Below are 49051 nucleotides of genomic sequence, written 5' to 3' on the forward strand. Positions count from 1 at the left end.
GGCGGACACGGGCGTGCCCGGTACGGCGGCCGGGTCCGAGCCCGCGCTGCGCAGATTGTGCCGCGAGCGAACCACGGAGGCAGGACATGGCCGACGCGTCAGCGAGGAACGGGCACCGCGCGGGGAACGGGGCGCGCAACGACAAGGCCCGCGTCTGGGGAGGCATCGACCTGGGCGGCACGAAGATCGAGGCCGTCATCGTGGACGCGCGCGGCGGCGTGCTGGGCCGGGCCCGCCACATGACCCCCGCGACGGGCGGCCCGGGCGAGGTGGTGAAGGAGCTCTACGGCACGCTGGGCGAGGCCGCACGGACCGTGGGCATCGAGCCCGCGAAGCTCGCGGGCGTGGGCGTGGGCGTGCCGGGTTCGGTGGACGCGAACCGCGGCACGCTCTCACACACGGCCAACGTCGCGGGCGGCTGGGACGAGCCCTATCCGCTGGCGTCGGACCTGGGCGACCTCGTGGGCGGCGGCAAGGTGGTGCTGGGCAACGACGTCCAGGTGGCGGTCGCGGCCGAGTACAAGCTGGGCGCGGGCCGCGACCACCGCTCCGTGCTGGGCGTGTGGTGGGGCACGGGCGTGGGCGGAGGCCTGGTGCTCAACGGCGTGCCGTGGCGTGGGCAGGGCTCCGCCGGCGAGATTGGCCACATGGTGGTGAAGCCCAACGGCGCACGCTGCGGCTGCGGCCGGCGCGGCTGCCTGGAGGCCTACGCGGGGCGCGCGTGCATGGAGCGCAAGGCGCGCTCGGCGGCGAGGAAGGGGGAGAAGACCCTCCTCTTCGACATCATGCGCGACAAGAAGCGCACGCGCCTGTCCAGCAGCGTCTGGGAGAGCGCGCTGAAGCAGAAGGACCCGCTGGCGACGCGGCTCATCGAGCGGGCCATCGACATGCTGGGCGTGGCCCTCGCCTCCGTCGTCAACCTGCTGGACCTGGAGGCCGTCGTCATCGGAGGAGGACTCGGCTCTCGGCTGGGCCCCGTGTACATGGGCCACATCCAGGACGCCATGCGCCCGCACCTGTTCATCACGGAGCGCAAGCCCGCGATGCGCATCGCCGAGTTGGGGGACCTGTCCGGCGCCATTGGCGCGGCGTTGCTCGCGGGCCCGCAGATGTGACGCCTGGAGGACTCACCTGGCCCGACATCACCGCCCGCACCAGCAAGGAGGCAAGCGGGTCGTGACGCATCTGCGACGCCAGGACGTTGACGCGCTGCTCCGGTGGCCGTCACGATGCGGGTGGACACTCCTCTCGCATGGTCACCTTCTTCGTCGCCTTCCTCGTGTCGCTCCTCGTGGCGCTGGTGCTCACGTGGCGCGTGCGTGAGCGTGCGCTGGCGTGGGGCTGGTTGGACCAGGTGAACTCCAGCCGCAAGGTGCACGTGCGGCCCATCCCGCGGCTGGGCGGCATTGGCATCGTGGGGGGCTTCTTCGCGCCCTTGTGCGCGCTGTTCCTCGTGGACTCGGGCGTGGGGGACCAGTTCGTCTCGCAGACGTCGCTCATCGTCGGCCTCTTCGTGGGCGGCGCCATCATCGCGGGGCTGGGCTTCTACGACGACCTCAAGGGCGCGGGCGCGAAGCTGAAGTTCTCCGTGCAGTTCGCGGTCGCGCTGGGCCTGTACGCGCTGGGCTTCCGCATCGAGGTGCTGGCCAACCCCTTCGGCGCGGAGCTGACGCTGGGGCTCTTGAGCCTGCCGCTGACGGTGCTGTGGGTGGTGGGCGTCATCAACGCGCTCAACCTCATCGACGGGTTGGATGGGCTGGCGGGCGGCGTCGCGTTCTTCGGCGTGGGCACCCACTTCCTGCTCGCGCTGATGCGCGGGGACGTGCTGCTGTGCCTGCTGATGGTGGCGCTCGCGGGCGCCATCCTCGGGTTCCTGGTGTTCAACTTCAACCCGGCCTCCATCTTCATGGGGGACACGGGCAGCATGTTCCTGGGCTTCGTGCTCGCGGCGGTGTCCATCAAGACGTCGTCGAAGAGCGGCACCGCGGTGGCGCTGCTCGTGCCGGTGATGGCGCTGGGCCTGCCCATCATGGACACGCTGCTCGCCATGGTGCGCCGCTCGCTGCTGGGCAGACCCATGTTCAGCGCGGACAAGGAGCACATCCACCACCGGCTGATGAGCCGCCTGCTGTTGTCCCACCGCACCACCGTGCTGGTGCTCTACGCGCTGTGCACGCTGTTCATGCTCGCCGCGCTGGGGCTCAGCTTCGCCAACAGCCTGCAGAGCGCGCTGCTGCTCAGCGGCATCGGCGTGGTCATCATGGTGCTGATGCGCAAGCTGGGTTACCTGGACATGCGCCACATGGACGCCGTCCATCAGACGCGCCAGCGCAACCTGGAGCTGCGTTCGCTGGTGCGCTCCGTCACCGCCGCGGTGCGCGCGGCCGGTTCGTTCCAGGACGTGTGGAACGCCGTCCGTCCGCTGTCCGAGGGGCTGAGCCTGTCCGCGCTGGAGCTGCGCCTGCGCCGCCCGCACGAGGACGTGAACGCGGGCGTCGTCTTCGAGTCCCAGCACCCGGACGCCGGCGCCGCGTCCGCGCTGGAGGTGCGTCTGGACGTGAAGGAGGAGGAGGCCCTGCTCGGCGCGCTGCGCCTGGTCTGGCGCGACGGCCGGGCCGCCATCGACCAGGACGAGGCACTGGCGCTGGAGGTGGTCGCGGACGTGGTGGCGGAGCGCGTGGGGCAGTTGGTCGCGCTGGAGGCCGCGGAGCCCCAGCGCATCATCGCGCTCCGGCGGTGAGTCCATGGCCTCCTCCCCGGCCCTGCTGACCCTGCTCCATGCGTGGCCGGAAGTGCCGGACGCTCCCGGGCCTTCGAACGAAGGAGACTGTGACGCGCTGGTGAAGGCCGCCGTGCGCCACGGCCTGGCGGGCTTCGTCGAGCACGCGCTCGCGAAGGCGGACTGGACGCTGAGCCCGGACGCCGCCTCGCTGCTCACCCGCGAGGCCCGGCTGAGCGCGGCGCGGGGCATGCGCGTGCGGTCGCTCCTGTCGCGGAGCCTGACGGCGCTGACGGCGCTGGGCGTGACGCCGGTGCTGCTCAAGGGCTACGGGCTGGCGCGCAGGCTCTACCCGGAGCCGCTCCAGCGCGCGACGAACGACGTGGACCTGCTGGTGCCGCGCGCCCGGGTGCTGTGCGCCGTGCACGCGCTGGAGGGGATGGGGCTCACCACCCAGGCCGGCGACGTGGACCGGGACGACGCGCACCACGTGGAGCTCACCGGTCCGGACGGGCTGGTGGAGCTGCACTACCGCGCGCTCACGGGCTACGGCCTGTCGCTGGAGGGCGACGCCATGGTGGCGCGGGCGGTGGACGCGACGTTGGACGGCCACCCCGTGCGCTACCTGTGCCCGGAGGACGAGGCCGTGTACCTGTCCCTGCACGCGAGCAACCACCTGCTGCAGCGGCTGGCCTGGCTGTTCGACCTGAAGCTGCTGGCGCGGGCGCACCCCCGGCTCGACTGGGACCGGGTGGTGACGCGCGCTCGGCGCACGGAGCTGCCCCACCTGGTCTGGTACGCGTGGGACGCCGCGCACCGGCTGCTGGACGCGCCCGTGCCCGCCTGGGTGCTCAAGGCGCTGGCCCCGCCCCGGTGGCAGCGCGCGCTGGCGACGCGGCTGTTCTCCGGCCCCCGGCTGGTGGGCGCGGAGCTGGCGCGGAACAAGCCGGCGTGGGTCGCCGCGAAGCTGGCCCTGGCGCCCCGGGCCCGGCCCATGGTGCGGTACGCGCTGCGGCGGCTGCGTGGCGCCCGGACCCCTCCCGGGACGGGCGCGGAACCAGGGGCGCCACGGCCCGTTCGCTCGCCCGCTGGAAGACGGTGATTGCGGCGGGCGGGCCCGGCCCATTAAAGGTGCCGCACCATGGCGCCCAGCCTCCTCGACACCTTCCGGGTCCTGTCCTCCTTCGAGCCCCCGCGCGGAAAGCTCCGGGGCGCGCCCTGGGAGGCGTACGTCGACTGGGCCATCGCGCAGGGACTGGCGCCGCTCGCGGCGTACAACCTGGAGTACCGGATGGGCGGCGGCGATGCGCCCGAGTGGGCCCGCGACCGGATGATGTCCATCTACACCGGCTCCGTGAACGACAACGTCATGAAGCTGGTCCACTTCAAGCGCATCGTGGATCAGCTGGAGGGCCGCAAGCTCTTGCTCCTGGGCGGCGCGGCCTTCGCGGAGGCGCTCTATCCGCACGTGGGCTTCCGGCCCGTGTTGGACATCCAGGTGCTGGTGCGCCGCATGGACGTGGACGGCTTCGCCGGCTACCTGTCCAACCACGAGTTCGTCCCGGAGGAGGACACGACGAACAGCGGCGCCGCGCGCGTCGTGTCCGACGGCCGCACCCCCATCCACCTCTACGCGGACGTGCTGGGCGCGAACCGACGTGAGCAGTTGGCCGGCATCTTCGAGCGCGCCCGACCCATGAAGGTCTACGGGCAGTCCGTCTTCCGTCCGGAGCTGGAGGACGCGCTGTTGCTCACTGCGCTGGACCAGGCCCACCACGGGTACGACGTGCCGTGGCTGTCGTTCGTGGACCTGCGCGAGCTCATCACCGGCGCCACCTGGATGGGCGGCGTGTACTCGCGCCCGATGGACGTCCCGGCGCTCTTGTCGCGCGCGGAGGCGTTCGGCCTGGAGCGCGCCCTCTACACGTCGCTGGCCATCGTGGCGCGTCTGTTCCCGGAGGCGGAGGCGCAGGCCACCGCCGCGTTCCCGCCGCTGCGCCGCGCGACCCGTGAGCTTCTGGACCGGGGCGTGGTGGGTCCGGTGAGCACCCCCGGACGTTCCTCCGCCCTGCGGGGTGTGGATCGACTGCGACGTCTCCTCACGGGGCGATGAGGCTGTCTGGTCGCTCGGCGGTCCTTCGTGCCCGGGCTTTCTTTCAGTGCTCCGGTCGGCGTATGAGTTCATGACGCCACCTGTCGAAACCAGGACACTCAAAGAATGCGCATTGCCATTATCGGATCGGGTTACGTCGGACTCGTCGCGGGCACCTGCTTCGCGGACTCGGGCAACGACGTCGCGTGCGTGGACATCGACGAGCGGAAGATCCGCATGCTCCAGGATGGACAGGTTCCCATCTATGAGCCGGGTCTGGAGGAACTCATCCGCAAGAACGTGAAGGAGAAGCGCCTCACGTTCACCACGAACCTGGCGGAGGGCGTGCAGAACGCGCAGGCCGTGTTCATTGCCGTGGGCACCCCTGAAGGTGAGAGCGGCGAGGCGGATCTCCAGTACGTGCTCGCGGCGGCGCAGGCGGTGGGCCGCGCGATGAAGCAGTACACGGTGGTGGTGGACAAGAGCACCGTGCCGGTGGGCACCGCGGACAAGGTTCGCGAAGCCATCGCCAAGGTGACGGACGTGGAGTTCGACGTCGTCTCCAACCCGGAGTTCCTGAAGGAAGGCGCCGCGCTGGACGACTTCTTCAAGCCGGACCGCGTCGTCATTGGCGCGGACACCGAGCGCGCCCGGACCCTCATGGGGGAGCTGTACGCGCCGTTCGTGCGCACGGAGAACCCCATCCTGTTCATGGACACGCGCTCCGCGGAGCTGACGAAGTACGCGGCCAACGCGATGCTCGCGACGCGCATCTCGTTCATGAATGACGTGGCCGCGCTCTGCGAGAAGGTGGGCGCGGACGTGGACTTCGTGCGCAAGGGCCTGGGCGCGGACAAGCGCATCGGCTACCCGTTCCTCTTCCCGGGCGTGGGCTACGGCGGCTCCTGCTTCCCCAAGGACGTGAAGGCGCTCGTCACGACGGCGCGTGAGTACGGCCTGGAGCTGGACCTGCTGCGCGCGGTGGAGCGCACCAACGAGCGGCAGAAGAAGCTGCTCGTGAACAAGGCCGTGAAGCACTACGGGACGCTGGAGGGCAAGAAGTTCGGCGTCTGGGGCTTGGCGTTCAAGCCGAAGACGGACGACATGCGCGAGGCGCCGTCCATCGAGGTCATCGAGGGCCTCATCGGCAAGGGCGCGACGGTGATCGCGCACGACCCGGTGGCCGCGCACGCGTCCAAGCGCGTCTTCGGCGACCGCATCCGCTACGCGGACCTGCCGTACGACGCGCTGGAGGGCGTGGACGGCCTGTTCGTGGTGACGGAGTGGAACGAGTTCCGCCACCCGGATTTCGCGCGCATGAAGTCGCTGATGAAGTCGCCGGTGATCTTCGACGGCCGCAACATCTTCCAGCCCGCGCGCATGCGTGAGCAGGGCTTCACCTACTTCGGCATCGGCCGCAAGTAGATGAAGCAGCAGTCCGGGGGCTCACTGGATGCACTGACAGGGCTGCGCTTCCTGGCGGCCCTGCACGTCGTCTTGTTCCACTTCGGCACCCCGTGCCTCAAGGGCGTGGCGCCGGAGTGGATGGTGCAGGTGATGGCCTCCGGCTATGCGTCCGTGGGGGTCTTCTTCCTCCTGTCCGGCTTCGTGCTCGCGTACAACTACGTGGACACGGTCGGCGGGATGCAGACCTCGGCCCGGGCCTTCTGGAGCGCGCGGGTGGCGCGCGTCTACCCGGTGTTCCTCCTGATGTTCCTGCTGTCGGCGGTGCCCACGGCGCAGGGCTCGCTGGCGGCGAACTCCGTGCCGGTGGCGGCGGCGAAGCTGACCACGGCGGGGCTCACCGTGCTGATGCTGCTCCAGTCGTGGGTGCCGAAGCTGGCGCTGTACTGGAACCCGCCGGCCTGGTCCGTGTCGGTGGAGGCGTTCTTCTACGCGGTGTTCCCCGCGCTGGCAGGACGGCTGGAACGCTTCCGGGGCGCGCGCATGACGGCGGCCCTGGTGGGCGTGTGGCTGCTGGGGCTGCTGCCACCGGTGCTCTACCTGGTGCTGCGGCCGGATGGGCCGGGCACGCTGAATGCGGCGTCCGGCGGCATGTGGCTGACGGTGGTGAAGTTCAACCCGCTGATGCGCCTGCCAGAGTTCCTGCTGGGCGTGCTCTTGGGGCTCGTGTTCGTGCGGGAGCGCGCGGCGGCGACGGTGGCGTCCCGGCGCTCTGGCGCGGTGATGGCGCTGGCGGGCGCGGCGCTGCTGGTCGCGGGCTTCTCGCAGGGCGCGCGGATTCCGTATCCGCTGATGCACAACGCGCTGCTGGCGCCCGCTTCGGCGCTGCTGGTGTACGGGCTGGCGCGCGGTGGCGGTGTGTTGGGGCAGGTGCTGGCAAGGCCGTGGCTGGTGCACCTGGGCGGAGCCAGCTACGCGCTATACCTGTTGCAGTACCCTGTCAGCGAGCTGGTGTACGCGTTGGAGTGGTTTGTGGACCTGTCGTCGCCCACGCGCTTCCTGGCGGTGCTGCTGGTGTTGCTGGTGCCCGCGTCAGTGGCGGTGCACCGGTGGGTGGAGACGCCGTGGCGCACGCGGGTGCGGCGCGGGCTTCAGCCGTGGGTGGATGGCGCGTCCGCGCGACCTGCTCCGGCTCCCGTGGTGCCGGGCGCTTAGTCCGCGGGAGATGCCGGGCGCCGTCCCTTCAGCGGCCGGCGTTCAGCGGGTGATGCGTGGGCGCTTCCCGGGTCGCTGAGGCCTGAGCCTCGCGGCAACGCGACTTCAGCGAGCGAGGCCGCAGGCCTTCTTGCCCTCTTCGGTCTCGATGGTGCGGCAGTCGCAGCCGTCGAGCTTCGCCTCACAGACGGCCTCGTCCTCGGCGACGGGCTCCACGCGGCCTTCCTCGTCGGCGGCGCGCTGCTGGCAGGCCTGCTTCTCCACCGAGTTCAGGGCGCACTCGCAGAGCTTCTCGGACAACTCGCGGCATGCGGTCTTGCACGCGGTGAGTCCGGAGAGGGAAGCGCAGAGGACGGCGGCGGTGAGCAGGAAGCGACGCATGGGGTCGGGGGAAGATGCCAGATGGTTCCCCGGATGCAAGCGGTGTCCCGGGCGGCGCGTTCATTCGCGGGCCCAGGCCCCGGAAGAAGGCCGCTCCCGGGGAGGAGGCGTCCAGGCGTCACGCCCGCTGGCCGAGGGGACAAGCTCCGGAGGCTCGCCAAGAGCGTGACATACTCCCGCGCCGCGCATGGCTCCTGGCTCCCACCGCGTCTCCCGGTACACCGTCTACGCGGAAGTGGCGCTCGCGGCGTTGGTGGTGCTGGGCCCGGTGGCGCTTGGCGGCGCGGCGCACTGGGTGTCCTGGCCGCTGGGCGTGCTGTCCGGGGCCGCGGCGGTGCTGGCCTTCGTGGGGGCCCGTAGGCAGGGAGAGACCCCGCGCGTGCCGCTCCTCGCCGCGCCGCTGGTGGGCGCCGGGGTGCTGTGCGCGTTGCAACTCGTGCCACTGCCACCCGGGCTGCTCGCATGGGTGAGTCCGGAGGCCGCGGCGCTGCGCGAGGACGTGCTCGTTCCGCTGGGGCTCACGGGCTGGCGGCCGGTGTCGCTGGAGCCTTCCGCCACCTGGCGTGAGCTGGCGAAGCACATGGCCTATCTCCTCACGTTCGTCGCGGCGGTGCAGGTGTGCCGCGCTCGAGCGTCGAGGCAGCGGCTGCTCGCGGTCCTGGCGTTCACGGGCGCGGCGGTGGCGACGGTGGGCTTGGGGCATGCGCTGTTCGGCGTGGAGACGCTGTTCGGGCTGCGGGCGTACGTGCATGCGCGGCCGCCGCTGGTGACGCCGTTCGGAAATCCCAACCACCTGGCGGGCTTCCTGGGGCTGTGCGCGACGGTGGCGGTAGGGCTCGCGCTGTCGAAGCAGCCGCGTTCGCGCGCGTGGCCCTTCGCGATGGCGGCGCTCGTCTCCGGCGCGGGCGTGCTGCTGTCTCTGTCTCGCGCGGGCATCGTGTTCTTCGTATTTGGTCAGGTGCTGCTCGCCGCGTGGTTGATGAAGCAGCGTCGCGAGGCGCGCACTGCCGCCCGGCCCGCGTGGGGACGGGGCGCGGCGGTGCTGCTGGGACTGCTGGCGACGCTGTCCGTGGGCGCGTACCTGGCGGCGGATCAGCTGTGGGCGGAGGCGCGCACCGTGGACGGCGTGGAGTCCCTGCGCCGCGGCAAGATGGAGCCCTGGCCGATGATGGCTCGCGCGGCCCGCGCCTTCCCGGTGCTGGGCATGGGGCGCGGCGCGTTCGAGGCCGCCTTCCCGCGCTACCAGACCGAGCCCAACCCCAACACCTTCACGCACCCGGAGAACGCGGTGTTGCAGGTGGCGGCGGAGTGGGGCGTGCCCGGACTGCTGCTGCTCGGGCTGGGCGTCTGGGCCTTCGTGAAGCGCGTTCGGCGCGAGGACCACGGGCCCGTGGAGCTGGCGGCGCTGTCCGGTGTGGCCGCGCTGGCGCTGCACAACCTCTTTGACTTCAGCCTGGAGTTGCCCGCGTGCGCGGTGGCGGTCGCGGTGGTGCTGGGCGCGGTGGCCCGGCCCCGTGAAGCCGAGCGCATGGCCGCGCGCCGCACGAAGCTGGGCACACTGCCCGCCGGTCCCGCGCTGGCGCTGGCGGCGGGACTCACGGTCGTGATGCTCGTCGCGCTCGTGCCGGGACAACGGAGGATGGCGGACGCGGAAGCGCTGCTGGCGGAGCGCGTGGCGGCGCGGGCGCCGGGCGCGGAGGTGCGAGCGCTGGGGCTCCAGCTCATCGACGTGCACCCGGCGGACTACCTGCTGTACCGGCTGATGGCGATGGCCTCCGTGTCGAATGGCGCCGAAGGCGCGAAGGACGCGCTGAGCTTCGTCAATCACACGCTGTACCTGCGGCCCCTGGATGCGCCCGCGCACCGCGTGGCCGCACGGGCACTGCTGCACCTGGGCCGGCGCGAGCAGGCCTTCCTGGAGTACCGGCTCGCGCACGAGGCCGGGGACACGCGCGTGCTGATCAGCGAGGCGATGCCCCGTGCCCGCACGGTCGAGGAGCTGAAGACCCTCACGTCCGAAGCGCCCGGGCAGGTGGTGGAGCTGGCGGAGGCGCTGCTCGCCGGGCCCTCGCGCAGAGCGCTGGGACTCGAATGGCTCACTTGGGCGCGTGAACACTTCGAGGGCCGGCCCGAAGCCACCGCGCTGTGGATGCAGGAAACACGCGGACGGCTGGCCCAGGGAGAGCTCCCCGCGGCGGAGGCGGCCTGCGCGGAGGTGGAGCGGCGCGCCCAGGACGCACTGGCCACGCACCTGCTGCGCGCGGACATGTGGCGTGCGCAGGGAAAGCGCGCGGAGGCACTCGAGTCCCTGGAGGCGCTCGTGAAGCGCTTCCCCCACGACGTGGAGCTGGCCTTCACGCTGGCCACGCGGCAGCAGGAGGTCGGGCTCACGCGCAGGTCCCGGGACACGCTGGCCGCCATGGCGCCGTACCTGACCGACCTGCGGCAGCGCGCACGCCTGCTGTCGCTGGAGGCGGACAGCTTCGAAAAGGAGGGCCTGCTGGCCCAGGCACTGGAGCAGCGCCGCTCGGTCGTGGGGCTGCTGCCCGGTCCGGAGAGCCACTTCGCGGTGGCCCGGTTGCAGGAGTTGCTGTCGCGCTACGACGCGGCGGCGCGCTCGGTGCACGAGGGCCTGCGGCTCATGCCGCTCGCCGATGCGCGGCGCGCGGAGGGTGAGGCCTGGGCGGCGCGGCTGGAGGAACGCGAGCGTGCGCTCCAGGACGCACACAAGAAGGCGCTGCTGGAGGACGCGAAGGGGCAGGAACTGGAACCGCCGGGGTTACCGGCGGTCAGCGACGCTCCCCCTCCCTGAGGACCTCAGGCCGACGCGCCTGAGTCCTCCGCGGGCGCTCCGTATGACGGCGCCTTCTCTTCGTCCTCACGCGAGAGCGGCTGGATGAAGGACGCGACCAACGGCCACTCCAGGCGCGCGAAGTCCTGGAAGCGCATCTCCAGGGCCTCCTCGTGCGAACCGGCGCGGAACAGCAGCCGCTCGTTGACGCTCAGGGACTCGTCCATCGCGACGGGCAGGCCATACAGCTCGCCGAAGGGAGGCTCGGCGCCCGTCTCGCAGTCGGGGAAGTGGTCGGCGAACTCGGACTCGGCGGCGAGCCGCGCGGTGCGGACGCCCAGCGTGTGACGGACCTGCCGCAGGTCCACGGTCGCCATCGCGGGCACGACGACAATCCAGGGCTGCCGGTCGGCCAGCACGATGACGGACTTGGCCACGCGCCAGCCGGGCACGTTGAGGGCGTCCACGAGCTCCATCGCGGTCACGGCCCGGGCGTGGGCGTACCGCTCGAAGGGGACGCGATGGCGCCGCAGATAGCTTTGAATGGCACTCGGAATCATGGGGGACATCACCTCCTTCACGTACAAGGTGTGTCCGGACGACGCGGGCGGCCATTGCCACCCGAACGGGGCGGCCATGGCGGCCTGCCCTCGTCGGGTACGCCGGAGGGCAGGCGGGCGGGCCACCTCACGTCACTGCTGGAAGTCGTAAACGCTGCCCAGCTTGAGCAGGCGCGTCAGCTCATCGAGCGCGGTCATCGTCTCGCGCGCGAGCTGCGGGTCGCGCACGTCCTCCGGCTTGAGCACGTCGCGGTAGTGCTTGCGCACCCACGCCGCGAGCCCTTCATGCAGGGCCGGCGAGTAGAAGACATCCGCGGTGATGGCGGCGCGCTCCGCGTTCGTGAGCGAGATGCGCTGACGCAGGCACGCCGGGCCGCCGCCGTTGTTCATGGACTGCCGGACGTCCAGGTAGTGCACCGCCTTCACCGGGTTGTCCCCGGCGACGACGCGCTCCAGGAAGGCGTGGGCGGTGGGCGTCTCGCGGCTCTCGATGGGCGCGATGATGGCCATGCTGCCGTCCGGCAGCGACAGCACCTGCGAGTTGAACGGGTAGGCGCGCACCGCGTCCTTCACCGGCAGCTCGGCGTCCGTCGCGACCTCGAAGCGGAAGGCGTCGCCCAGCTTCTCGCGCAGCGTCTGGAGGAGCTTCGGGTGCTCCACGAAGGCCAGCGCATGCAGCATGAGGAAGCGCTCGTTGCCCACCGCGAGCACGTCCGTGTGGAACGCGCCCGCGTCGATGCCGTCCGGGTGCTGCTGCGGCAGCACCACCTGCTCCGGCGCCAGCTGGTGCAGCCGCGCCAGGGCCTGGCTGGACTCCAGCGTCTGGCGCGCGGGGAAGCGCTGCGGCCCCTTCACGTCCTGCCAGGCGCTGCGCCCCCAGGCGAGCACGTGCACAGCCTTGTGCCCCGGCGTGAAGAGGCGCGTGTGGTTGGCCGCGCCCTCGTCCGCGAAGTGCGAAGCGCCCGGCAGCGGCGCGTGCACCTGGAAGTGCTTCGTGTCCGCGAAGATGGCGCGCAGCACCGCGTGCGTGGTGTCCGCCTCGATGGCGCGGTGGAACATCTGCGTGAGGTTCGCGGGCGTCAGGTGCACCCGGCCATCCGCGGTGTCCGCCGAAGGCGCCACGGTGGCCGCGTTCGCCGTCCACATGGCGGAGGCGCTGGAGGTGAGGCGCAAGAGGTGCTCCCCGTCGCGCGCGGCGCGGGTGATGACCTCCTCGTCGGAGCCCGTGAAGCCCAGGGCCCGCAGGGTGCGCAGCGAGGGGCGCGGCTGGGGCGGCAGCACCGCCTGGCCCACGCCCAGCTCCGACACGAAGCGCATCTTCTCCAGCCCCTGGAGCGCCGCCTCCCGGGGGTGGCTGGGCTGGCCGCCGTGGTGCTGTGACGCCAGGTTGCCCGGCGAGAGGCCAGCGTAATTGTGGGTCGGACCAATGAGGCCGTCGAAGTTGTATTCGCGCATGGGATATGGAGACGCGTCGTGGAGCGTCCCCCTTTAACAAAGCGCCTCAAGCGTTACCTGCGCTACCTGCTCATCGCCGGGATGTTGCGCCTGCTCCAGTTCCTGCCGCTGGACACGGCCCGCACCCTGGGCATGACCCTGGGCGGCTGGGCCTATGCGCTCGCGGGTGGGGAGCGGAGGAAGGCGCTCAAGTCGCTGGCCCGCGCCTTCCCGGAGAGGACCGGGGCGGAACGTGACGCGCTCGCCCGTGACGCCTTCCGCCACCTGGCCGCCGCGGCCCTGGAGGTCGCCTCCGCGCGGGCGCTGGAGGCCGGGCTGGAATCCCTGGTGTCCTGGCCGGACGCGGACCGCCAGGTGCTGGAGGCCGCGCTGGCGAAGGGGAAGGGCGTCGTCTTCGTGTCCGGCCACGTGGGCAACTGGGAGCTGCTCGCCCGGCGCGTGGCGAAGGCGGGCTACCCCAGCCAGAGCATCGCGAAGGAGACCAGTGACCCGCGCCTCACCGCGCTGGTGGAGGACTTCCGGGCGAAGGGCGGCGTGCGGAGCATCTGGCGCGGCCAGGAGGGCGCGGCCCGGGCCATGCTCCGCGCGCTGCGGAGCGGCGAAATCCTGGGCATCCTCATCGACCAGGACACCAAGGTGCAGTCCGTCTTCGTGCCCTTCTTCGGGGAGCTGGCGGCCACCCCGCGCGCGGCGGCGGACCTGGCGCTGCGCACCGGCGCGGCGGTGGTGGTGGGCTTCTGCCAGCGCGACGGCCAGGGCTACCGGCTCACCATGGAAGAGGTGCCGCACCCGGACGCGACGGAGCGTGAATCGGCCGTGCAGGCCCTCACCGCCGCCCTGTCGCAGCGCATCGAGGCGGCCATCCGCCGCGCCCCCGAACAGTGGGTGTGGATGCATCAGCGCTGGAAGACGCGTCCTCCCGAGGACGCTCCCCCGGCCCTCGCCGCCGCACCGTCCGCCCCGGCGCGGTGATAAGGAGGGCCTCGTGCCGCGCCTGCTTGCCTTGAGCTTCCTGGGACTCCTCGCCACCGCCTGCGCGCCGCGCCGTCCGGCCCCGGGCGCCGCGAACGAGCCGCGCCCGGACGTGGTGCTGGAGGGCGCGCACCTGCGCTCCTACGAGGGCGACACGCTCCAGGTCTCCGGCACCGCCTCGCGCGTCAACTACCGGCGCGCGGGGGGCGAGGTGCAGGCCACCGAGGTCGTCGTGCGCCTGCCCCCTGGCAAGGGCTCGCCCGCCTCCCAGCAAGAGGGCACCACCATCACCGCGCCGAATATGGATGGCAGCCTCGCGTCCAAGAGGTGGGTGGGGTCGGGTGGTGTCGTCGTGCAGACGGCGGAGGGCCTGGTGGCCAATACCCCCCGGCTGACCTACGACTCGGACGCGCGGCGGGCCCACGGCGACGAGGGCGTGACGATGAGGGGCCCGGATTACCAGATGCGGGCGGACCGCTTCACGCTGTCCTCCGCGGACCAGACGTTCACCTTCGAGGGCACGGTCCAAGCCGTGCTGGGTGGAGCGACGGAGTGATTGAGTTCCTCGTGATGGCGCTGTTCCTGGCCCAGCCCGCGTCCTCCCAGGCCGCCGCGCCCGCCGCTCCTGGCGCACCGGCCGTCGCGCAGGCCACTCCGGCAGCCTCGGCCCCGAAGCCGGGTGCCCCCACCGCGCCCGCCGCGAAGCCTCCCGACGCGGGCACTCCGGCCGCGCCGCCGCCCGCGCCGGGCACGTCGCTGGCGCCCACCGGCCTGCGCAACCCGGTGGACCTGGCCGCGGACCACGTCACCGGCGACCGCAACCAGGCGGTGCTCACCGGCAACGTGGTGGTGAAGCACCAGACCATGGACATCCGCTGCGAGAAGATGACCGGCTACTACAACGCCACCCGCCAGGTGACGCGCGTGGTGTGCGCCGGCAACGTGCGCGCAGTGGACGGTGACCGGCAGGCCCGGGGCGAGCGCGCCGACTACGACGTGCCCTCGGGCGTGCTGGTGGTGACGGGCTCCCCGGAGGCCCGCCAGGGCAACACCTACCTCACCGGCACCAAGGTGCGCCTCGTCCTGGGCAGCGAGCGCCTGGAGGTGGAGAACGCCCGCATCCTCGTGGACTCCCCGTCCACCACCGCCGTCCCCGGCACCCGCAAGAAGGCCCCCGCGCCCAAGCCCCCGGGCACGAAGCCATGAGCGACGCGAAGCTCTTCGCCGAAGGGCTCCAGAAGTCCTTCCGCAAGCGCCAGGTGGTGCGCGACGTGTCCTTCAACGTCGCCCCGGGTGAAGTCGTGGGCCTGCTGGGCCCCAACGGCGCCGGCAAGACGACGAGCTTCAACATGGTGGTGGGCCTGGTGACGCCGGACGCGGGCCGGGTGCGCGTGGGCGACGAGGACCTCACCCACCTGCCCATGCACCGCCGAGCGCGCCGCGGCGTGGGCTACCTGCCTCAGGAGGCCTCCGTCTTCCGCAAGCTCACGGTGCGCGAGAACTTCCTGGCCGTGCTGGAGCTCCAGAAGGGGCTCACCGCCCAGGACCGCAAGCAGCGCGCGGACACCCTCCTGGAGGAGTTCGGCCTCTCCCACGTCGCCGAGTCCTGGGGCGAGACGCTCTCCGGCGGCGAGCGGCGGCGCGCCGAAATCGCCCGCAGCCTCATCCCCGCCCCCCGCTTCATCCTCTTCGACGAGCCCTTCGCCGGCGTGGACCCCATCAACGTGGGCGACCTCCAGCGGCAGATCCACCTGCTGCGGGAGAGGGGCCTGGGCATCCTCATCACCGACCACAACGTCCAGGACACCCTGGGCATCTGTGACCGGGCCTACATCATCGCACAGGGGCAGATTCTGGAAGAGGGCACCCCCGCGCAGATCGCCGGCTCGGCCCGCGCGAGGGCCGTCTACCTGGGAGACCGGTTCCGTCTCCAGGCTCCGTGAAAAGCCGCTCTCCCCGTATGTCTCCAGATGCTCGCAGTGAAGTTGGCCCCGCTTTTGCGTCGACGTCTGAACATCTGCCAGGCGAGCAGGGGTTGCGACAACCTGTCGGATTTCCAGCGGATTTTTGACGCTGCAAATCAGAAACCATGTGCTGGGGCACTGGACGTGGCCGGGGGTCCTTGTTAGGTTGGCACGGTCCTTGATTGGAACCTCCAATCAAGTGGCACGCAAGCCTTCCGGAGACGCCCCCACATGGCGATGGAACTCAAACAGAGCCTGAAGCTCGCCCAGCAGCTGGTGATGACGCCCCAGCTGCAGCAGGCCATCAAGCTCCTCCAGCTCTCGCGAATGGAGCTCCTGGACCAGGTCCGCGAGGAGATGGAGCAGAACCCCCTCTTGGAGCAGCCCGAGGAGGGCATGCCCGGGGAGGTGAGCGAGAAGGAGCCTGGCGAGGCCTCGCTCGAAGCGGACAACGCGGAAGTCGCGCGCGACGTGGATCTGCCGTCGGCGACGCCGGAGAACGCCCAGGAGTTCAAGGCGGACGGCGAGGGCCCCCCGGAGATTGACTGGGAGTCCTACCTCAACAGCTACCAGTTCAACGAGCCCACCACCGCCTCCAACAAGGGCAACGTGGCCACGGACGACCTGCCGTCGTTCGAAGCCAACATGGTGAAGAAGGAGGACCTGGTCGACCACCTCCAGGAGCAGCTGGGCACGCTGCGGCTCAACGAGGCCGAGCGCCGCGTGGCGGTGCTCATCCTGGGGAACCTGGACGACGACGGCTACCTCAAGCTGCCCGAAATTGAAGGCGACCCGCTCATCCGCCTGGCCAACGAGGCGGACGTGCCCATGCACGTGGCCGAGCGCACCCTGCGCCGCATCCAGAACCTGGAGCCCCGCGGCTGCGGCGCGCGCGACCTGCAGGAGTGCCTGCTCATCCAGCTGCAGGCGATGAAGAACCCGAACGCGGCGCTGCTGGGCCTCATCATCAAGAGGCACATGAAGTACCTGGAGAGCAAGAACCTGCCGGCCATCGCCAAGGACCTCAAGGTCACCTTGGACGAGGTGGTCGCGGCGGCGAAGCTGCTCCCGAAGCTGGACCCGCGGCCGGGCCGCAACTTCAGCGGGGATGACGCGCAGTACATCACCCCGGATGTCTTCGTCTACAAGCTGGGGGACGACGACTACACGGTGGTCCTCAACGACGACGGCCTGTCCAAGCTGCGCATCTCCGGCATGTACCGGAACGCGCTCAAGACGGGCGCGGTGAGCCCCGGGCAGACGAAGGAGTTCATCCAGGACAAGCTGCGCAGCGCGATGTGGCTCATCCGCTCCATCCACCAGCGGCAGCGGACCATCTACAAGGTCACCGAGAGCATCGTGAAGTTCCAGCGGGACTTCCTGGACAAGGGCATCGCGCACCTCAAGCCGCTCATCCTGCGCGACGTGGCGGAGGACATCGGCATGCACGAGTCCACCGTCAGCCGCGTCACCACCAGCAAGTACGTGCACACGCCGCAGGGCATCTTCGAGCTGAAGTACTTCTTCAACTCGTCCATCGCGCGCGTGTCCGGCGAGGACACGGCCAGCGAGGCCGTGAAGCACCACATCAAGCAGCTGGTGTCGCAGGAAGACTCGCGCAACCCGTACTCGGACCAGAAGATCGTGGAGCTGCTGCGCTCGCAGGGCACTGAAATCGCCCGCCGCACGGTGGCCAAGTACCGCGAGGTGCTGGGCATCCTCCCCAGCAGCAAGCGCAAGAAGTACTTCTGAGCCGTCCGCCATCACCGACCCTGCGGTCGCCGGCCCTGCACAGCAGGGCCGGTTTGGGGCATGAAGCGGTCCATGGACCCCGTGCTCCCCGCCGATGTCGGCGTTCCCTGCCGTGACCCCGTGCCGCTCGTCGTCCCGCCTGTCACCCTGGAGGGGAGGGCGGTGCGGCTGGAGCCGCTGACGCTGGAGCACGTGCCCGCGCTCGCGGCGGTGTGCGAGCCGGAAATCTTCGCCCACTTCTCGCGCGTGCTGCGCACGGAAGCGGACGTCGCGGACTACGTCGCCAGCGCGCTGAAGGCGGCCGCCGCGGGCACCGAGCGGCCCTTCGCCATCCGCGAGCAGGCAAGCGGCGCAGTGGTGGGCACCACGCGCTACCTGGACATCTCCCGCGAGTACCGCACGCTCGAAATCGGCTCCACGTGGCTGGCGCGGCGGGCGTGGCGCTCGCGGGTGAACACCGGGTGCAAGTACCTGCTCCTCACGCACGCCTTCGAGTCGCTGGGCGTGATGCGCGTGCAGCTCAAGACGGACAGCCGCAACGCGCGCTCCAGGGCGGCCATCGAGCGCCTGGGTGCTTCCTTCGAGGGCATCCTGCGCAACCACATGCTGGTGCGCGGCGGCGTGGTGCGGGACAGCGCGTACTACGGGTTCATCGATACCGAGTGGCCTGGCGTGAAGGCGCGGCTCGAAGGACTGCTGGCGCGGGAGTGATAGGGTGCCGGCCGCCATGACCTTCCCTGCTCCGAGCCCGCGTCGAACCGTGTCCCGCCTCACCGTCCTGGGGGCGCTCGTGGCGCTCACCGGCTGTAGCGGCGGCGAGACGAAGGTGATGACGCTGGCGGAGCTGTCGGACCGCTCGCTCACCTTCGCGCTGGCGGACGTGGATGACGCGGAGACGCCGGACGCGCAGGGCGCGCACCGCTTCACCGTCAGCTACTCGGTGGCGGATGGCCCGTGCTCGCGCTTCGCCGACGACGTGACGGCCACCCTCAACGGCCAGCCCATGACGCTGGTGCCGGGCGGCGCGTCGGACGTGGGCGGGCGCTCGGAGGCGTGCGAGAACAGCCGCGTCTACTTCAACTTCGACCCGGCCGCCTGGGGCCGCGAGCCGTTGGAGGACATCGTCGTGCAGCTGCAGGACGCCACCAGCACGGTGCGTCTGGTGGCGAAGAAGGCCAAGGCCAAGCGCAAGTTCACGTTCCAGGGCGAGGGCACCCCGGACAAGCTGCGCGTGGGCCAGTCCTATGACTTCCTCTGGGAGCCGTCCGCGGAGGTGCCCGGGCCGGTGGAGGCGCTGCTCCTGCGTGAAGAGGGCCGCGCGCCCGGCGTGCTCGCCGTCACGCAGGACGGCAACAAGGTCACCGTCGCCATCCCCGCGGGCACCCCGCAGGCGAACCACACCCTGACGCTGAGCGCGGCCCTGGAAGGCGTCGTGAGCGAGTGCACGGGTGTGGCGTCGTGCTCGGGCGCCGTCTACCACGCGCAGGACTTCGTGCTCTCCGTGGTGCCCTGAATCCGCCGGGCCGCGGGACGATCCGCAGGCATGTTGCTGGCCTGGGCGCCACGCACGCGGTGTGGGGGACTGCTGACCGGAAAATGAGGCCCGGGTCGGAATCCCCTCACCGTGCCATGCAGCGGACACCAGACGTGTCCTATTGCGGTCGCTTTCGCGAGCGCGAGCCGTGAACGGGAAGTTCCAACCTGGGGGGCCGGGTTGCTTTCGGCGTGGGCTCCGTTTCTGATCTGTCACGGAGCTTACCTCTCTCCCTAGGAGGCGGCCACGCATGCAGCTCAACATCACCTTCCGTCAGTTCGGAGCGTCGGATTCCCTGAAGGAGTACGCCCGTGAAAAGGTCGATCGGGTGAACCGACTGCTGGACCGGGCTGGTGAAGCCCACGTGGTGCTGTCGTTGGAGCGGCACCTGCATCATGCGGACATCACCATCCACTCCGGCGCCTGGGTCCTCCGAGGGCGTGAGAAGAGCGATGACATGTACGCGTCCATCGACCTGGCGATGGACAAGATCGAACGGCAGCTGCGCCGCTACCGCGACAAGCTCAAGTCGCACCACGGCAAGGAGAAGGTCCACCACCGCCAGGACCTGGTGCGGGTCCGCCACGACGTCTTCGAGGTCCACGAGCCGGAGGCGACCGCGGAGGCTTCCACGCCCGCCGCCCAGGCCGCGCCCGCCGAGCAGGCGCCGGTGGCCGAGTCGGGTGTCGCCCGCCTGGTGCGCACCACGCATCTGGCCATCCAGTCGTTGTCCGTGGACGACGCCGTGATGCAGATGAACCTGATGAACAACGACTTCTACGTGTTCCAGAACCAGCAGTCCCAGGCGCTGTCCATCGTCTACCGCCGCAAGGAGGGCGGGTTCGGCCTCATCGAGCCGCACCTGCCCGACGCGCCGGTGGCCGCCACCGGCACCTGACAGGCAGTCGTCCGTGCCGGGGAACCGGGTCCGGGGCCATCCCCGGGCCCGGGGCCCGGTGCCCGGTGGGGGAACGGCCCGGGCTGACGCGCAGTGAGCGAAGCGCCTGCCACCGCCCAGGCGACCCTTGCGCGAATCCAGTGTGAGGAGTAATTGCCGGCCGAGGAATCATTGCCGGCCCGGAGCGCCAGTGCGGGAGCGCCATTGAGAATCGCCGATTTCCTCAGCCCCCAGGCGGTCGTCGCGGACATGCAAGCCCGGACGAAAGCGGAGGTGCTGCGCGAGCTGAGTGCCACGTTGGTCAGGGCGCACCCGACGCTGCGCGAGGACCGGCTGGTGGCGGTGCTCCAGGAACGCGAGAAGCTGGGCAGCACGGGCATTGGTGAAGGCGTGGCCATTCCCCACGGCAAGCTGGCGGGCATGGACAGCCTCCAGGCGGCCTTCTGCGTGTCGCGCGCGGGGGTGGACTTCGAGTCCATCGACGGCAAGCCCACGCACCTGTTCTTCGCGCTGGTGGCGCCGGAGAACAGCGCGGGGGTGCACCTGAAGGCGCTGGCGCGCATCTCGCGGCTGTTCAAGAACCCGCGCTTCCGGGCGGCCATCCTCGAGGCGCCCTCGGCCGCGGACATCCACGCCCTCATCGTCCAGGAAGACGCTCGGCCCTGAGGGCCTGACAGGAGACGCCCCGCATGGACGTCGTCCTGCGTCCCATCAACGACCGCTTCTTCCACGAGCAGGTGCTGCCCTTCTTCACGCGCGCCATGGGGGATGCCTCCGGCGCGCTGGAGGCCCTGTCCAACCACTTGGGGGACGCGCAGGCGTTCACGCTCTGCCAGCGGCTGGCCTCGTCGGCATTGCCGGGAGGTGTGGGGTCGGTGGACTCGGACGGGTGGATGGACCTGGTGGACCGGCTGGTGTTCCAGCCCTGGCGCGAGGCGCCCGGCGGCTGGGAGGTGGGCGGGTCCCCCGGCGGCTACGCGGACGAGTGGGACGAGGCGCTGAACCTGGCGCTGATGGTGGAGGACCCGGCCTATCCCTATTGGGACACGAAGGCGGCGCGCGTGGTGCGGGACAACTTCCGCCGGCGCCCCCCGGGCGAGCAGGGGCTGGCGTCGCTCCTGGCCGGGCAGTGGGACCCCTTCCCGGAGTTCCCGCCGGACCGCGTCTTCGTCACGCAGGGCCGTGGGGAGTACGCGGTCCGTGAGCGGTTCGCCTTCGCGGACTGGGCCTGGCGGCCGGCGAAGACGGTGTTGCACTGGCAGGTGAACCTGCCGCGCAAGCTGGAGCGGCTGCTGACGCGGGAGCAGGAGCGCCTGAAGCTGCCGGTGCTGCCGGAGCGCGACGAGGTGCTGGGCTACTGGACGGGGAAGCTGCCCCAGCCGCCGCCCCTGTCCGTGCTGTTCTCCGGCCTGGGCCCGAACGCGGCCACGTGGATCCGCGAATTGGGCGCGCTCACGCTGCACCTGCGCAGCGCCGCGCAGACGAAGCAGGGGCTGGCCGCGCTGGTGACGCGCGGGACCACCGTGCGGCTGTGACCTGAGGGCCAGGTCCCTGGTGCTGCCCGGCTGAGGCGGGCGGCGCTTCCCTCGTTTCCTTGCCCTGTCGTTCCCGGTCATGCTCCGGGCCATGCGCCGCTTCCTGTTCCCCGTGGGTTCCATGTTCCTCGTCGCCGCCGCGGTGCTGACGGGCGGCTGTTCTTGCTCGAGGAAGGCGGCGGAGGCTCCGCGCACGGACCACACGTCGCTCTACGGAGCGGACGCGGCCTACGCGGTGGGCGTCACGCAGTCGCTGACGTACGAGGACGCGGTCCGCCGTCGCACGCTGAAGCCGCTGGTCTGGTACCCGGTGGCGCCCGGCACTCCGATGGACAACCGCGCGCCGTCGGACCTGTTCAAGCCCTTCCATGGCGCGAAGGACGCACCGCTATCGGACGCGCGGGAGCGCTGGCCGGTGGTGCTGCTGTCGCACGGGAGCGGCGGCTCGGTGATGGACCTGTCCTGGTTCGGTTCGAACCTGGCGGCGCATGGCTTCGTCGTGGTGGCGGTGAACCACCCGGGCAACACCTTCGGCGACACGAGCCCGGAGGGCTTCGCGCGCGCCTACGAGCGTCCGCAGGACTTCACGGTCGTCCTGGACCACCTGCTGAAGGATCCGAAGTGGGGCTCGCGCGTGGATCCGGAGCGCATCGGCGCGGCGGGGCACTCGATGGGCGGCTACACGGCGCTCGCGCTGGTGGGGCTGAACCTGAACCTCGAGTGGATTGAAAAGCGCTGCAAGACGCCGGGCACAAAGGAGGAGATTGGCTGCGAGGGCCTGCGCGACGTGGACTACAGCCGCATCGACATGAAGCACTCGCGAGCGTCGTATCTGGATCCGCGAGTGAAGGCCGCGTTCGCGATGGCGCCGGGCATGGCGGCCTCCTTCGAGGCGCGTGACACCGCCGACGTCCAGAAGCCGGTGGAGCTGGTGCTCGCGAAGGGCGACGAGCTGATGCCGCACGAAGGGCACGGCATGCACCTGGCAGGGCTGCTGCCGCCGGCGACCACGACGACGGTGGTCCTGGACGATGCGGGCCACTTCAGCTTCCTGCCCGAGTGCTACCCGAAGGGCTTCGACGTCATCGCGATGCTGTGCCGCGACCCGGTGGCGGGGACGCGCCCGGCCTCGCACGCGCGCACGAACGCGGAGGGCGTGGCGTTCTTCCGCCGCACGCTGGACGTGCGCTGAATAGGTCGCCAGAGGCTCGTCAATCCGTTCTCCGGCTTGGAGGCCTTTCGGCACCGGGACTCAAGTCGATGAACGCATCGTGCTTCCAATAGAAGTTGAATGCCTCAACAAGCTCCGCTGGGGAGGCATCCTCTTTCTGGAGCCTCGCATTCGCGACAATCGACCGTGTGTCAGCAACCGAGAGCGCCTTGTGCAAGCCGTGCTTGCATGCCAGCTCTGGCAGTTCGTCCGAGTAGACGTCCCGTTGCAGAACCAGCGTGGGTGTCCGCAATCCGAGCGGATGATTGTCTCGGATATAGAGCGCATGACCCCGAACCGGGTAGGCGTCGATTCGCGCGAGCACGTTTGCAAGCCACTCGAAGGATTCCATGAGGCATCACCTTTCAAAGAGGCTCAGGCCGGAGCCGCGGCCTTCGGCGGGCTCTCCAGCAGGATGGTGACCGGCCCGTCGTTCACGAGCGCGACCTTCATGTCCGCGGCGAAGATGCCGGTGCCCACGGTGAGGCCTCGCTGGCGCAGCGCTTCGCAGGTGCGCTCATAGAGGGCCTTGGCCGCGACGGGTTCCATCGCGTCGATGAAGCTGGGCCGGCGGCCCTTGCGCGCGTCACCGTAGAGCGTGAACTGGCTGACCACGATGAGGTGCTTGGTCGTGTCTTCCAGCGACAGGTTCATCTTGCCGTCGGCGTCCTCGAAGATGCGCAGCGTGGCCAGCTTCTCCACCATCCACGTCATGTCCGCGTCGGTGTCGCCCTTGCCCACGCCCAGCAGCACGAGCAGGCCCGGGCCCATCTCGCTCACGCGCTGTCCGTCCACCGTCACCGACGCTTCTAGAACCCGCTGCACCACGGCTTTCATGTGCTCGTCACCTCCGTCCCTGCTTCCTGCCAGGGACGCCCGGGGCCTTCAAGTCACCGTCCTTCGTGACGTGGATCCATCGCGTCGCGCAGCGCATCGCCCAGCAGGTTGAAGCCCAGCACGGTGAGCGCCAGCGCGATGCCGGGGAAGAGGGCCACGTGCGGCGCCACCAGCAGGTACTGTGTCCCCTGGTCCACCAGCGCGCCCCATGACGGCGTGCCCGGCGGGACGCCCAGTCCCAGGAAGCTCAAGGACGCCTCCGCGACGATGGCACCCGGCAGCGCGAACGTCGCCAGCACGAGCAGTGGCCCCGCCGCGTTGGGCAGGATGTGCCGCACGAGGATGCGGCCCGGTCCACTGCCCAGCGCCCGAGCGGCCTGCACGTAGTCGCGCTCGCGAAGGGTGAGCACCTGTCCACGCGTCAGCCGCGCGTAGCCCGTCCATCCTGTGAAGGACAAAGCGAACACCACGTTGGCGAGGCTGGGGCCCAGTACCGCGGTGATGAACAGCGCCAGCAGGATGCCGGGGAACGCGAGCAGCACGTCCACCAGCCGCATCAGCGCTTCGTCCACGAGCCCGCCCGCGTAGCCCGCGATGCCGCCCAGGGTGATGCCCACCGCGGCCGACAGCACCACGGCGAAGAAGGACACCTCCAGCGACACACGCGCGCCGTACAGCACGTGCGTGAGCACGTCGATGCCGTTCTCCCCCGTGCCCAGCAGATGTTGGGATGTCGGGGGCGACAGCTCGCGCGTGAGGTCGATGGCGTCCGGCGCGTGGGGGCTGAGCCACGGCGCGAACAATGCGGTGAACACCCAGACGCACGCGACGGCGAGCCCGAACCGGGCGCCCCACGAGTGCAGCCGGAATCGATGGGCCGCACTCATGAGCGCCTCCGCACGCGCGGGTCGACCCACGCATACGCGAGATCGGTGAGCGTGTTGACCACGACGTAGCAGAAGGTGAAGAGGAGCACCGTGGCGCGCACGGTGTTGTAGTCGCGCTTCTCGATGGCGGTGAGCAGCAGCGTGCCCATGCCCGGCCACGCGAACACCTTCTCCGTCACGATGGCGCCGCCCAGAAGCGCGCCGAACTCCAGGCCCAGCACGGTCACCAGCGGCAGCAGCGCGTTGCGGAACGCGTGCTTCCACAGCACCACGCGGGGCGACAGGCCCTTGGCCCGGGCCACCGTGACGTAGTCCTCACGCAGCGCTTCGAGCATCGTCGCGCGCGTCATCCGGGCGAGGAACGCGGCCAGCGCGGTGCCCAGCGTGAACGCGGGCAGCACCAGGTGACGCCACGACTCCGCCCCCGACACGGGCAGCCAGTCCAGCTTCAGCGCGAAGAGGATGATGAGCACCGGGCCCAACCAGAAGCGGGGCAGGGCGACACCCGCCACGGACACGCCCATCGCCGCCGCGTCCACGGGCGTCCCTCGCCGCGCCGCCGCCATCACGCCCAGGGGCAGCGCCAGCATCAGGGACACGGCCATGGCCGACACCGTGAGCAGCAGCGTGTACGGCAGCGCCGCGCCCAAGGCTGGTAGCACCTTGCGCTGGAACGGAGGCAGCGACGTGCGCAGCTCTCCAGTGGTCAGGTCGCGAGCGAACGTCCAGAGCTGCGCGTACCAAGGCAGGTCCAACCCCACGGCCTGCCGCAGCGCCGCGCGGTCCACCTGCGTCGCCTGCTCCCCCAGCATCACGTCCACCGGGTCCCCAGGCACGAGGTGCAGGAACAGCGACACCAGCAGCAGCGCCCCGACCATCGCGATGACCGCGGACACGAGCCTCCGGGTCACGGCGTGCCCCCACGCTCGGGCGTCACTTCCCGCGCCTTCGCCAGCGGCAGCAACAAGCCATGCGCGCTGGGCTCGAAGTCCGCGAGCCGCGAGGACACCACCGCGACGCTGGTCTCATGCCACAGCGGGATGACGGGCATGTCCGTGTCCAGCTCCCGCTGCGCCTCCGCGTACAATGTCTTCCGCTCCTCGCGAGACGCCTGCGTCGCCGCGTCCAGCACGCGGTCCAGCTTCGGGTCCTTCAGTGCTCCACGGTTGAACCCGCCCCAGTGGTTCTCGGGGCCAGGGATGTTCGCGGAATGGAACGCGCCCCGGAGCAGGTCCGGCTCCATCACGGCGGCCCACTTCAACGTGAACAGCTCGAAGCGCCCCCGGCGCACGTCCTCGAAGAACGTCCCGAACTCCAGCGCCCGCACCTCCACCGCGATACCGCCCTTCGCCAGCTGCTCCTTGAGCACCAGCGCCACCGCGCGCCGGAAGCGGTCCGTGCTCGTCTTGAAGGTGAAGGACAAGCGCGGCTGGTCCCCGGGCCCGTCCGGATCCGGATACCCCGCCGCGTCCAGCAGCCGGGCCGCCTTCTCCGGCGCGTAGCCGCATCCCGGTGTCTCCGTGAAGGCCCAGTGCTCGCGAGGCAGCATGCTGGACGCGGGCTCCGCCAGCCCGTGCAGCTTGTGCTCCACCAACGGGCGCACGTCGATGAGGTGGCACAGCGCCTGGCGCACGCGCACGTCCGCGAGCGGTCCCTCGCGCAGGTTGAGGCCCAGGTACGTGAAGCCCGTGCCCGGCTTCGTCACCACGCGCAGGTGGGGCGACTTGCGCAGCGTGGGCAGCACCGCCGGGGACACGTTGTTCACCACCAGGTCCGCACGGCCCTTGAGCAGTTCCAGCACCCGCGTCGTCTCGTCCCGCACCACCCGGAACGTCAGCCTCGACACGGCGGGCTTCCCTCCATGCCAGCCCTCGAAGGGGACCAGCGTCAGGTGCTCCTCGTCCGGCCACGACTCGAACCGGAACGGGCCCGCGCCCACCGGGTGCGTTCCCTGCGCCTCGATGCCTCCGGGCCCCACGCGCTCCGAGGGCAGGATGGCCGCGGACAGCTCCGCGAGCAGCGGCGCATAGGGCCGCTTCAGGTGGAAGCGCACCGTGCGGGCGTCCACCACCTCCACCCGCTCCACCGGCTCGTACCGCTCGCGCTTGGGGCTGCCCAGCTTCGGATCCCTCAGGGCATCGAACGTGGCCTTCACGTCCTCTGAGGTGAGGGCGCTGCCGTCGTGGAAGGTCAGTCCTGGACGGAGCACGAACTCCACCACCGTGGGCGAGACCTCCCGGAAGGACTCCGCCAGCTGGGGCACGGGCCGGCTCGCGTCATCGAAGGTGAGGAGCCCCGGGCTGACGAGCTGCGCCAGCCGCTGTCCATGGGCCGTGAGGGCGAAGCGATCGTCCAGGCTGTCCGGTGGGGCCTCCAACAACACCGTGATGCCCGCGGGGGGCGCCGGGTCGCGGCAGCCGGAGTCAAGCGCCAGCGCCAGCGCGATGAAGAACACCCGGGCGGCGCGGGAGGGCAGGGGAGGCATGGCGTCTGTCACGAGGTGGATGTCAGGCGGGACGTCCATGCTGCGACAGCCTTCTTCTTGTTTCCAGGAAGCAGGCAGGCGTGCAGGGTAACGGCGGCCGTGGATCCACCCCCCACCCTTGCCGCCCCTTTCGTCCCTTCTTCATAATGGATCGCGACTTCCCTGGAGCGTGCGTGCAGGTTTTTCGAACCAGACCCTTCTTGGCCGCGACCGCCATTGCCTTGTGGCTCCCTTCCGCCACCCTGGCCGCGTCGCCGTCCGCCGAGAAAAAGGCTGAACGCGAGGCGCTGAAGAACGCGCTCGTGCAGGTGATGCAGCGCACCGCGCTCAAGAGCAGCCGCGTCGGCGTCCACATGCAGAGCCTGGACGACGGCACCGTGGTGTTCAGCCACAACGCGGACGAACTGCTCAACCCCGCCTCCAACGTGAAGCTCATCACGTCCTCCGCGGCGCTCGTGGCCCTGGGGCCGGAGTTCCGCTACGAGACGGAGTTCCTCGTCGAGCAGGAGATGCCCGCCGACGGCAAGGTCAAGACGCTCTACGTGCGCGGCAAGGGCGACCCCACCGTCACCACCGAGCGCCTCTACGGCATGACCTCCGAGCTGCTCCACGCGGGCCTCAAGGAGGTGCAGGACATCGTCGTGGACGACTCCTGGTTCGACGCCGAGCGCACCCCGCCGGGCTACGACCAGGAGGACTCCGACCGCGCGTACATGGCGCCCACCGGCGCGGTGAGCCTCAACTGGAACGCGGTCGCCGTCTACGTGCGCGCCGCTCCCGGCGGCAAGGCCGTGGTGGACATGGAGCCGCCCAGCGACTTCTTCGTCGTGGAGAACACCGTCACCAGCGGCCCCGGCCGCGCGCGGCGCGTGTCCGTGAAGTCCGACGCGTACGGCGACAAGCAGAAGATCGTCGTCAAGGGCCAGGTCCCCGACGAGCGCGGCGCTGTCAGCGTCTGGAAGAAGATCGACAACCCGCCCCTGTACTTCGGCGGGTCGCTCAAGCAGTTGCTCGTGTCGCGCGGCGTGAAGGTGAAGGGCAAGGTGAAGCTGGGCCTGACGCCGTCCCGCGCGAAGGTCGTGCACGTCGCCCAGTCGGACACGTTCGACATCGTCCTCAAGCGCCTCAACAAGCTGTCCAGCAACTTCGTCGCGGAGACGCTCCTCAAGACGATGGGCGCGGAGCTGCGCGGCTCACCGGGCTCGTTCGCCAAGGGCATCGACGTGGTGGAGGAGTTCCTGGCCCGCGACGTGGGCATCCCGCGCGGCACCTACGTGATGAAGAACGGCAGCGGTCTCAACGACGCCAACCGCTTCTCCACCGCCCAGGTGGACCGGCTCCTGCGCCACATGTTCGAGCGCTTCCCGCTGGCCCCGGAGTACCTGTCCTCGCTGGGCATCGCCGGCAAGGACGGCACGCTCAAGTACCGCTTCGACGGCACGGACGCCGTGGGCCGGCTGCGCGCCAAGACGGGCACCCTGGAGGGCGTCTCCGCGCTCAGCGGCTACGTGCAGTCCGCGGGCGGAGAGAAGTTCTCCTTCTCCATCATGGTCAATGACTACGCGGGCCGCGCCGGCCCCGTCGTCGCGGGCATGGACGCGCTGGGCGCCGCCGTGGCCGCCACCGGCTCCACGCTGGGCCCGGACAACGCGCTGGCCTCCCTCAATGAAGGCCAGAAGCCCCAGGGCGGCCTGCCGGACATCGCCAACCGCGTGAAGACCTACCTGGAGCTGGGCAAGCAGCGCGATCAACGCAACATCGGCTTCCTGCGCACCGCGTGGCGCAGCGAGCGCGACCCCGCCGTGCGCGCCGTGCTGGCGGAGAGCCTCTACCAGTCCAACCCGCACGACTACCTGGGCACCCGCACGCTCCTGGACAGCTACTCCGCCACGGACGACGTCTACGGCCGCCTGCGCCAGGTGGCCCACGCCCTGTCCGTGGGCGTGCCCGGCGTGAGCAGCATGGTGGAGCTGGCCTCCGGCGGAAACACGGAGGCCCTGGCCCGCGTGCTGGAGCTGTGCCGCGCGGCCGGCGCCGCTCGTGACATCGAGGCGCAGGACGAGCTCGCGGACGGCCTGGGCGAGGTGGCCCGCACGGCCCCCGAGGAGCTGATCGTTGCCCTGCGCACCGCCAGCACCGTGGAACGCGACGCGACCGTGCCGCTCCTGGCCCAGGGACTGGTGAAGACCGGGGACACCACCCACCCCTTCTGGAAGTCCCTGCGCAAGCTGGGCTCCGGCGGGACGGACCCCCAGCTCGTCGCCTTCGCCAAGGGGCTGGACTCCACCCTCAGCACCAAGACGGCCGAGGCCCGGACCTCCCAGCGCGCCCAGCCCATCCAGGTGGTCGCCCCCGCGTCCGCCACGCCCAACGTGGTCCCTGCCTCCGGCGTCCTCCGCCCGGGCGGGTAGGGCTTCTTCCGCCGCGCCTCTCCGCCCGGACCGCAGGCGTCCGGGCGGCCTTTCCTCCCGGTCCATCCCAGCCCGCGCCAACACCCCGGAATCCTTGAGGCTTCCTGTCCGGGGAGCAGGCGGACGTGCGTCCCCGGCACCCCTGGCCGTTTAGTGGCCCGGGGAATGTCAGTGGTGGATGCTATGGGCTGAAGGACCTGTCGGGGCGTGTGGCCTCGCAGGTTTGTTCCTGGCCCTAGAGGGGTCAGGTATCGGGAGGAAACATGGCTGGAGGCGTGAACAAGGTCATTCTCATCGGCAACCTCGGGGCGGACCCCGAAGTGCGCTTCACCCCGGGCGGTCAGGCCGTGGCGAACTTCCGCATCGCGACGAGCGAGAGCTGGAACGACAAGAACGGCCAGAAGCAGGAGCGCACCGAGTGGCACCGCATCGTCGTCTGGGGAAAGCTCGCGGAGCTGTGCGGCGAGTACCTCAAGAAGGGACGGCAGTGCTTCGTCGAAGGCCGTCTGCAGACGCGCGAGTGGATGGATAAGGAGAACAAGAAGAACTACACCACCGAGGTCGTCGCCACCTCTGTCACCTTCCTCGGCGGCCGTGACGCCGGTGAGGGCTACAGCGGCGGCAGTGGCGGTGGGCGCCGGCAGCAGCAGGGCAACGGCGGCTACTCACAGGGCCGTGACGACTTCGGCCAGCCGCCGCCTCCCATGGATGACGGTGGCGGCATGGGCGGCAACCCCGGCGGCGCGGACGACGACATCCCGTTCTAACGCCCCGGGGCCCTTCCCCTGAAAAGCGAACCGGCCGCTCCTGGATGTCAGGGGCGGCCGGTCGTGTTTCCGGGCTCTGGAGCACCGGGGCTTCAAGGCCCCGGCGCTTCTTCAGGCCTGCTTCAGCCGACGTCCAGGCCCGCCGGGCCGTACGCCGCGCCCGCCGTGTAGAGCGCGTAGATGGCGCCCCAGGACATGGCCAGCAGGATGAGGAAGATGAGGATGGAGATGGGCTCGAAGCGGCGCATGGAGCGGTCGCTCGCGAGGATGCCCCAGCCCATGCCGAAGGTCTGCAGGCCGTTGGCCAGGTGGTACGCGGTGCCCAGCGTGCCCAGCAGGTAAACCATCAGCGTGGGGCCGTGGTAGTGCATCTCCCGCGCGATATCCATGAAGGGCTCCGCGTGGCCCTCCATCAGGCGCGGCTGCAGGAAGGCCAGCCAGATGTGGGCGCCCAGGAACGCGAGCACGCCCAGGCCGGCCACGCGCTGCACGATGTACTTGAGGTTGCCGTAGTTGTTGTAGGCGAGGTTGTTGGGCTTCATGGTGAAGATGCGCACCAGCCCCCACGCCGTGTGGATGAGTAGCGGCAGCATGACGATGATGAACGTGAACGCCTGGGCGAACGGGTTCGCGTACTCCGTCACCGACTTTTCCCAGGCCGTCGCGCCGTAGAAGGCGGACAGGTTGTCCCACAGATGGTTGATGACCCAGATGCTCAGGGGCACCACTGCGAGGAACGACCCCAGCCGCGACTTCAAGAGGGGGTTCCGGTCGGTGATGGCTTCGGCGGTGGCTTGGGTGCTCATCGAGTCTCCAGCGGGGCGCGCGGACGGGTGGGGTGAGGACCCCCGCGAGCCCAAGTCAGGGCCTGGGTGATACGGCCTTCCAGCGGTTTATAGCCGTTCCGTCACGTGGGCTGGATTTCTTCCGCACCCGCCCGTGCCAGCCGGGGAACACCGACTCATAAGCCCTGGCGATGCCAGCCCCCCGCCCTGACTGCTGGCCGCCAGGCGGGCGTCCCGTTCCAGCCCCTCTTCCGTTGGCGGGCGCGAACGGGTGGGGCACGCTAACCAGCCCTATGCCTGATGAGCTTGTCAGTGGATTGTTGAAGGCGTCGGACCTGCGCCTGGTGCTGGCCACCACCGGAGACCTGTCCCGCCAGGCCCGCGCCACGCACCAGAGCATGCCGGCCTCCGCCGCGCTCCTGTCCCAGGGCCTCACGGCCGCCGCCCTCATGGGGTCGCTCCGCAAGGGCACGGACTCCCGGATCAACGTGCAACTGGAGTGCGACGGCCCCCTGCGAGGCCTCTTCGTGGACGGCGACGCGAACGGCGTCGTGCGCGGCTACGTGAAGAACACCCTGGTGGAGTACACCGGCTCGGAGGGGCGCTATCACTGGCGCCCGGTGCTGGGGAACCAGGGCTTCCTGTCCGTGCTGCGCGACCAGGGCGGCGGCGAGTACTACCGCTCGTCCGTGGAGCTGGAGCACTTCGACCTGGTGGCGGACCTGGAGCGCTACTTCCACCAGTCGGATCAGGTGCCCTCGCACCTGATGCTGGCGCAGCTGCCCGGCCTGGTGGACGGCCAGGAGGATCCGCTCGCCACCGTGGTGGGCCTGCTCGTGCAGCCCCTGCCCGACGGTGACAGGGACGCCTTCAAGGCGCTGGGTACCCGGCTCAAGGCGCAGTTCCAGACGGCCGTGCAGGCGCACGCGCAGGATGGGGCGCTGACACTCCTGCGCTCGCTCGTGCCGGAGGCGGACCTGGAGATCATGTCCCGCTATCCGCTGCGCTTCACCTGTTCGTGCAGCCGCGACCGCGTGAAGCTCGCGCTGCTCGCCATGGGCCGCGAGGAGCTGAAGGACCTGCTGGAGAAGGAGGGCCAGGCGGAGGCCACCTGCCAGTTCTGCACGACGCGCTATGTCATCCCCGGCGCGGAGATCCAGCAGATGCTCACCGAGGGCAGCGCCTGACGTGGGGGGGGCACCCCGGCACCGGACCCGTGGCCCCGCTGTCTTGAAGACAGACATCCGCCTCCGCGGCGGGGATGATTCAGCGCCTCACACCGTCCGTGGAAGCAGGCGCGGCGGTTGTGGCGAGGTCGCGGTGCTCGGGATATGACAGGGCCGCACCTCACCCGGAGCTTTCGCCGTGGCCATCAAGCGGGCAGCGCCGCCGAAGTCCCAGGACCAGCGCAACCCTTCCCAGAAGTCTGCCGTGCCCTCCGCCGCCCAGAAGGACGGGGCGGAGAAGCTCGTCTCCATTCCCAATGACATGGTGCTGGCGCCTCAAGTGGAGGCCCCGCGCCAACCCACCGGCCGCGACCAGTCCCGGCACAAGTCCACGGGCGTGGTGGAGCTGTCGTGGGCGGAGTTCGACCGCAAGGTGCAGCAACTGGCGCGCACCATCCGTCAGGCGTGGGAGCCGCAGGCGGTGGTGGGCGTGGCCCACGGCGGCGTGTACGTGGGTGGGGCGCTCGCGGGCGCGCTCGGCTGCCCGTTCTACCCCGTGCGCATCAGCCGCCGCAGCCGCGACAAGGCCGAGCGCACCCAGGAGCGCGGCCAGCCACAGGTGAGCGGGGAGATGCCCCCGGCCATCAAGGGCTGCCGCGTGCTCATCGTGGACGACATCGCATCCAGCGGAGACACGCTGGAGTTGGCCACGGCGCTCGCGAAGAAGGTGGGCGCGAAGGAGCTCCGCACCGCGTGCCTCATCGCGCGGCCGGAGGGCTTCACGCCGGACTTCGCCGGGCTGTCCACGGACTCGCTCTTCGTCTTCCCGTGGGACTACCAGCCGGTGATGGGCGACGCGCACTTCGACGACGACCCGGACAAGGCCGGGGCCTGAAGTCCAGCCGAAGGGCGTTGACGCGGCGATGATCATCGGGACGGCGGGGCACATCGACCACGGCAAGACGTCCCTCGTGAAGGCGCTGACGGGCACCGACACCGACCGGCTCCCGGAGGAGAAGCGGCGGGGCATCACCCTGGAGCTGGGCTTCGCCCACCTGCCGCTGCCGGACGGGCAGGTGGCGGGCGTGGTGGACGTGCCCGGCCACGAGCGCTTCGTGAAGGCCATGGCCGCGGGCGCGGGCGGCGTGGACCTGGCCGTGCTGGTGGTCGCGGCGGACGAAGGCGTCATGCCCCAGACGCGCGAGCACCTGGACATCTGCCGCCTGCTCGGCGTGAAGGCGGGCGTCGTCGCGCTCACCAAGGCGGACCTGCTGGAGGGCCTGGGCGACGACTGGCGCGCGCTGGTGGAGGCGGACCTCGCCGCGCTCACCGCCGGCACCTTCCTGGAGACCGCGCCCGTGGTGCCGGTGTCCTCGCGCACGGGGGCGGGCCTGCCGGAGCTGAAGGCGGCGCTCGCGAGCGCGGGCGCTGCACTGCCACGGCGTCCCGCTGAAGGCCCCGTGTTCCTCCCGGTGGACCGGGCCTTCAGCATCAAGGGCTTCGGCACGGTGGTGACGGGCACGCTGTTGTCTGGAGCGCTGGCGGTGGACGACGCGGTGTCGCTGCTCCCCTCGGTGGCTGGCGCGCGTCCGGGCCCCTTCCGCGTCCGCGGCGTGCAGGTGCACGGCCAGGCGGTGGCGCGCGTGGAGGCGGGGCAGCGCGCGGCGGTGAACGTGGCGGACGTGCAGACGGAGGACGTGCACCGGGGCATGGTGCTCACTCGCGCGGGCGAGCTGCCGGAGACGTCCATGCTGGACGTGGAGCTGACGCTGCTGCCCGCCGCGGAAGTGCCGCTGCCCAAGCGCCGCAAGCTGCTGCTGCACCTGGGCACCGCGCAGGTGGAGGCCACGGTGGCGCTGCTGGACCTGGAGTCGCTCGCGCCAGGAGAGACGGGGCTCGCGCAGCTGCGGCTGGAGTCGCCGGTGGGCGCGCTCGTGGGCCAGCGCTTCATCCTGCGCGGCTCGCGCGCGCTGCCGGGACGGGGCGCCACGGTGGCCGGGGGGCGCGTGCTCTCCATCACGCCGCCGCGCCGGCGCAAGGGTGCGTCCTCGGTGGTGCGACCGCTCCTGGAGGCGGACGCGGCCGGTCAGGTGGGGTGGCTCCTCAGGCAGGCGGGCTACGCGGGGCTCACGCAGACGGAGCTGTTCGGCCGCTCGGGGCTTTCGCCCAAGGTGCTCACGCGCACGCTGGAGCTCCTGGGCGCGAAGGGGCAGGTGCTGCTGGTGGACCGGGACCGGCGGCTCTACGTGGCGCAGGACGTGTTCGAGGGCCTGCGCCAGCGCTCGCTCGCGCTGCTCGCCGCGTTCCACGAACGCGAGCCCATGCGCGAGGGCCTATCCCGCGAGGAGCTCCGTCAGCGGCTCTCCGCCCAACTGGACGTGCGCCTGTTCCAGCGCGTGGTGCAGGCGCTGGTGGACTCCAGCGGCGTGGAGGCGGAGAAGGACCTGGTGCGCCTCAAGGGCCGGGGCCGTACGCTCACGCTGGGCGACGAGGCCGCGCGCACGCGCCTGTCCGCGGAGCTGTCCGCGGCGGGTCTCGCGCCGCCCACCGTCACGGAGCTGTCGCGGAAGCTGGGGCTTCCGCCCGCGAAGCTGCAGGAGCTGTTGAAGGTGCTGGTGTCGTCGGGCACCGGCGTGCGGGTGAGCGAGGAGCTGTGCTTCGACGCGGGCGCGCTGGAGGACCTTCGAGGACGGCTGGTGACGTACCTGAAGGAGCAGAAGGAGATTTCCACGCAGGGCTTCAAGGAGCTGGTGGGCCAGAGCCGCAAGTTCACCATCCCCCTGTCGGAGTACTTCGACAGGGAGAAGGTGACGCTGCGGGTGGGGGACAAACGGGTGCTGCGTCGCGGATGAGTGCCAAGGCCTACAACGAGCAGGAGTTGCGCGCCCTGGTGGAGCCCTTCGCCCAGCCCATGCTGGTGCTGGAGGGGGAGGGGCGCGTCTGGGTGGCCAATGCCGCCTACGCGCGGCTTTTGGGGCTGCCCGTGGAGCAGGTGGAGGGCCGCTCCTTCCTGGACTTCATCCAGCCGGAGGACCGCAGCCGGATGGGGGACCGCTTCCAGCGGCTGGCCACCGGCGCGCCGCTGGACGGACGTCCGCACCTCTACAAGGTGCTCAGCGTCCACGGCGTGTCGGGAGAGCTCTTCGCGCAGGCCAACCCCCTGCGGATGGAGGATGGGCGCTTCGCGCTGCTGCTCAGCTGCATGGTGGTCGCGGAGCGCCCCCGGGAGCTGGCGGTGGCGGAGCGGTTGGTGGACACGACCGCGGGGCTGGTGTCCGCGCGCTCGGAGGAGGGCGTGCGGCGCGTGGCGCTGGCGGGCCTGGAGGCCGCGGGCTTCCGGGCGCGGTTGTTGCGCTGGGACGGCACACGGTGGCTGGTGCGTGACGGCGTGTCCCTGCCGGCGGACACGCACCTGGCGCTGGAGGCGCTGTCGGACGGGCGGCCGGTGTTCGGCGGCGCGGACCAGGCGCAGCCCACGCACGCGTACCTGCCGGTGGGCGGGCCGCAGTCGGAGGTGCTCTGGGTGGCGGGCCCGTGGGTGGCGCCCCGGCACGGCTCGGTGCTGACGCTGTTCGCGAAGGTGGTGGGCGCGGCGCTCGCGGATGCCCACCTCCAGGCGGACGGCGCGCGCAGCCGCTGGGAGGTGGAGTCCGTGGCGGAGATGGCGCGCTTCGTGGCGCAGCCCGTGCCCCCGCCGCCGGAGACGTTCCTCGCGCGCGTGGCGGAGCTGCTCCAGGCCCGCGCGGTGGCGCTGCACGTCGTCTCCGAACCGGGGCAGGCCCCCCGGCTCTCCGCCCATGTGGGGCTGGAGGAGGGGAGTGACGCGGATGCCGTGCGGGCCACCGGCGTGCTGCTGGCCGCGTCGCTGCGGGAGGACGGGGGCGTGCTGTCCTCGGAGTCGCAGGGGCGCGCGCTGGAGACGCTGTCCCAGGGCCGCCTGGGCAGCGGGACGGCGGCGCGGCTCACCCGCGGAGGGGAGAGCGTGGGCGTGGTGCAGGCGCTGCGCGCGAAGGAGCGCCCCTTCGACGAGCGCGACGCGCGGCTCTTGTCCACGCTCGCGGAGCTGCTGGTGACGCTCCTGGAGCAGCGCCGCCTCCGCGCCGAGTCCGCTCGCCAGCTCACGGAGACGCGCCTGCTGCTGGACCTGGCGCGCACCACGTCCGGCGTGCTGGAGACGGCGAGCATCCTGGACGTCGCGTCCGACTTCCTGGTGCACCTGTTGGACGTGTCCAACTGCTTCATCCTGCTCTACGACGAACAGGCCAAGGTGCTGCGCGGCGCGGCGGCGTCGGCGACCCACCGCGACCTGTTCCGCACGGTGGTGGTGCCGCTCGACAGCGACGACCTGGCCGCGCGCGTGGCGCTGGAGCGCAAGCCCATCGCGGTGGAGGACCTGACGTCCGCGAGCACCTCCGTGAGCGCGGTGCTCATCGACCGGCTGGGGGAGAAGGCGCTCCTGGGCCTGCCGTTGACGTCGCGCGAGGAGCTCATCGGCGTGGTGCTGGTGGACGACGTGCGCGGCCCTCGCCCCTTTGGCCCGGAGCTGATTGAGCTGGCGGAGGCGACGTGCGGCCAGCTGGCGCTGTCCATCGCCAACGCGCGCCTCTACGAATCGCTGTGGGCCAGCTACGCGGAGCTGGCCGCCACCCGCGCGGAGATGGTGAAGCGCGAGCGCTTCGCCGCGCTGGGCGAGCTGTCCGCCATCGTCGCCCACGAGGTGCGCAACCCCCTGGGCGTCATCTTCAACGCGGTGGCCACGCTCCGGCGCATCATGAACCCCGGGGGGGACACGGCCATGCTGCTGGACATCGTCGCGGAGGAGAGTGACCGCCTCAACCGCATGGTGGCGGACCTGCTGGACTTCACCCGCCCGCGCAACCCGGTGCTCCAGCCGGAGGACCTCTTGCGCGTGCTCCAGGACGCCTTCGAGGCCGCGCGGGCGCAGGCCCTCACGGAGCGTCCGGTGTACATCTCCGTGGAGGTGGAGCCCGGCCTCTCCGCGGTGCCCATGGACCGGCGGCAGATCCGCCAGGCCCTGTTCAACGTGGCCGTCAACGCCATCCAGGCCATGCCCCAGGGCGGCGAGGTCCGGGTGCGCGGGCGCCGGGACACGCATGGAGGCCGGGAGCAGCTGCGCATCGACGTGATGGACCAGGGGCCGGGCATCCCGGCGGAGCTGCTCCACCGCGTCTTCGAACCCTTCTTCACCACCAAGGCCCAGGGCACCGGCCTGGGGCTGGCGGTGGTGAAGCGCATCCTGGAGGAACACCGCGGCGAAATCGCCGTGGAGAGCGCCCCCGGACGCGGAACCACCTTCACCTTCTGGCTGCCGCTCACGCAGCCCCAGTCCCTCTCATGACCGACGCGACCACTCCGGTTCCCCGAGGCCGCATCCTCGTGGTGGACGACCAGCGCAACATGCGCGCCACCACCGCCCTGCTCCTGCGCGCGGAGGGCTACACCGTCAACGAAGCCGCCACCGGCGAGGAGGCCCTGGGCCTGCTCGCGCAGGAGCGCGTGGACCTGCTCCTCACGGACCTGAAGATGGAGCCCATGGACGGGCTCACGCTGCTCAGGCGTGCGCTGGAGGTGGCCCCGCGCCTCCAGGTCATCATGATGACGGCCTTTGGCTCCATCGACAGCGCGGTGGAGGCCATGCGCCTGGGGGCCTACGACTACGTCACCAAGCCCTTCAAGGAAGGCGAGCTGCGCTACCGCGTGGAGCGCGCCCTGGAGCGCGCCAGGCTCCAGGCGGCGGTGGACAACCTGGCCACGGAGTTCAACGAACGCCACGGCCTGTCCGCGCTGGTGGGCCGCAGCCAGGCCATGCGGGAGCTCACCACGCGCCTGTTGCGCGTGGCCCAGAGCGACGCCACCGTCCTCATCCAGGGAGAGAGCGGCACGGGCAAGGAGCTGGTGGCCCGCGCTCTCCACGCGCACAGCCGCCGCAGCAAGCAGCCCTTCGTGCCCGTCAACTGCGCGGCCATCAGCGAGACGCTGCTGGAGAGCGAGCTCTTCGGCCACGCCAAGGGCGCCTTCACCGGCGCGGTGAAGACGCGCCGCGGCCTCTTCGAGGAGGCGGACAACGGCACGCTCTTCATCGACGAGGTGACGGAGACGAGCCCCACCTTCCAGTCCAAGCTCCTGCGCACGCTCCAGGACGGCGAGGTGCGCCGCGTGGGCGAGTCCACCGCGCTGCGTGTGGACGTGCGAATCGCCGCAGCCACCAACCGCGACATCGAGCTGGAGGTGAAGGAGAAGCGCTTCCGCCAGGACCTCTACTACCGCCTCAACGTGGTGCTCCTGCGCGTGCCCCCGCTGCGCGAGCGCCTGGAGGACGTGCCCGCGCTCGCGCAGCACTTCCTGGACCGCGCCAACGCCCGCAGCCCCCGGACCCGGCGTCTGACCGCCACCGCCGTGGAGCACCTGATGACGTACAGCTTCCCCGGCAACGTGCGCGAGCTGGAGAACCTGGTGGAGCAGGCCGCCGCGCTCGCCGAAGGGGACGAGCTGCTCCCCGAGGACTTCCCGCTGCGCCCCCAGGGCCGAGTGCTCTCCGCGGCCTCGTCTCCGCCTGAAGCCATGGGCCTGCCCCCCACCGACGCCGCGCGGCCTGGCGGCGCGGAAGCCACGGGCCCCACGCTGGCGGAGGTGGTGGAGGACGCGGAGCGCCGCGCCATCGTCCAGGCCCTGGAGCGCCACGGCGTGGACCTGGCCCGCGTGGCGGACGAGCTGGGCGTCTCCTCCACCACGCTGTGGCGGAAGATGAAGCGGCTCAACCTGCGGCCCCCCGCCGGTGCCCGCGAATAGCCTGACAGCGAACTCCCACCCGCCTCCCGGTGCGAGTTCAGATCCGAAATCACCGCCGTTCAGGGATGAAAAAACCAACCTCCTGAATTCGTTGATTGTTTTCATCCCTGAAACGCGATTTCAGGGCTGCAATGGGGAAGGGCGGGGGTGGGAGTGTTGCCCGGTCGTCCAAGTGCCTGAGAACTCTAGAGTTTCGTCCCGAACGGGCGCTGGCATGGCACCTGCTAAAGGTTAGCCCGGGACGCATCGAAGCGAGGTTGAAAGTGGTTCCCCCCCACCCTTTCAGCACTTCCGGTGCGTTACCTTGAGAAGACCCGCGGCCCGACACCCTCACGGGTGCCGGGCCGCCTTCTTTTCCGCTCCCTGCATCATCGCCGCGTTGCCGCCGCCCGCATGACGCGGCGCGGATCCATTTCACTTCTGCAATGCACGGCGGCCATGACGCCGTGAGCCATGCCCCGCAACGACAACGCCCGCCAGGGCCAGGGGCCGAGGCGGGCGTCGGGTGCCGCGAGCTGCCGGCGAAGGCCTACCGGCCGAACAGCGTGCCGGCCTGGGCCAGCCAGTCGGTGACGTGGCCGGGGAGGATGCCCAGCAGCACGACGGCGACGGTGGAGATGACCAGCGCGGCCTCCGTACCCCAGTGGCGCTCCAGCGGCTGCGCGCCTTCGGGCACGGGGTGCATGAACATGTAGACCACGACGCGCAGGTAGTAATACGCGCCCGCCGCGCTGCTGAGCACCGCCACCACGGTGAGGCCCACCAGGCCCACGTCGATGGCGGCCTGGAAGATGAGCAGCTTGCTCATGAAGCCCACGGTGGGGGGAATGCCGCCCAGGGACAGCATGAAGGCCGCCATGGCGAACGCCCAGCCCGGACGGCGCTGCGCGAGGCCCGCGAAGCGCTCCAGGTCCCACGCGGTTCCCTTCTCCTCGTCCTCGCGGCGCTCCAGCGCGGAGACCATGGCGAAGGCGCCCGTCGCGCTGAAGGTGTACGCCAGCAGGTAGTACAGGATGCCGCGCAGCGCGTCCGAGCGCGCCACGTCCAGCGGCGTGCCACCGGACAGGGACGACGCGGACAGCAGGCGGAAGCTCTCGCCCGGGGCCACGACGAACAGCGCCGCCACGCCCAGCAGCAGGTAGCCCGCGTGCGCGATGGAGGAGTACGCCAGCATGCGCTTCACGTTGCGCTGCGGAATCGCCATCAGGTTGCCGGCGATCATCGTGAGCAGCGCCAGCGTGGCGAAGAGCATCAGCGGCAGCTGGGAGTTCATGTCCTTGCCCACCGTGACGAACACGCGCACCAGCGACGCGAACGCCGCCGCCTTCACGCCCGCGCTCATGAGCGCCGTCACCGGGGTGGGGGCGCCCTCGTACACGTCCGGCGTCCACATGTGGAACGGCACGGCCGCCACCTTGAACGCGAAGCCCGCGGCGATGAGCACCGCGCCCACGTAGACGAGCGCCGGCGTCGTGGAGAGCGCCTGCTGCAGAGGGCCCGCCATGTCGTTGAGCTTCGTCGTGCCCGTGGCGCCGTACAGCAGCGCCGTGCCGTACAGCAGGATGGCGGAGGAGAAGGCGCCCAGGATGAAGTACTTGAAGCCCGCCTCGCTGGGGCGCGTGCCGCGGCGCAGGTACGCCGTCAGCGCGTACGTCGCGATGGAGAGCACCTCGATGTTGACGAAGATGGTGATGAACTCCGACGACATCGCCAGCAGGCTCATGCCCGCGGAGGCGAAGAGCATCAGCGCGTAGAACTCACCGCGCTCAGCGCCACGCTTGCGCAGGAAGCCCACCGCGCTCAGCGCCGCCAGCCCCAGGCCCACGCTCACCACCAGGGTGAGGAAGCTGGAGAAGGGGTCCAGCACGCCGAAGCCGAGGAACACCTCCTGCGGCGGCTCGAACATCAGGCCCACGGCCACGGCGCCGCTGGCCACCGCCGCCACGACGGTGAGCACCGCCTGGTAGCCACGGGACGCCGTCGCGGAGAGGAACACCTCCGACAACAGCAGGACGCAGGCTGCCACCACCATGATGATGGCGGGCAGCAGGGGGAGGAAATCCGCCAGGGTGAGATTTGGCAGGTTCATGGAGTCTTTCGGGGCCTACTCGCGAACGGCGAGCGGCGCGGCGGGAACGGAGGGGCGGGCCGCGGCGGCGGTGGAGGGCAGCGACATCACCTCCACGCGCAGTTGGTCGTCCTTCGCCTGGGTGGCGCCCGGAGCGCCCACGCTGGCGCGCGCCACGTAGCGGTCCGTGGACGGAGCGATGCGGTCCAGGAAGGGCTGCGGCATCAGGCCCATCACCGCCACCAGCACGATGAAGGGGGCCGTGGTGAGCATCTCGCGCAGGTTCATGTCGCGCAGGTGCTGGTTCTCCCGGTGCGTGATGCTGCCGAAGAACACCTTCTGCACCATCCACAGCATGTACGCCGCGCCCAGGATGACGCCCAGCGTGGCGAACGCGCCGAAGCCCAGGGGCAGGGTGCTCTTGAACGTGCCCATCAGCACCAGGAACTCGCCGATGAAGCCGTTGGTGCCCGGCACCGCCACCGACGAGAAGGTGATGATGACGAACGCCGCGGTGAACACCGGCATCACCTTGGCGATGCCGCCGTAGTCCGACATCAGGCGCGTGTGGCGGCGCTCGTAGAGGAAGCCGAACAGGAGGAACAGCGCGCCCGTGGAGATGCCGTGGTTGAGCATCTGGTACGCGCTGCCCGTGGCGCCCTCACCGGTGACGGCGAGCAGGCCCAGCATGCAGTAGCCCAGGTGGCTGACGGACGAGTACGCGATGAGCTTCTTGATGTCCCGCTGCGCCAGGCACATCAGCGCGCCGTACACGATGCCAATCACGGCCAGCACCGCGAGGAACGGACGGGCCGCGTGCGCCGCCACGGGGAAGAGCGGAATCGCGAAGCGCCAGAAGCCGTAGGTGCCCATCTTCAGCATCACGCCGGCCAGGATCATGGAGCCCGCCACCGGCGCCTGCACGTGCGCGTCCGGCAACCAGGTGTGCACCGGCCACATGGGGACCTTGATGGCGAACGCCAGCGCGAACGCGGCGAACATCCACGGCCCGTAGGTGTGCAGCGTGGCGGCCAGACCCGTGAGGGACGCGCACGCGCCCTCCGGCCCGTTGGCGCACGCGGCCAGCTGCTGATTGGCGGCGAGCAGGTTGTTGTAGAGCGTGCCGTAGTCGAACGAGCGCACACCCGGGCCGCCGCTGATGAAGTACACGGCCACGATGGCCACCAGCATCAGCAGCGAGCCGACCAGCGTGTAGAGGAAGAACTTCACCGCCGCCATGCGCCGGTCCTCGGCGCCCCACACACCCACCATCAGGTACATGGGGATGAGCATGGCCTCGAAGAAGATGTAGAAGAGCAGGACGTCCATCGACGCCAGCGCGCCCAGCATCGTCGTCTGGAGCACCAGCAGCGCCAGGTGGAACTCCTTGATGCGGTGCTGGATGTACGTGGTGGAGGCGAGCACCACCAGCGGGCCCAGGAACACCGTCAGCAGCAGCAGGCTCACGGCCAGGCCGTCCACGCCCAGGTGGTAGCTCATCCCGAACTGCTCGAACCACGGGACGCGGTACTCCATCTGGAACTCCGCGCCGGAGGGCTCGAAGCGGAAGTACGCCCAGACGCCGAACACCAGGTCCAGCAGCATGCCCACGAAGGTGATGGCGCGGACCTGCCCGTGCTCACTGGCGGGCAGCGCGAGCACCAGCGCCGCGAACACGAGCGGCAGGTAGATGACGACGTTCAACAGGTGGGTGTCGAAGAAGCTCATGAAAGCACCTGCACGAGGGCGTAGACCGCGCCGCCCAGGATGGCGAGCGCCATGATGGCGGCGTAGGCCTGCGCGTCACCCGTCTGGAGCCGGCGCAGCCCGAGGCCCACCTTCTCCGTGACGTACGCGGTGCCACGCACCAGCACCGTGTCGATGACGAGCGCGTCCACCACGCGGAAGAGGATGAAGGCCACGAACTTCACCGGCCGGATGAGGATGAACTCGTAGAGCTCATCCACGTAGAACTTGTTGAGCGCCGTGCGGCGCACCGCGCGGGCGAACGCCGGCACGGGCTGGCCCACTCGCGAGGGGAAGAACTTCAGGTAGGCGAACGCCGCGGCCGCGCCGCCCGCGAGCGCCCACATCCACGCGAAGGCGTAGTCCCCGACGGAAGGCGAGCTGGTGTCCAGTTGCACCGTCTTGGCCACGCGGGCCACCGTCTCCGCCGGGCGCAGCACGGGGGACAGGAAGTTCTCGAACACCGGCTGCGTCCCGCCGCCTGTGCGGGGCATCAGGGGCAGGGCGTAGACGAACGTCACGAAGGCGAGGAACGCCAGGATGACCAGCGGCAGCGTCATGTGCCACGCGCTCTCATGGGCGTGCGCCAGCTTCGCCTCCGGGGACCGCTTGCCCGTGAAGGTCAGCAGGTAGACGCGCGACATGTAGAACGCCGTGGACGCGGTGATGAGCAGGCCCAGCACGTAGACGAAGCCGGAGACCCACTCCAGGCCGTGCAGGTGGTTGTGGTGCACACCGTGGAAGATGGCGTCCTTGGAGAAGAAGCCGGACATGATGGGGAAGATGCCCGTGATGGCCAGCGTGGAGATGAGGAACGTGGCGTGCGTCCACTTCATCTCCTTCCACAGGCCGCCCAGCTTCTTGATGTCCGTCTCGTCCCCGTTGCCGTGCATCACGCTGCCGGCGCCCAGGAACAGGCAGGCCTTGAAGAACGCGTGCGTCATCAGGTGCATCGCGGCGGCCCAGAAGACGCCCATGCCCACGCCCATGAACATGATGCCCAGCTGGGACACCGTGGAGTAGGCGAGCACCTTCTTGATGTCGTCCTGCGCGAAGGCGATGAGCGCCGCCAGCAGTGACGTGAGCGCGCCCACGATGGCGATGGTCGCCATGGCGGTGGGGGACAGCACGAGCAGCGCACTCATGCGGCAGAACAGGTACACGCCCGCGGTCACCATCGTGGCGGCGTGGATGAGCGCGGAGACCGGCGTCGGGCCGGCCATCGCGTCCGGCAGCCAGACGTAGAGCGGCAGCTGCGCGCTCTTGCCCGCGGCGCCCAGGAGGAACAGCAGCATCGTGGCGGTCATCACGCCACCGAAGGTGTAGCCCGCCAGCGGCCCGGACTCGATGGGCGTGGCCAGGGACACCGCGCCGCCCGTGCCTTCCGGCAGGGCCAGGGCCAGCTTCTCCAGGCCCTTGAAGGTGACGGGGCCCTTCTGGGAGATGCCCTGCTCGTAGCGGGCGCGCGACGTGGACGCCGCGTTGTAGTCCCGCGGGTCCGCCTGGCGGTTGAAGGCGCCCACCGTGAGGATGAGCAGGAACGTGGCGATGAGGAACGCGAAGTCACCGATGCGGTTGGTGACGAACGCCTTGCGGCCCGCCCACGCCTTCGCGCTGTCCGTGTACCAGAAGCCGATGAGCAGGTAGCTGGCCATGCCGACGCCCTCCCAGCCCACGAAGAGCAGGACCAGGTTGTCGGCCATCACCAGCGTGAGCATCGCGGCGACGAAGAGGTTCAGGTACGCGAAGAAGCGCCAGTACCCATCGTCGTGCTCCATGTAGCTGGTGGAGTACAGGTGGATGAGGAAGCCCACGCCCGTGATGATGAGCAGCAGGATGCCCGACAGGTGGTCCACCAGCAGGCCGAAGTTCACCCGGAAGTCACCGGCGGCGAACCACGTCCCGTAGTCGTGCGCGATGGCGTAGCGGATGGTGTCCCGCTCGATGCCGAACGGGTTGGCCATGCTCACCACGCGGCCGCCGGCGGCGTCGCTGGTGGCCCAGAAGGCCAGGAGGCTCAGCACGAAGGCGCCGGCGATGGCGGAGCACGCCACCAGGTGCACGTTGGCCCGGCCCAGCCACTTGCCGAACACGCCGCACACGAACGCGCCCAGAAGCGGCAGCAGGATGATCAACCCCAGCGAGGGCGAAAACACCTCGGGGGGGATGGGTGCGGTTCTGAAGAACTCGACGATTCCGTCCATGGATGGGCTCAGGGGTGACGGGGCGTTAGTGCTTCATCGTCCGGATGTCGTCGACGTTCACGGATCCGCGACTGCGGAAGACCGCGATGACGATGGCCAGACCGATGGCCGCTTCCGCGGCCGCCACGGCGATGACGAAGAAGGCGGACACGTGACCGGTGCCTTCGCCGTGCATGCGCGCGAAGGCCAGGAACGTGAGGTTGACCGCGTTGAGCATCAGCTCCACGCACATGAAGACGACCAGCGCGTTGGTGCGCACCAGCACGCCGAACATGCCCATGCAGAAGAGGGCCGCGGCCAGCAGGAGGTAATAGGTGATGGGGACCATTGGGTTGTCCGGAAGGTCGCGAGGGTCAGATGCGGGACTTGGCCACCACCACCGCGCCCACCATGGCCACCAGCAGGAGCAGGCTGACCGCTTCGAAGGGCAGCAGCCAGGTGGTGAAGATGGTCTCGCCGATGGCCGCCATGGTGCCGAACGCCGCCTGGCCCTGCGCGTCCATCTGCGCGGGCGGCGCTTTGATCCGGCCCAGCGTCACGGCCAGCACGGCCAGGAGGCCCACCGCGGAGGCGCCGCCCAGGAGCCGCGTCGCCGTGGGCTTTCCGCGGTGCGGGGCGTCACCCAGGTTGAGCAGCATGATGACGAACAGGAAGAGCACCATGATGGCGCCCGCGTACACGAGCACCTGCACGGCGGCGACCGTGTGGGCCCAGAGCAGCACGTAGATGCCGGCCAGGAAGAAGAACGTCGACACCAGGGCCATGGCGGAGTTGATGGGGCTCCGCGCGGTGATGACCAGCCCCGCCGACAGCAGCGTCATGACGGCGAAGACGCCGAAGAGGACCAATTCGATGTTCAAGACCAGTCTCCGAAGGAACCCCAGGGGTGGTCACCGTACGGGCAGCGGTGCTCCCGTACGTGAGCCTCGAACTCGTCCCGGAACCGCATGAGGAAGGAGTGCGTGGGCAGCGCCGCCGCGTCACCCAGCGCGCAGATGGTGTTGCCCAGGCCGATGGGGGGGTAGGGCGCGATGGAGGAGGCGACGTTCGACAGCATGTCGATGTCGCTCAGCTCCGCGCGGCCTTCCTCGATCTTGCGCAAGAGGCGCGTCTGCCACGGCGTGCCCTCGCGGCACGGGGTGCACTGGCCGCAGGACTCTTCCGCGTAGAAGCGGGCCACGCGCCAGAGGCTGCGCACCATGCAGGTGGCGTCGTCCATCACGATGACGCCGCCGGAGCCGGCCATCGTCTGCTTCATCTTCAGCGCCTCGAACTCCAGCGCCACGTCCAGCTCGTCCGCGCCCAGCACCGGCGCCGAGGAGCCGCCCGGGATGACCGCCTTGACCTTGCGGCCCTTGGGCATGCCCTGGCCATACTGGTCGTCGTGGATCAGCTCCAGGATGGTGGTGTGCATCCCCACCTCGTAGACGCCGGGGCGGTTCACGGAGCCGGACAGGCAGACCAGGTGCGTGCCGCCGGACTTCTCCGTGCCCAGCTTCGCGTACCACTCCGCGCCCTTGGCGAGGATGGGGGGCACGCTGGCGAGCGTCTCCACGTTGTTCACCACCGTGGGGCTGCCGAAGAGGCCCACCACCGCGGGGAAGGGGGGCTTCAGGCGGGGCCAGCCCTTCTTGCCCTCCAGGGACTCCAGCAGCGCCGTCTCCTCGCCGCAGATGTACGCGCCCGCGCCACGCACGACGAAGCAGTCGAGCGCGAAGTCCTTGCCCATCATCGTCTTGCCGAAGATGCCGGCCTTGTAGGCTTCGTCGATGGCGGCCTGGGTGCGCTCCGCCTGGAACTTGAACTCGCCGCGCAGGTACACGTAGCAGGTGTGCACGCCCAGCGCGTACGACGCGATGGCGATGCCCTCCAGCATCATGTGCGGGTCGTTCTCCAGGATGTAGCGGTCCTTGAAGGTGCCCGGCTCGGACTCGTCGCCGTTGACGGCCAGGTACTTGGGCTTGGGGCTGTCCTTGGGGACGAAACTCCACTTCATGCCCGTGGGGAAGCCCGCGCCGCCGCGGCCGCGGAGGTTGGACTTCTTCACCTCGTCGATGATGGCGGCGGGCTCCATCGTGAGCGCGCGCTTGAGCCCGTCATAGCCGCCGCGCGAGCGGTAGCTGTCCAGGGTCCAGGACTGGGGCTTGCCCCAGGCCGCCGAGATGACGGGTTCGACCGCCTTTGCCGTAGAGGCCATGGATGAACGTCCTAGGAAAGCGAGGGGGAGGAGGGGCGACTCACGACAGCCGGGCCAGGATGGCGTCCAGCTTCGCCTGGGTCAGGCTCTCGTGGTGATCCTCGTTGATCTGCAGGCAGGGCGCCGTCCCGCAGGACGCCAGGCACTCCGTCTCGCGCAGGGTGAACTTGTCGTTCGTCTCCCCGGCGGTCAGGCCCAGCTTCTGCTCCAGGTACGCGAGCATCTTCTCCGCGCCCCAGAGGGAGCAGGAGAGGTTCGTGCAGACGTCGATGACGTACTTGCCCGGCTTCTTGAGGTGGTACATCACGTAGAAGCTGGCGACCTCGTAGGCGCGCTCCGGCGTGACCTCCAGGTTCTTCGCCACCAGCCGAAGACCTTCAGGAGGCAACCACCCCTTGAGGTCCTGCAGCAGGCGCAGCGCGGGAAGCATGCCGGCGCTTTTGCGATCAGAGGGGTAGTGCGAGAGGATTTCCGCGATCCCCGCGTCGAACTTCTTCTGCTCTTCAGGAGTGAACAGGGGCTCCGCCATGGCGGGCCGGTACGTATTGCTCCAATGGCTTCGTTGTCAACATAAACCCTCGGCGGTAGACTGGGCCGCCCTCAGCAAATTACCGAGCGATTTCAACCCCTTGTTATGAGCCTGGACCCTGCGGACCAGCGGCAGCACCCTCGCATCCCCACCATCCTCCGGGTGGACTACGCCCATGGTCGGCCGCTCCGGGACGTGACGGAAAACCTCTCCGCCGGAGGGTTCTTCGTCCAGACCGAGCAGCTCTTCGCGGTGGGGGACGAGCTGCGACTTGCTCTTTCTTTCCCGGGACTGCTGGATCCGGTAGAAGTCGCCGGGACGGTGGCGTGGGTGCGCCTGGCCGCGCCCGATCAGCCGGGCGGCGTGGGCATCCGTGTGGAGAGCGAGCAGGACCGGCGGCGACTGGGTGACATCTTGAGTGCGGCGGGACCCAACGACAGCGCGGTGACCCCTTCGGAGCAGGACGGGTTCCGTGTGCTCATCGTCGAGGACAACCCGCACATCATCGAGATGTACAGCTACGTGCTGAAGAAGCTCGCGAGCAACGACCTGCACGGGAAGGTGCCGCTGGAGGTCCACTTCGCCCCGGACGGGCACCATGCCCTGCTGCGGCTGCGCGAGGACCGCTTCAGCCTGGTGATGCTGGACCTCTACATGCCGGTGATGGACGGCTTCGCCCTGGTGGAGCGCATCCGGGAGGAGGAGGAGCTCAAGGGCATCCCGGTCATCGCGATCTCCGCGGGTGGCAAGGAGGCCCAGGACCGGGCGATGCAGCTGGGGGTGGATATCTACCTGCGCAAGCCCGTGCGGTTCGTGGAAGTGCTGGAGACGGTGAAGCAGCTCCTGCGCATCCGGTAGGGCCCGGGAGAGTCCCCAGGCGCTTCTTCGTCGCACCAGACGTTGAAGCGCCGGGCGGGTGCCGCGTAGAGTCCGCGCACCCATGACGAAGCCCGCAATCCATCGTGACACCGTCAGTGGCGAGGCGCTGCTCATCCTGCAGAATCTGCGGGAGAACGGCCGCCTGGGACGCTCGAACAAGCTGGCCGACGTAAAGGCCGCCCTCGAGCCGTCCGTCTCGCTGGAGTTCGACAGCTACTTCTTCTTCCTGCGCAAGTTCCACTACATCGCCATGGACCGCGAGGCCCAGCTGAAGCTCACCGAAACGGGTGAGCGGGTGGTGGAGGGGGACCTGCAGGACCGGTTCGCGTCGGAGGTCGACGACTTCTTCGCGGATCAGCTCCTGCCGGCGGAGGACGCCACGCACATCGGCCGTCCGCTGGACGAGGACGAACCGATGAGCGTCCCGCCGCCGCCGCCGGAGCTGCTCCTGGACGAGGCGGAGGTGGATCCGTCCTCCTCGGCCGGGGCCTCCGCCCAGTCCCAGGTGGGGCCGCCGCCGGTGCCGCCGTCGCGCACGCACCGCGTGGCGATGCCGGCGCTGGACCTGGGGCAGGTCGCGACCCAGATGCAGCCCGCCGCGCCGCCGCCCATCGCGACGCCGCAGCCCCAGCCGGCGTTCCGCCAGGATGGCCCGGCGGAAGGACGCCGGGAGACCTTCATCGGGCTGCCGCCGGCGCCCGCGACCCAGCCCGTGGTCGTGACCGCGCCGGTTCCCAGCGCGCCCCAACCGCTCATCATCACCCCTCCGCTCGCCGCCGCGCCCGCTCCGATGCCCCC

General features: G+C 70.3%; 42 protein-coding genes and 1 pseudogene. 27 read left to right on the top strand and 16 right to left on the bottom strand.

Translation table 11 applies throughout. The features are described 5' to 3' along the window. Positions 1-86: 86 nt before the first annotated feature. The 6 genes from D7Y21_RS16615 (at position 87) to D7Y21_RS16640 (ending at position 7430) form a co-directional block, all read left to right on the top strand. Positions 87-1115, top strand: coding sequence for an ROK family protein (locus D7Y21_RS16615; protein ID WP_120562049.1), 1029 nt, complete (start codon positions 87-89; stop codon positions 1113-1115). 137 nt (positions 1116-1252) lie between these two features. After that, positions 1253-2740, top strand: coding sequence for an MraY family glycosyltransferase (locus tag D7Y21_RS16620; RefSeq protein WP_121714313.1), 1488 nt, complete (start codon positions 1253-1255; stop codon positions 2738-2740). Between the two features lie 4 nt (positions 2741-2744). Continuing rightward, positions 2745-3821, top strand: coding sequence for a nucleotidyltransferase family protein (locus tag D7Y21_RS16625; protein ID WP_199735427.1), 1077 nt, complete (start codon positions 2745-2747; stop codon positions 3819-3821). Positions 3822-3860: 39 nt separating this feature from the next. Further along, entirely contained in the window at positions 3861-4832 is a 972-nt protein-coding gene (locus D7Y21_RS16630) for a nucleotidyltransferase family protein (RefSeq protein ID WP_120562047.1), read from the top strand. 105 nt (positions 4833-4937) lie between these two features. Beyond that, positions 4938-6236 carry a UDP-glucose/GDP-mannose dehydrogenase family protein gene (locus D7Y21_RS16635; protein WP_120576823.1) on the top strand — a complete coding sequence of 433 codons (1299 nt, stop codon included), beginning with the start codon at positions 4938-4940 and terminating at the stop codon, positions 6234-6236. Further along, complete coding sequence (locus tag D7Y21_RS16640) at positions 6237-7430, top strand: acyltransferase (protein WP_121714314.1); 1194 nt, start codon at positions 6237-6239, stop codon at positions 7428-7430. A 105-nt stretch (positions 7431-7535) separates the two neighbouring features. Here the strand turns inward: D7Y21_RS16640 and D7Y21_RS16645 are convergent, their stop codons facing one another. Continuing rightward, entirely contained in the window at positions 7536-7811 is a 276-nt protein-coding gene (locus tag D7Y21_RS16645) for a hypothetical protein (RefSeq protein WP_120562044.1), read from the bottom strand. Between the two features lie 187 nt (positions 7812-7998). On the opposite strand from D7Y21_RS16645, the gene D7Y21_RS16650 reads away from it, so the two are divergent. Next, the gene (locus D7Y21_RS16650; RefSeq protein ID WP_121714315.1) at positions 7999-10623 is read left to right on the top strand and encodes an O-antigen ligase family protein; all 2625 of its coding nucleotides are present in this window, start codon (positions 7999-8001) and stop codon (positions 10621-10623) included. 5 nt (positions 10624-10628) lie between these two features. On the opposite strand, the gene D7Y21_RS16655 is transcribed toward D7Y21_RS16650, so the two are convergent. After that, positions 10629-11162, bottom strand: a complete 534-nt coding sequence (locus D7Y21_RS16655; protein WP_120562585.1) for an aminoacyl-tRNA deacylase — start codon at positions 11160-11162, stop codon at positions 10629-10631. Positions 11163-11294: 132 nt separating this feature from the next. Then, positions 11295-12617, bottom strand: coding sequence for an N-succinylarginine dihydrolase (gene astB / locus D7Y21_RS16660; protein ID WP_121714316.1), 1323 nt, complete (start codon positions 12615-12617; stop codon positions 11295-11297). Between the two features lie 18 nt (positions 12618-12635). On the opposite strand from astB, the gene D7Y21_RS16665 reads away from it, so the two are divergent. From D7Y21_RS16665 to D7Y21_RS16720, 11 genes are all read left to right on the top strand, one after another. Further along, on the top strand, positions 12636-13589 hold the full coding sequence (locus D7Y21_RS16665) for a lysophospholipid acyltransferase family protein (protein ID WP_121714317.1): 954 nt from the start codon (positions 12636-12638) through the stop codon (positions 13587-13589). A gap of 13 nt (positions 13590-13602) precedes the next feature. Beyond that, positions 13603-14145, top strand: a complete 543-nt coding sequence (lptC, locus tag D7Y21_RS16670; protein WP_120562040.1) for an LPS export ABC transporter periplasmic protein LptC — start codon at positions 13603-13605, stop codon at positions 14143-14145. Then, positions 14142-14795, top strand: a complete 654-nt coding sequence (locus D7Y21_RS16675) for an LptA/OstA family protein (RefSeq protein ID WP_121714318.1) — start codon at positions 14142-14144, stop codon at positions 14793-14795. The genes lptC and D7Y21_RS16675 overlap by 4 nt, the downstream gene beginning before the upstream one ends. Continuing rightward, positions 14792-15532, top strand: a complete 741-nt coding sequence (gene lptB / locus D7Y21_RS16680) for an LPS export ABC transporter ATP-binding protein (protein WP_120562038.1) — start codon at positions 14792-14794, stop codon at positions 15530-15532. The genes D7Y21_RS16675 and lptB overlap by 4 nt, the downstream gene beginning before the upstream one ends. Before the next feature lie 252 nt (positions 15533-15784). Then, a complete protein-coding gene (rpoN, locus tag D7Y21_RS16685; RefSeq protein ID WP_121714320.1) occupies positions 15785-17305 on the top strand; it encodes an RNA polymerase factor sigma-54 in 1521 nt (506 codons plus the stop codon). A 72-nt stretch (positions 17306-17377) separates the two neighbouring features. Continuing rightward, a complete protein-coding gene (locus tag D7Y21_RS16690; protein WP_121714322.1) occupies positions 17378-18016 on the top strand; it encodes a GNAT family N-acetyltransferase in 639 nt (212 codons plus the stop codon). A 16-nt stretch (positions 18017-18032) separates the two neighbouring features. Continuing rightward, positions 18033-18818, top strand: coding sequence for a hypothetical protein (locus D7Y21_RS16695; protein ID WP_120562035.1), 786 nt, complete (start codon positions 18033-18035; stop codon positions 18816-18818). Between the two features lie 271 nt (positions 18819-19089). Further along, on the top strand, positions 19090-19737 hold the full coding sequence (gene hpf, locus D7Y21_RS16700; RefSeq protein ID WP_120562034.1) for a ribosome hibernation-promoting factor, HPF/YfiA family: 648 nt from the start codon (positions 19090-19092) through the stop codon (positions 19735-19737). A gap of 204 nt (positions 19738-19941) precedes the next feature. Next, positions 19942-20403: a PTS sugar transporter subunit IIA gene (locus D7Y21_RS16710; RefSeq protein WP_120562033.1), complete on the top strand. Its 462-nt coding sequence runs from the start codon at positions 19942-19944 to the stop codon at positions 20401-20403. 23 nt (positions 20404-20426) lie between these two features. Continuing rightward, positions 20427-21272, top strand: coding sequence for a hypothetical protein (locus D7Y21_RS16715; protein WP_120562032.1), 846 nt, complete (start codon positions 20427-20429; stop codon positions 21270-21272). A 91-nt stretch (positions 21273-21363) separates the two neighbouring features. After that, the gene (locus D7Y21_RS16720; protein WP_233612129.1) at positions 21364-22464 is read left to right on the top strand and encodes an alpha/beta fold hydrolase; all 1101 of its coding nucleotides are present in this window, start codon (positions 21364-21366) and stop codon (positions 22462-22464) included. A gap of 19 nt (positions 22465-22483) precedes the next feature. Here D7Y21_RS16720 and D7Y21_RS41465 read toward each other — a convergent pair whose 3' ends face one another. The 5 genes from D7Y21_RS41465 to D7Y21_RS16740 are packed head-to-tail and all read right to left on the bottom strand — an operon-like array spanning position 22484 to position 26730. Further along, positions 22484-22834: a hypothetical protein gene (locus tag D7Y21_RS41465; protein ID WP_147469308.1), complete on the bottom strand. Its 351-nt coding sequence runs from the start codon at positions 22832-22834 to the stop codon at positions 22484-22486. Positions 22835-22857: 23 nt separating this feature from the next. Beyond that, the gene (dtd, locus tag D7Y21_RS16725; protein ID WP_120562030.1) at positions 22858-23319 is read right to left on the bottom strand and encodes a D-aminoacyl-tRNA deacylase; all 462 of its coding nucleotides are present in this window, start codon (positions 23317-23319) and stop codon (positions 22858-22860) included. A 53-nt stretch (positions 23320-23372) separates the two neighbouring features. Beyond that, entirely contained in the window at positions 23373-24206 is an 834-nt protein-coding gene (locus tag D7Y21_RS16730; RefSeq protein ID WP_121714326.1) for an ABC transporter permease, read from the bottom strand. After that, positions 24203-25117, bottom strand: coding sequence for an ABC transporter permease (locus D7Y21_RS16735; RefSeq protein ID WP_199735429.1), 915 nt, complete (start codon positions 25115-25117; stop codon positions 24203-24205). Before D7Y21_RS16735 ends, D7Y21_RS16730 begins: the two co-directional genes overlap by 4 nt. Further along, positions 25114-26730, bottom strand: a complete 1617-nt coding sequence (locus D7Y21_RS16740) for an ABC transporter substrate-binding protein (protein ID WP_121714329.1) — start codon at positions 26728-26730, stop codon at positions 25114-25116. Before D7Y21_RS16740 ends, D7Y21_RS16735 begins: the two co-directional genes overlap by 4 nt. Before the next feature lie 134 nt (positions 26731-26864). Between D7Y21_RS16740 and dacB the strand changes: the two genes are divergently transcribed. Further along, complete coding sequence (gene dacB, locus D7Y21_RS16745; protein WP_121714331.1) at positions 26865-29102, top strand: D-alanyl-D-alanine carboxypeptidase/D-alanyl-D-alanine-endopeptidase; 2238 nt, start codon at positions 26865-26867, stop codon at positions 29100-29102. Between the two features lie 263 nt (positions 29103-29365). After that, on the top strand, positions 29366-29869 hold the full coding sequence (locus D7Y21_RS16750; protein ID WP_121714332.1) for a single-stranded DNA-binding protein: 504 nt from the start codon (positions 29366-29368) through the stop codon (positions 29867-29869). A 122-nt stretch (positions 29870-29991) separates the two neighbouring features. On the opposite strand, the gene D7Y21_RS16755 is transcribed toward D7Y21_RS16750, so the two are convergent. Continuing rightward, complete coding sequence (locus D7Y21_RS16755; RefSeq protein ID WP_120562025.1) at positions 29992-30675, bottom strand: succinate dehydrogenase; 684 nt, start codon at positions 30673-30675, stop codon at positions 29992-29994. A 272-nt stretch (positions 30676-30947) separates the two neighbouring features. On the opposite strand from D7Y21_RS16755, the gene D7Y21_RS16760 reads away from it, so the two are divergent. The 5 genes from D7Y21_RS16760 (at position 30948) to D7Y21_RS16780 (ending at position 38630) form a co-directional block, all read left to right on the top strand. After that, positions 30948-31841, top strand: a complete 894-nt coding sequence (locus D7Y21_RS16760; RefSeq protein ID WP_120562024.1) for an Hsp33 family molecular chaperone HslO — start codon at positions 30948-30950, stop codon at positions 31839-31841. Between the two features lie 178 nt (positions 31842-32019). Further along, entirely contained in the window at positions 32020-32715 is a 696-nt protein-coding gene (locus D7Y21_RS16765) for a phosphoribosyltransferase (RefSeq protein ID WP_120562023.1), read from the top strand. A 28-nt stretch (positions 32716-32743) separates the two neighbouring features. Next, positions 32744-34672, top strand: a complete 1929-nt coding sequence (selB, locus tag D7Y21_RS16770) for a selenocysteine-specific translation elongation factor (RefSeq protein ID WP_121714334.1) — start codon at positions 32744-32746, stop codon at positions 34670-34672. Then, the gene (locus D7Y21_RS16775; protein WP_121714336.1) at positions 34669-37179 is read left to right on the top strand and encodes an ATP-binding protein; all 2511 of its coding nucleotides are present in this window, start codon (positions 34669-34671) and stop codon (positions 37177-37179) included. The genes selB and D7Y21_RS16775 overlap by 4 nt, the downstream gene beginning before the upstream one ends. Continuing rightward, positions 37176-38630 (top strand): sigma-54 dependent transcriptional regulator, encoded by a 1455-nt coding sequence (locus tag D7Y21_RS16780; protein ID WP_120562020.1) that lies wholly within the window; start codon positions 37176-37178, stop codon positions 38628-38630. Before D7Y21_RS16775 ends, D7Y21_RS16780 begins: the two co-directional genes overlap by 4 nt. Before the next feature lie 529 nt (positions 38631-39159). Here D7Y21_RS16780 and D7Y21_RS16785 read toward each other — a convergent pair. The 7 genes from D7Y21_RS16785 to nuoE are packed head-to-tail and all read right to left on the bottom strand — an operon-like array spanning position 39160 to position 47374. Beyond that, positions 39160-40719 carry an NADH-quinone oxidoreductase subunit N gene (locus D7Y21_RS16785; protein WP_120562019.1) on the bottom strand — a complete coding sequence of 520 codons (1560 nt, stop codon included), beginning with the start codon at positions 40717-40719 and terminating at the stop codon, positions 39160-39162. A gap of 15 nt (positions 40720-40734) precedes the next feature. Beyond that, positions 40735-42426 carry a NuoM family protein gene (locus D7Y21_RS16790; protein ID WP_120562018.1) on the bottom strand — a complete coding sequence of 564 codons (1692 nt, stop codon included), beginning with the start codon at positions 42424-42426 and terminating at the stop codon, positions 40735-40737. Next, positions 42423-44648: an NADH-quinone oxidoreductase subunit L gene (gene nuoL / locus D7Y21_RS16795; RefSeq protein WP_121714338.1), complete on the bottom strand. Its 2226-nt coding sequence runs from the start codon at positions 44646-44648 to the stop codon at positions 42423-42425. The genes D7Y21_RS16790 and nuoL overlap by 4 nt, the downstream gene beginning before the upstream one ends. 25 nt (positions 44649-44673) lie before the next feature. Beyond that, the gene (gene nuoK, locus D7Y21_RS16800) at positions 44674-44976 is read right to left on the bottom strand and encodes an NADH-quinone oxidoreductase subunit NuoK (RefSeq protein WP_120527355.1); all 303 of its coding nucleotides are present in this window, start codon (positions 44974-44976) and stop codon (positions 44674-44676) included. A 25-nt stretch (positions 44977-45001) separates the two neighbouring features. Then, on the bottom strand, positions 45002-45508 hold the full coding sequence (locus tag D7Y21_RS16805) for an NADH-quinone oxidoreductase subunit J (RefSeq protein ID WP_121714340.1): 507 nt from the start codon (positions 45506-45508) through the stop codon (positions 45002-45004). Next, on the bottom strand, positions 45505-46845 hold the full coding sequence (nuoF, locus tag D7Y21_RS16810) for an NADH-quinone oxidoreductase subunit NuoF (RefSeq protein ID WP_120562015.1): 1341 nt from the start codon (positions 46843-46845) through the stop codon (positions 45505-45507). Before nuoF ends, D7Y21_RS16805 begins: the two co-directional genes overlap by 4 nt. Before the next feature lie 40 nt (positions 46846-46885). Continuing rightward, positions 46886-47374: an NAD(P)H-dependent oxidoreductase subunit E gene (nuoE, locus tag D7Y21_RS16815; RefSeq protein WP_120562014.1), complete on the bottom strand. Its 489-nt coding sequence runs from the start codon at positions 47372-47374 to the stop codon at positions 46886-46888. A gap of 105 nt (positions 47375-47479) precedes the next feature. Between nuoE and D7Y21_RS16820 the strand changes: the two genes are divergently transcribed. Both D7Y21_RS16820 and D7Y21_RS16825 read left to right on the top strand, forming a co-directional pair. Beyond that, entirely contained in the window at positions 47480-48232 is a 753-nt protein-coding gene (locus tag D7Y21_RS16820; RefSeq protein WP_120562013.1) for a TIGR02266 family protein, read from the top strand. 82 nt (positions 48233-48314) lie between these two features. Beyond that, a pseudogene (locus D7Y21_RS16825) lies at positions 48315-49051 on the top strand (serine/threonine protein kinase); the annotation flags it as partial.

The organism is Corallococcus sp. AB045 (assembly GCF_003668895.1).
In the GTDB taxonomy this organism is placed as follows: Bacteria; Myxococcota; Myxococcia; order Myxococcales; family Myxococcaceae; genus Corallococcus; species Corallococcus coralloides.

What these genes read in the sequence shown, in the direction of transcription:
- D7Y21_RS16615 (WP_120562049.1), top strand. Translation starts at nt 87, where the DNA reads ATGGCCGACGCGTCAGCGAGGAACGGGCACCGCGCGGGGAACGGGGCG.
- D7Y21_RS16620 (WP_121714313.1), top strand. Translation starts at nt 1,253, where the DNA reads ATGGTCACCTTCTTCGTCGCCTTCCTCGTGTCGCTCCTCGTGGCGCTG.
- D7Y21_RS16625 (WP_199735427.1), top strand. Translation starts at nt 2,745, where the DNA reads ATGGCCTCCTCCCCGGCCCTGCTGACCCTGCTCCATGCGTGGCCGGAA.
- D7Y21_RS16630 (WP_120562047.1), top strand. Translation starts at nt 3,861, where the DNA reads ATGGCGCCCAGCCTCCTCGACACCTTCCGGGTCCTGTCCTCCTTCGAG.
- D7Y21_RS16635 (WP_120576823.1), top strand. Translation starts at nt 4,938, where the DNA reads ATGCGCATTGCCATTATCGGATCGGGTTACGTCGGACTCGTCGCGGGC.
- D7Y21_RS16640 (WP_121714314.1), top strand. Translation starts at nt 6,237, where the DNA reads ATGAAGCAGCAGTCCGGGGGCTCACTGGATGCACTGACAGGGCTGCGC.
- D7Y21_RS16645 (WP_120562044.1), bottom strand. Translation starts at nt 7,811, where the DNA reads ATGCGTCGCTTCCTGCTCACCGCCGCCGTCCTCTGCGCTTCCCTCTCC.
- D7Y21_RS16650 (WP_121714315.1), top strand. Translation starts at nt 7,999, where the DNA reads ATGGCTCCTGGCTCCCACCGCGTCTCCCGGTACACCGTCTACGCGGAA.
- D7Y21_RS16655 (WP_120562585.1), bottom strand. Translation starts at nt 11,162, where the DNA reads ATGATTCCGAGTGCCATTCAAAGCTATCTGCGGCGCCATCGCGTCCCC.
- astB (WP_121714316.1), bottom strand. Translation starts at nt 12,617, where the DNA reads ATGCGCGAATACAACTTCGACGGCCTCATTGGTCCGACCCACAATTAC.
- lptB (WP_120562038.1), top strand. Translation starts at nt 14,792, where the DNA reads ATGAGCGACGCGAAGCTCTTCGCCGAAGGGCTCCAGAAGTCCTTCCGC.
- rpoN (WP_121714320.1), top strand. Translation starts at nt 15,785, where the DNA reads ATGGCGATGGAACTCAAACAGAGCCTGAAGCTCGCCCAGCAGCTGGTG.
- D7Y21_RS16690 (WP_121714322.1), top strand. Translation starts at nt 17,378, where the DNA reads ATGGACCCCGTGCTCCCCGCCGATGTCGGCGTTCCCTGCCGTGACCCC.
- D7Y21_RS16695 (WP_120562035.1), top strand. Translation starts at nt 18,033, where the DNA reads ATGACCTTCCCTGCTCCGAGCCCGCGTCGAACCGTGTCCCGCCTCACC.
- hpf (WP_120562034.1), top strand. Translation starts at nt 19,090, where the DNA reads ATGCAGCTCAACATCACCTTCCGTCAGTTCGGAGCGTCGGATTCCCTG.
- D7Y21_RS16715 (WP_120562032.1), top strand. Translation starts at nt 20,427, where the DNA reads ATGGACGTCGTCCTGCGTCCCATCAACGACCGCTTCTTCCACGAGCAG.
- D7Y21_RS16720 (WP_233612129.1), top strand. Translation starts at nt 21,364, where the DNA reads ATGCGCCGCTTCCTGTTCCCCGTGGGTTCCATGTTCCTCGTCGCCGCC.
- D7Y21_RS41465 (WP_147469308.1), bottom strand. Translation starts at nt 22,834, where the DNA reads ATGGAATCCTTCGAGTGGCTTGCAAACGTGCTCGCGCGAATCGACGCC.
- dtd (WP_120562030.1), bottom strand. Translation starts at nt 23,319, where the DNA reads ATGAAAGCCGTGGTGCAGCGGGTTCTAGAAGCGTCGGTGACGGTGGAC.
- D7Y21_RS16730 (WP_121714326.1), bottom strand. Translation starts at nt 24,206, where the DNA reads ATGAGTGCGGCCCATCGATTCCGGCTGCACTCGTGGGGCGCCCGGTTC.
- D7Y21_RS16740 (WP_121714329.1), bottom strand. Translation starts at nt 26,730, where the DNA reads ATGGACGTCCCGCCTGACATCCACCTCGTGACAGACGCCATGCCTCCC.
- D7Y21_RS16750 (WP_121714332.1), top strand. Translation starts at nt 29,366, where the DNA reads ATGGCTGGAGGCGTGAACAAGGTCATTCTCATCGGCAACCTCGGGGCG.
- D7Y21_RS16755 (WP_120562025.1), bottom strand. Translation starts at nt 30,675, where the DNA reads ATGAGCACCCAAGCCACCGCCGAAGCCATCACCGACCGGAACCCCCTC.
- D7Y21_RS16760 (WP_120562024.1), top strand. Translation starts at nt 30,948, where the DNA reads ATGCCTGATGAGCTTGTCAGTGGATTGTTGAAGGCGTCGGACCTGCGC.
- selB (WP_121714334.1), top strand. Translation starts at nt 32,744, where the DNA reads ATGATCATCGGGACGGCGGGGCACATCGACCACGGCAAGACGTCCCTC.
- D7Y21_RS16775 (WP_121714336.1), top strand. Translation starts at nt 34,669, where the DNA reads ATGAGTGCCAAGGCCTACAACGAGCAGGAGTTGCGCGCCCTGGTGGAG.
- D7Y21_RS16780 (WP_120562020.1), top strand. Translation starts at nt 37,176, where the DNA reads ATGACCGACGCGACCACTCCGGTTCCCCGAGGCCGCATCCTCGTGGTG.
- D7Y21_RS16785 (WP_120562019.1), bottom strand. Translation starts at nt 40,719, where the DNA reads ATGAACCTGCCAAATCTCACCCTGGCGGATTTCCTCCCCCTGCTGCCC.
- D7Y21_RS16790 (WP_120562018.1), bottom strand. Translation starts at nt 42,426, where the DNA reads ATGAGCTTCTTCGACACCCACCTGTTGAACGTCGTCATCTACCTGCCG.
- nuoL (WP_121714338.1), bottom strand. Translation starts at nt 44,648, where the DNA reads ATGGACGGAATCGTCGAGTTCTTCAGAACCGCACCCATCCCCCCCGAG.
- nuoK (WP_120527355.1), bottom strand. Translation starts at nt 44,976, where the DNA reads ATGGTCCCCATCACCTATTACCTCCTGCTGGCCGCGGCCCTCTTCTGC.
- nuoF (WP_120562015.1), bottom strand. Translation starts at nt 46,845, where the DNA reads ATGGCCTCTACGGCAAAGGCGGTCGAACCCGTCATCTCGGCGGCCTGG.
- nuoE (WP_120562014.1), bottom strand. Translation starts at nt 47,374, where the DNA reads ATGGCGGAGCCCCTGTTCACTCCTGAAGAGCAGAAGAAGTTCGACGCG.
- D7Y21_RS16820 (WP_120562013.1), top strand. Translation starts at nt 47,480, where the DNA reads ATGAGCCTGGACCCTGCGGACCAGCGGCAGCACCCTCGCATCCCCACC.